This is a genomic window from Alcanivorax sp. DG881, assembly GCF_000155615.1.
Lineage (GTDB): Bacteria > Pseudomonadota > Gammaproteobacteria > Pseudomonadales > Alcanivoracaceae > Alcanivorax.
Genome location: NZ_DS989915.1, coordinates 1810799 through 1866605, shown reverse-complemented (window position 1 = coordinate 1866605; position 55807 = coordinate 1810799). Strand labels below are relative to the sequence as shown.

57 protein-coding genes and 1 riboswitch (1 of these 58 only partly in view) are annotated in these 55807 nt (G+C 59.1%); of the genes, 32 read left to right on the top strand and 25 right to left on the bottom strand.

Annotated elements, in window-relative coordinates; genetic code table 11:
- Positions 1 to 217 carry part of the coding region annotated (locus tag ADG881_RS08340) for a fatty acid desaturase (RefSeq protein WP_232211708.1) on the top strand (this coding region is incomplete at its 5' end). The annotated region extends 425 nt beyond the left edge of the window, so 217 of the 642 annotated nt are shown.
- Here ADG881_RS08340 and ADG881_RS08335 read toward each other — a convergent pair.
- From ADG881_RS08335 to ADG881_RS08325, 3 genes are all read right to left on the bottom strand, one after another.
- Positions 136 to 834, bottom strand: coding sequence for a DUF2057 domain-containing protein (locus ADG881_RS08335; protein ID WP_007148387.1), 699 nt, complete (start codon positions 832 to 834; stop codon positions 136 to 138). The genes ADG881_RS08340 and ADG881_RS08335 overlap by 82 nt on opposite strands.
- A 90-nt stretch (positions 835 to 924) precedes the next feature.
- Positions 925 to 1263 (bottom strand): hypothetical protein, encoded by a 339-nt coding sequence (locus ADG881_RS08330; protein ID WP_007150719.1) that lies wholly within the window; start codon positions 1261 to 1263, stop codon positions 925 to 927.
- The gene (locus ADG881_RS08325; RefSeq protein WP_007151272.1) at positions 1260 to 1592 is read right to left on the bottom strand and encodes a BPTI/Kunitz domain-containing protein; all 333 of its coding nucleotides are present in this window, start codon (positions 1590 to 1592) and stop codon (positions 1260 to 1262) included. Before ADG881_RS08325 ends, ADG881_RS08330 begins: the two co-directional genes overlap by 4 nt.
- Before the next feature lie 160 nt (positions 1593 to 1752).
- Between ADG881_RS08325 and ADG881_RS08320 the strand changes: the two genes are divergently transcribed.
- Positions 1753 to 2436 (top strand): hypothetical protein, encoded by a 684-nt coding sequence (locus tag ADG881_RS08320; RefSeq protein ID WP_155136257.1) that lies wholly within the window; start codon positions 1753 to 1755, stop codon positions 2434 to 2436.
- A 266-nt stretch (positions 2437 to 2702) separates the two neighbouring features.
- Here ADG881_RS08320 and ADG881_RS08315 read toward each other — a convergent pair whose 3' ends face one another.
- Both ADG881_RS08315 and ADG881_RS08310 read right to left on the bottom strand, forming a co-directional pair.
- Positions 2703 to 3236, bottom strand: a complete 534-nt coding sequence (locus ADG881_RS08315; protein WP_007148918.1) for a mechanosensitive ion channel domain-containing protein — start codon at positions 3234 to 3236, stop codon at positions 2703 to 2705.
- A 3-nt stretch (positions 3237 to 3239) separates the two neighbouring features.
- Positions 3240 to 3881 carry an MBL fold metallo-hydrolase gene (locus tag ADG881_RS08310; RefSeq protein WP_007148722.1) on the bottom strand — a complete coding sequence of 214 codons (642 nt, stop codon included), beginning with the start codon at positions 3879 to 3881 and terminating at the stop codon, positions 3240 to 3242.
- A gap of 177 nt (positions 3882 to 4058) precedes the next feature.
- Between ADG881_RS08310 and ADG881_RS08305 the strand changes: the two genes are divergently transcribed.
- The gene (locus ADG881_RS08305; RefSeq protein WP_007151096.1) at positions 4059 to 4889 is read left to right on the top strand and encodes a mechanosensitive ion channel family protein; all 831 of its coding nucleotides are present in this window, start codon (positions 4059 to 4061) and stop codon (positions 4887 to 4889) included.
- A 71-nt stretch (positions 4890 to 4960) separates the two neighbouring features.
- Here ADG881_RS08305 and ADG881_RS08300 read toward each other — a convergent pair whose 3' ends face one another.
- Positions 4961 to 6325, bottom strand: coding sequence for a cytochrome P450 (locus tag ADG881_RS08300; protein ID WP_039926454.1), 1365 nt, complete (start codon positions 6323 to 6325; stop codon positions 4961 to 4963).
- 315 nt (positions 6326 to 6640) lie between these two features.
- Between ADG881_RS08300 and moaB the strand changes: the two genes are divergently transcribed.
- From moaB to cobU, 4 genes are all read left to right on the top strand, one after another.
- On the top strand, positions 6641 to 7153 hold the full coding sequence (moaB, locus tag ADG881_RS08295) for a molybdenum cofactor biosynthesis protein B (protein ID WP_007151564.1): 513 nt from the start codon (positions 6641 to 6643) through the stop codon (positions 7151 to 7153).
- A 32-nt stretch (positions 7154 to 7185) separates the two neighbouring features.
- On the top strand, positions 7186 to 8427 hold the full coding sequence (gene glp, locus ADG881_RS08290; protein WP_007149978.1) for a gephyrin-like molybdotransferase Glp: 1242 nt from the start codon (positions 7186 to 7188) through the stop codon (positions 8425 to 8427).
- A gap of 111 nt (positions 8428 to 8538) precedes the next feature.
- On the top strand, positions 8539 to 9117 hold the full coding sequence (locus ADG881_RS08285) for an alkylphosphonate utilization protein (protein ID WP_007149648.1): 579 nt from the start codon (positions 8539 to 8541) through the stop codon (positions 9115 to 9117).
- A complete protein-coding gene (gene cobU, locus ADG881_RS08280; protein WP_007151301.1) occupies positions 9117 to 9635 on the top strand; it encodes a bifunctional adenosylcobinamide kinase/adenosylcobinamide-phosphate guanylyltransferase in 519 nt (172 codons plus the stop codon). Before ADG881_RS08285 ends, cobU begins: the two co-directional genes overlap by 1 nt.
- 223 nt (positions 9636 to 9858) lie before the next feature.
- Here the strand turns inward: cobU and ADG881_RS08275 are convergent, their stop codons facing one another.
- Positions 9859 to 10455, bottom strand: coding sequence for a histidine phosphatase family protein (locus ADG881_RS08275; protein ID WP_007149990.1), 597 nt, complete (start codon positions 10453 to 10455; stop codon positions 9859 to 9861).
- 55 nt (positions 10456 to 10510) lie between these two features.
- Positions 10511 to 11566, bottom strand: coding sequence for a nicotinate-nucleotide--dimethylbenzimidazole phosphoribosyltransferase (gene cobT / locus ADG881_RS08270; protein WP_007151531.1), 1056 nt, complete (start codon positions 11564 to 11566; stop codon positions 10511 to 10513).
- A gap of 113 nt (positions 11567 to 11679) precedes the next feature.
- Between cobT and cbiB the strand changes: the two genes are divergently transcribed.
- The 14 genes from cbiB (at position 11680) to ADG881_RS08200 (ending at position 29380) form a co-directional block, all read left to right on the top strand.
- Positions 11680 to 12609, top strand: coding sequence for an adenosylcobinamide-phosphate synthase CbiB (gene cbiB / locus ADG881_RS08265; protein WP_039927324.1), 930 nt, complete (start codon positions 11680 to 11682; stop codon positions 12607 to 12609).
- Complete coding sequence (cobD, locus tag ADG881_RS08260) at positions 12606 to 13613, top strand: threonine-phosphate decarboxylase CobD (RefSeq protein ID WP_007150693.1); 1008 nt, start codon at positions 12606 to 12608, stop codon at positions 13611 to 13613. Before cbiB ends, cobD begins: the two co-directional genes overlap by 4 nt.
- Positions 13614 to 13685: 72 nt before the next feature.
- Positions 13686 to 13901: riboswitch (cobalamin riboswitch) on the top strand.
- Between the two features lie 166 nt (positions 13902 to 14067).
- Complete coding sequence (locus tag ADG881_RS08255) at positions 14068 to 15888, top strand: TonB-dependent receptor domain-containing protein (RefSeq protein WP_007149203.1); 1821 nt, start codon at positions 14068 to 14070, stop codon at positions 15886 to 15888.
- A gap of 27 nt (positions 15889 to 15915) precedes the next feature.
- A complete protein-coding gene (locus ADG881_RS08250; RefSeq protein WP_007149541.1) occupies positions 15916 to 16797 on the top strand; it encodes a cobalamin-binding protein in 882 nt (293 codons plus the stop codon).
- Complete coding sequence (locus ADG881_RS08245; protein WP_007151114.1) at positions 16784 to 17764, top strand: iron ABC transporter permease; 981 nt, start codon at positions 16784 to 16786, stop codon at positions 17762 to 17764. Before ADG881_RS08250 ends, ADG881_RS08245 begins: the two co-directional genes overlap by 14 nt.
- Before the next feature lie 51 nt (positions 17765 to 17815).
- Positions 17816 to 18580: an ABC transporter ATP-binding protein gene (locus ADG881_RS08240; protein WP_007149905.1), complete on the top strand. Its 765-nt coding sequence runs from the start codon at positions 17816 to 17818 to the stop codon at positions 18578 to 18580.
- A gap of 44 nt (positions 18581 to 18624) precedes the next feature.
- Positions 18625 to 19989: a cobyrinate a,c-diamide synthase gene (locus ADG881_RS08235; protein WP_007150981.1), complete on the top strand. Its 1365-nt coding sequence runs from the start codon at positions 18625 to 18627 to the stop codon at positions 19987 to 19989.
- Positions 19982 to 20593 (top strand): cob(I)yrinic acid a,c-diamide adenosyltransferase, encoded by a 612-nt coding sequence (gene cobO / locus ADG881_RS08230; protein WP_007151014.1) that lies wholly within the window; start codon positions 19982 to 19984, stop codon positions 20591 to 20593. The genes ADG881_RS08235 and cobO overlap by 8 nt, the downstream gene beginning before the upstream one ends.
- 228 nt (positions 20594 to 20821) lie before the next feature.
- Positions 20822 to 22273 (top strand): cobyric acid synthase, encoded by a 1452-nt coding sequence (locus ADG881_RS08225; protein ID WP_007148693.1) that lies wholly within the window; start codon positions 20822 to 20824, stop codon positions 22271 to 22273.
- Positions 22274 to 22602: 329 nt separating this feature from the next.
- Positions 22603 to 24663, top strand: coding sequence for an alkyl/aryl-sulfatase (locus ADG881_RS08220; RefSeq protein WP_007149843.1), 2061 nt, complete (start codon positions 22603 to 22605; stop codon positions 24661 to 24663).
- Positions 24664 to 24850: 187 nt separating this feature from the next.
- Entirely contained in the window at positions 24851 to 26368 is a 1518-nt protein-coding gene (locus ADG881_RS08215; RefSeq protein WP_007149128.1) for a DUF1254 domain-containing protein, read from the top strand.
- Positions 26369 to 26587: 219 nt separating this feature from the next.
- Positions 26588 to 27256: a class I SAM-dependent methyltransferase gene (locus ADG881_RS08210; protein ID WP_007148855.1), complete on the top strand. Its 669-nt coding sequence runs from the start codon at positions 26588 to 26590 to the stop codon at positions 27254 to 27256.
- A 57-nt stretch (positions 27257 to 27313) separates the two neighbouring features.
- Complete coding sequence (locus tag ADG881_RS08205) at positions 27314 to 28105, top strand: hypothetical protein (protein WP_007150060.1); 792 nt, start codon at positions 27314 to 27316, stop codon at positions 28103 to 28105.
- 96 nt (positions 28106 to 28201) lie between these two features.
- Positions 28202 to 29380: a DUF1254 domain-containing protein gene (locus ADG881_RS08200; protein ID WP_039926449.1), complete on the top strand. Its 1179-nt coding sequence runs from the start codon at positions 28202 to 28204 to the stop codon at positions 29378 to 29380.
- Between the two features lie 16 nt (positions 29381 to 29396).
- Here the strand turns inward: ADG881_RS08200 and murI are convergent, their stop codons facing one another.
- Both murI and ADG881_RS08190 read right to left on the bottom strand, forming a co-directional pair.
- Positions 29397 to 30188, bottom strand: coding sequence for a glutamate racemase (gene murI, locus ADG881_RS08195; protein WP_007149638.1), 792 nt, complete (start codon positions 30186 to 30188; stop codon positions 29397 to 29399).
- Between the two features lie 403 nt (positions 30189 to 30591).
- On the bottom strand, positions 30592 to 31080 hold the full coding sequence (locus ADG881_RS08190; protein WP_007150330.1) for a peptidylprolyl isomerase: 489 nt from the start codon (positions 31078 to 31080) through the stop codon (positions 30592 to 30594).
- A gap of 203 nt (positions 31081 to 31283) precedes the next feature.
- Here ADG881_RS08190 and moaA point away from each other — a divergent pair, with 203 nt between their 5' ends.
- Together moaA and can are read left to right on the top strand one after the other, a co-directional pair.
- Complete coding sequence (gene moaA / locus ADG881_RS08185) at positions 31284 to 32297, top strand: GTP 3',8-cyclase MoaA (RefSeq protein ID WP_007148787.1); 1014 nt, start codon at positions 31284 to 31286, stop codon at positions 32295 to 32297.
- Between the two features lie 54 nt (positions 32298 to 32351).
- On the top strand, positions 32352 to 32999 hold the full coding sequence (gene can / locus ADG881_RS08180; protein ID WP_007149238.1) for a carbonate dehydratase: 648 nt from the start codon (positions 32352 to 32354) through the stop codon (positions 32997 to 32999).
- 65 nt (positions 33000 to 33064) lie between these two features.
- Here can and ADG881_RS08175 read toward each other — a convergent pair whose 3' ends face one another.
- From ADG881_RS08175 to ADG881_RS08135, 9 genes are all read right to left on the bottom strand, one after another.
- Complete coding sequence (locus ADG881_RS08175; RefSeq protein WP_007149308.1) at positions 33065 to 33505, bottom strand: cytochrome c; 441 nt, start codon at positions 33503 to 33505, stop codon at positions 33065 to 33067.
- Between the two features lie 450 nt (positions 33506 to 33955).
- Positions 33956 to 34690 carry a copper resistance protein B gene (locus ADG881_RS08170; RefSeq protein WP_007150418.1) on the bottom strand — a complete coding sequence of 245 codons (735 nt, stop codon included), beginning with the start codon at positions 34688 to 34690 and terminating at the stop codon, positions 33956 to 33958.
- On the bottom strand, positions 34687 to 36624 hold the full coding sequence (locus ADG881_RS08165; protein ID WP_007148713.1) for a copper resistance system multicopper oxidase: 1938 nt from the start codon (positions 36622 to 36624) through the stop codon (positions 34687 to 34689). The genes ADG881_RS08170 and ADG881_RS08165 overlap by 4 nt, the downstream gene beginning before the upstream one ends.
- A gap of 35 nt (positions 36625 to 36659) precedes the next feature.
- A complete protein-coding gene (locus ADG881_RS08160) occupies positions 36660 to 37061 on the bottom strand; it encodes a hypothetical protein (protein ID WP_156790369.1) in 402 nt (133 codons plus the stop codon).
- A 33-nt stretch (positions 37062 to 37094) separates the two neighbouring features.
- Positions 37095 to 37730, bottom strand: a complete 636-nt coding sequence (locus tag ADG881_RS08155; RefSeq protein ID WP_007149724.1) for a LysE family translocator — start codon at positions 37728 to 37730, stop codon at positions 37095 to 37097.
- Positions 37731 to 37868: 138 nt separating this feature from the next.
- Positions 37869 to 38366: a DUF411 domain-containing protein gene (locus ADG881_RS08150; protein ID WP_039926446.1), complete on the bottom strand. Its 498-nt coding sequence runs from the start codon at positions 38364 to 38366 to the stop codon at positions 37869 to 37871.
- Between the two features lie 60 nt (positions 38367 to 38426).
- Entirely contained in the window at positions 38427 to 38786 is a 360-nt protein-coding gene (locus ADG881_RS08145) for a cupredoxin domain-containing protein (protein WP_007150319.1), read from the bottom strand.
- Entirely contained in the window at positions 38783 to 39436 is a 654-nt protein-coding gene (locus ADG881_RS08140) for a class I SAM-dependent methyltransferase (RefSeq protein WP_007149243.1), read from the bottom strand. Before ADG881_RS08140 ends, ADG881_RS08145 begins: the two co-directional genes overlap by 4 nt.
- Positions 39433 to 41964, bottom strand: coding sequence for a heavy metal translocating P-type ATPase (locus ADG881_RS08135; protein WP_007148717.1), 2532 nt, complete (start codon positions 41962 to 41964; stop codon positions 39433 to 39435). Before ADG881_RS08135 ends, ADG881_RS08140 begins: the two co-directional genes overlap by 4 nt.
- Positions 41965 to 42190: 226 nt before the next feature.
- Here ADG881_RS08135 and ADG881_RS08130 point away from each other — a divergent pair, with 226 nt between their 5' ends.
- Complete coding sequence (locus ADG881_RS08130) at positions 42191 to 42790, top strand: hypothetical protein (RefSeq protein ID WP_007150345.1); 600 nt, start codon at positions 42191 to 42193, stop codon at positions 42788 to 42790.
- 201 nt (positions 42791 to 42991) lie between these two features.
- Here ADG881_RS08130 and ADG881_RS08125 read toward each other — a convergent pair whose 3' ends face one another.
- Entirely contained in the window at positions 42992 to 43933 is a 942-nt protein-coding gene (locus ADG881_RS08125) for an imelysin family protein (protein WP_007150783.1), read from the bottom strand.
- 12 nt (positions 43934 to 43945) lie between these two features.
- On the bottom strand, positions 43946 to 44599 hold the full coding sequence (locus ADG881_RS08120) for an HAD family phosphatase (protein WP_007149961.1): 654 nt from the start codon (positions 44597 to 44599) through the stop codon (positions 43946 to 43948).
- Positions 44600 to 44791: 192 nt separating this feature from the next.
- On the opposite strand from ADG881_RS08120, the gene ADG881_RS08115 reads away from it, so the two are divergent.
- The 3 genes from ADG881_RS08115 to ADG881_RS08105 all read left to right on the top strand — a co-directional run bounded on the left by ADG881_RS08115 (position 44792) and on the right by ADG881_RS08105 (position 49304).
- Positions 44792 to 45337, top strand: a complete 546-nt coding sequence (locus tag ADG881_RS08115) for an RNA pyrophosphohydrolase (RefSeq protein WP_007151415.1) — start codon at positions 44792 to 44794, stop codon at positions 45335 to 45337.
- The gene (gene ptsP, locus ADG881_RS08110) at positions 45330 to 47603 is read left to right on the top strand and encodes a phosphoenolpyruvate--protein phosphotransferase (RefSeq protein ID WP_007149409.1); all 2274 of its coding nucleotides are present in this window, start codon (positions 45330 to 45332) and stop codon (positions 47601 to 47603) included. The genes ADG881_RS08115 and ptsP overlap by 8 nt, the downstream gene beginning before the upstream one ends.
- Before the next feature lie 267 nt (positions 47604 to 47870).
- The gene (locus tag ADG881_RS08105) at positions 47871 to 49304 is read left to right on the top strand and encodes a M20/M25/M40 family metallo-hydrolase (RefSeq protein WP_039926443.1); all 1434 of its coding nucleotides are present in this window, start codon (positions 47871 to 47873) and stop codon (positions 49302 to 49304) included.
- Positions 49305 to 49354: 50 nt separating this feature from the next.
- On the opposite strand, the gene ADG881_RS08100 is transcribed toward ADG881_RS08105, so the two are convergent.
- Positions 49355 to 50128 (bottom strand): NRDE family protein, encoded by a 774-nt coding sequence (locus ADG881_RS08100; protein WP_007150270.1) that lies wholly within the window; start codon positions 50126 to 50128, stop codon positions 49355 to 49357.
- A 111-nt stretch (positions 50129 to 50239) separates the two neighbouring features.
- On the opposite strand from ADG881_RS08100, the gene ADG881_RS08095 reads away from it, so the two are divergent.
- From ADG881_RS08095 to ADG881_RS08080, 4 genes are all read left to right on the top strand, one after another.
- Complete coding sequence (locus tag ADG881_RS08095) at positions 50240 to 51043, top strand: sulfite exporter TauE/SafE family protein (protein WP_007149576.1); 804 nt, start codon at positions 50240 to 50242, stop codon at positions 51041 to 51043.
- 6 nt (positions 51044 to 51049) lie between these two features.
- A complete protein-coding gene (gene lgt, locus ADG881_RS08090) occupies positions 51050 to 51847 on the top strand; it encodes a prolipoprotein diacylglyceryl transferase (protein ID WP_007151107.1) in 798 nt (265 codons plus the stop codon).
- On the top strand, positions 51844 to 52677 hold the full coding sequence (locus tag ADG881_RS08085) for a thymidylate synthase (RefSeq protein WP_007151515.1): 834 nt from the start codon (positions 51844 to 51846) through the stop codon (positions 52675 to 52677). The genes lgt and ADG881_RS08085 overlap by 4 nt, the downstream gene beginning before the upstream one ends.
- A gap of 83 nt (positions 52678 to 52760) precedes the next feature.
- Positions 52761 to 53270: a dihydrofolate reductase gene (locus ADG881_RS08080; RefSeq protein ID WP_007150507.1), complete on the top strand. Its 510-nt coding sequence runs from the start codon at positions 52761 to 52763 to the stop codon at positions 53268 to 53270.
- Between the two features lie 260 nt (positions 53271 to 53530).
- Here the strand turns inward: ADG881_RS08080 and ADG881_RS08075 are convergent, their stop codons facing one another.
- The 3 genes from ADG881_RS08075 to ADG881_RS08065 all read right to left on the bottom strand — a co-directional run bounded on the left by ADG881_RS08075 (position 53531) and on the right by ADG881_RS08065 (position 55335).
- Positions 53531 to 53953, bottom strand: coding sequence for an OsmC family protein (locus ADG881_RS08075; protein ID WP_232211707.1), 423 nt, complete (start codon positions 53951 to 53953; stop codon positions 53531 to 53533).
- Positions 53954 to 54068: 115 nt separating this feature from the next.
- A complete protein-coding gene (locus tag ADG881_RS08070) occupies positions 54069 to 54761 on the bottom strand; it encodes a hypothetical protein (RefSeq protein ID WP_007149912.1) in 693 nt (230 codons plus the stop codon).
- A gap of 79 nt (positions 54762 to 54840) precedes the next feature.
- Positions 54841 to 55335, bottom strand: a complete 495-nt coding sequence (locus ADG881_RS08065; protein WP_232211706.1) for a DUF6231 family protein — start codon at positions 55333 to 55335, stop codon at positions 54841 to 54843.
- A gap of 280 nt (positions 55336 to 55615) precedes the next feature.
- Here ADG881_RS08065 and hemP point away from each other — a divergent pair, with 280 nt between their 5' ends.
- Positions 55616 to 55792, top strand: a complete 177-nt coding sequence (hemP, locus tag ADG881_RS08060; RefSeq protein WP_007149677.1) for a hemin uptake protein HemP — start codon at positions 55616 to 55618, stop codon at positions 55790 to 55792.
- The last annotated feature ends 15 nt before the right edge of the window (positions 55793 to 55807 follow it).

The following is a 55807-nucleotide window of genomic DNA, read 5'->3' as shown; positions in this document are numbered from 1 at the left end:
GTTCGCCGGTAACCTGACGGCCAATGTGGCGCGTAACCTGTGGTCTTCCCAGGTGATTTATAACGGTCACTTCCCGGAAGAGGTGGAACAGTTCCCGGAGAAACTCGAAACTCGAAACTCGAAACTCGTTTTTCGTTATTCCGCAATCCATTGCAGGAATTCGCGGCGTTCTTCTGCGGTGGCCTGTTTCCACTGCGCTTTCAGGGTGTCTAGGTAGCTGGCTTCCGGGGCCACGGTGGTGCTCTTTTTTGCGCTGGCAGCGGTGGCGCCGGCGGCAGCACCTGCTGAGGCCTGGGGGGCTACGCTGTTGCTGGTGGCAGTGGTCACTTCTTCGCCGGCGATGGGGGCCAGAAAGCCGCGGTTGAGGATCAGCCCGGATTCCTGGGCGTCCACTCGCTCACCGGTCTTGCTGTTTGCTACCCAGCCGCTGAAGCTGTCTTCCATGGCGCGGGCCTGCTCCACGTCTTGTGGCTGGTTGAAGCCCAGCTGCCATTGATCGCCGGCCTTGCCGTCGATGACAAAGTTGGCCGGATTACTTTTCACGATTTCATGGTTGTCCGCATCCAGCTGCCACAGCTCCTTGTAGTAAGCGAGAATCTCATAGCGGCCGGGGGCCAGTTTCAGTTCCTTGAAGTCGGTGGCGAAGAAGGTGTTCACGCCTTCCACTTCCTTGCCGTTGATGGTGAACACTTCAATTTCGCTGGGGACCTTCACGGTGAGCACCTGGCTGTCGGCTTTGGCCGGGCCGTCGTACAGCTGGACTACCGGGCTGCGGGCGCAGGCGGCGAGAAACAGGGTGCAGAGGGTGAGGGTAAGCAGGCGCAGGGACAACATGACTTCTCCTTGGGAGCGGGTTGAGGGGAGCGAGCCGGCCAGTCTGGCCGGCATCTATGTCATTTATGTGACAGGTAGGCCGGACGGGTATCAAAAGCCCCAGGTGTCGATCTTGCCGGGGGGCTGGTTGCGGTTCAGGGCGCTCAGGCCCCGGGCGCAGCGTATGATCCACCAGATGGTGATCACCACCATCAGCAGCCAGCCAATCAGGGCCAGGGTGGTGATGCCGGCGATGAACCAGTACAGCAAGCCGATCCAGAAGGTGCGGTACTGGAAACGAAAGTGTTCGCGCAGCGGTGGTGAGGCGTCGCCGGCATGAAGGTGGGCGATGATGACGCCGACGATGGCTGTGAGCCCGCCGGTGATCAGGCCGACCAGGTGCAGGACGTAGACGACACGTGCCAGGCTGGCGGTGCTGGTGTTACTCATTGTTGGGCCTCTTTGGTGGCGGATGTGCTGACGGGGGCGCCCTTGGCGGGAGCTGGACTGCCGGTGGCATTACAGGCCTGGGTGCAGGCCTCCAGGGTTTCAAACGGCACGCTACCCTTGCAGCCGCCCCAGATAAAGGTCTGGCAGCTGCCGGTGTCGGCATCGTAGTAATAGCGCTGGAATGCGGCTTTGCACATGCCGGATTCCGGCGGCTGGGAGCAGGCATCCGGGAGTGTGGCGGTGCCGGGTTCCTGGTTGTTCTGGCAGCCACTGAGCAGGGCGGCTGCGGCAATCAAGGCGGTAATGAGGGGAAGCAGCAGGGTTCGCATGGCAGTTCCTTTATGGGTTTCCGGTTCCCTCCGTGGGGCCGGGTATTCTCCGTTGCTGCTACTTTACCGGACTCTGAATGCGGCGGTAACCGGTTCATGTTCTTGGTAGAAAATCTGCACTATGCTGTTGCTATCAAGGTGTTGCAGAGGGGGGAGACCGGTGAGACAAGGATTGCGGATTATCAGCCTGGTGGGTGGGCTGCTGGCGGCGCCGGCCTGGGCGCAGGATGCTCAATACATGTTCCTGCAGGCCGGCAAGCTGCAGCTGAACGATGAGGACACCACGGTGACTGCCAATGGCACCACGCTGGATGGGGACTACGATGATTTGCCGTTCTTCACCGGCGGGGTGCAGAAAATTCTGGGAGGCGGCGATCGCTTCCGTTACGGCTATGAAGGCGGTGCGGTGATCAGCTGGCAGAACGATTCGGTGAGCTATTCGGGGGTGGTGAATGGCGGCGCCACCGTGAACGTCAAGGTGGAGAATGAGATGTTCCTGTTCGGCACCCTGCTGGGAGGCTACGGGGATATCAATTTCAGTGATCGCGCGCGGCTGTTTGTCTCCGGTGGCCCCATGTTGCTGATGGGCTCCCTGAAGCAGGAACAGGAAAAGCCTTATCCCCAGCCGCTGAGTACGGCGGTGGTGGTGAACGGGGATGACCGGGATTTTAGTTTTGGCTATGGGGCTTACGCCTCGCTGGGGCTGATCTTTTCCGTGGGTGGCAATTCGGAGTTCGGAGTTGTGGTGCGCGAGCAGACCGTAGAGATGGATTTCAACGATGCCATCGCGGATTTCCCCTACGATGGCACCCAGTACATGCTGAGTTTTGGCTACAGGATGTAGCGACGCGCTTGCTCGGCTCCCTGGCGGTCGCTACGGAGCCGTTGTAGGAGTTCCCTTCCAGGGGACGAACCGAGCGTAGCGAGGCGACACGCTTTCAAACTCCATTTTTGATAGGCGGTCTTGATGGGGCAGAAAAGATAGAGCGAGCTGCAGACGATGTGCGGTTCGTCCCCTGGAAGGGAGCTCCTACAGGGGGCGAATGGAACGCAGCGAGAATGTTTTGTGCCGGGCGGGCCAAAGGGGGCACGAGCCGAGCGTTGTGACCGTTAATCTGCCCGCATGTGTTTTTGATCCCGGGGCAGGGTATCGCCGCGCAGGCGGATCACGGCTTTTTGCAGCAGCAGGTTATTGGGCAGGGTGTAACGGTGGCCCAGCTCATCCTGAATGGTGATGAAGATCAGTCCCATGTGACGAATCTGCCCGGTGACGGTGTTGTCGCCGTCCAGCAGGCGAATGCGGTCGCCCACTCTGTAGGGGGCGCTGAAGAACAGAATGATGGCCGCGGTGGCGTTGCTGAGCATGGACCAGCTGGCAAACAGCGCCACGCCGAGCAGTGCCATCAGCGAGGTGGCAAATACCATCAGACCGTCGCCTTTCAATCCCCACAACACCCCAATGGCGATCAGGCTGATAATCAGGCAGGCGCTGTTGATGACCACCGCTGTCTGGAAGATACGGGCGCGGGAGTAATTGCGGCGGCGACCCAGCCGCTTGGTGATGCCGCGCAGCAGGATGGACAGGGCCCAACCCAGAATCGCGATGACGACGGTGAGTCCCCATTTCATGACTACTGAATCCATGTTCTATCCGTGCTTGCCTGAAACAAAGGGGTTGTGGGTGCGTTCGTGGCCGATGGTGGACATGGGCCCGTGCCCGGGAATAAAGGAGACGTCGTCATCCAGGGTCAGCAGCTGTTCCTTGATGGCGGTGATCAGGGTGTCGAAATCCCCCTTGGGGAAATCGGTACGACCAATGGAACCGTTGAACAGCACATCACCGACCACGGCCAGTTTGCTTTCACGCTGATAGAACACGACGTGCCCGGGGGTGTGCCCGGGGCAATGGCGTACTTCCAGCTGGGTGCTGCCCACCGTGACGGTATCGCCGCCTTCCAGCCAGCGGTTCGGGGTGAACGGCGGCGAAGGCGCAAAGCCCATCATCTGTGCCTGCTGGGGCAACATGTCGATCCAGAACTGGTCATCGCGGTGCGGGCCTTCAATGGGCAACCCCAAGGTTTCGGCCAGCTCGGCCACGGCGCCCACATGGTCCAGATGGGCGTGGGTCACCAGGATCTTCTCCGGGGTGCCGCCCACCTGCTTCAGGGTTGCCAGTATCTGGTTCAGGTCACCGCCCGGGTCGACGATGGCGACCTTGTCGGTGGCTTCGCACTTCAGGAAGGAGCAGTTCTGCTGAAACTGGGTGACCGGCAGGATGGCGTATTTCATGGCTGTCTGTGCGGTGGAAAATGAGCCCGCAGTATAGCGTTAATCCGCCGGGGGATTCATTCCCCTGCGGGCAATGGGGCAAGGGTAAATATTGGCAAATTCTGACGTAGTGACGGTTTGCGGATGACGTCTTGGTGGTATTTTAACGGTCTACATAACTCACTAAGGAAGGGAATCATGGATATGGAATCAATCCAGCCGTATCTGGACAAGGCAATCGAGCTGAGCATGGCCTATCTGCCGAAGGTGGTGCTGGCGGTGGTTACGCTGGTGGTCGGCTTCTGGATCATCAAGCGGGTGATCAAGGGCATGAACCGGGTACTGGGCCACAAGGCGGTGGACGACACCCTGCAGAAGTTCATGACCAGCTTTATCGACGTGCTGTTGAAAATTCTGTTGCTGGTGGCCGTGGCAGGTATGGTCGGGGTAGAGACCACCTCGTTTATTGCCATGCTCGGTGCCATTGGCCTGGCGGTGGGGCTGGCGCTGCAGGGCAGCCTGGGCAACTTTGCCGGCGGGGTGCTAATCCTGTTCTTCAAGCCGTACCGTTTGGGGGACATTATCGAGGCGCAGGGATATACCGGAAGGGTGTGGGATATCCAGATTTTCAACACCATCCTGATTACCTATGACAACCAGCGCATCGTGATTCCCAACGGTCTCATGTCCAACGGCTGCATCAAGAATATTTTTGTGGAGCCGCAGCGGCGGGTGGATATCGAATTTGGTATCAGCTACGGCGACAGCATTGAGCAGGCCCGGGCCGCGATCCAGTCGGTCATTGATAATGACGACCGTATCCTCAGCGGTGAGCAATTCGACCCGAATATTTTTGTCTCCGCCCATGCGGACAGCAGCATCAATATGCTGACGCGGGTGTGGGTGAATTCGGAGGATTACTGGCCGGTGTATTTTGGTTTGTTCGAGCAGGTGAAATACGCCTTCGACAAGGCCGGCATCACCATTCCATTCCCGCAGCGGGATGTGCATTTGTTTCAGCAATCATAAAGGCAGCTTCGAGCTACGAGCTGTCAGCTTTGAGTAAAAACTCGTAGCTGGTAGCTCGAAGCCGTGCTGATTTATCGCTTCTCCAGCACCACCGGTAACCCGTCCTTCGGCATGATCAGCGGTACCTGTTGGGTGGGCAGTTCATAGCCGGGTTTGACGCTGACACGGTAACGTTTCAGAAACTGGAACAGGAAGGTCTTGGTTTGCAGTTCGGCGAAGTTCAGCCCCAGGCATTTGTGGTGGCCGCCGCCGAAGGGAACCCACTGGTAAAAGTGCTTCTTGTGTTCGGCACGTTCGTCGCTGAAGCGTTCTGGATCGAAGGTGGTCGGGTTGCTCCAGTATTCTTCCATGTAATGGGTGTAGAGCGTGGACACGTTGACCAGGGTGTTTTTGGGCAGGGTGTAGCCCTGGTATTCCACATCCTTGACGGTGCGGCGGGGGAAGGTGGTCAGTGCCGGGCGCATACGCAGGGTCTCGCGGAATACCCAGCCGGTTTTTTCCATTTTCCCCAGGTCGTCATAGTCCAGAGTGTCCTTGCCCAGCCCTTCCATTTCGTTGACCAGCACATCCTGCCAGTGAGGGTGTTTGGCCAGCATGTAGATAATGGAGCACAGGGTGCTGGTAGTGGTGTCGTGGGCGGCGAACAACAGGAAGATCATGTGGTTCATCACGTCCTGATCGGAAAGGCCGCCTTCCTCGTCTGCCGCCTTGCACAGTTCGCTGAAGAAATCCGGGGTATCGCTGGCGCGTTTCTGCGGGATAAGTCCGGTGACAAAATTCTCCAGATAGCGGCGGCCCTTCATGCCCCGGTGCCACAGCAGGCCGGGGATCGGCAGGCGCACAACCGCCAGGGAGGCGTCGGTGGCGTCGATAAAAGACTGGTTTACCTTGTCGGATTCCGGGCCCATTTCCAGGCCAAAAAAGATCTGTGCGCCCACGTCCAGTAACAGGGATTTGATATGGTCCAGAAAACGCAGTTCTTCGCCGGTGGGCCAGTTGTCCAGCTCGCTGCCGATGTGGCTGTTCATGCGGTCCAGGTAGCTGGCCAGGGCCGGTTTCTTGAAGGCCTGCTGCATGATGCGCCGGTGAAATTTATGGTCGGCAAAATCACGCAGCATTAGCCCGTCGGTAAACAGTTTTTCCAGAATCGGGTTCCAGGCGGCACGGCTGGAGAAGGCATGCTCAGGATCCTTGAGCACGAATTCGTTGGCGTCCGGGCCGAGCAGAGTCACACCACGCTGAAACAGTACCGAGCCTTTGAAGACCAGCCCGTGCTGCGCGGCGTGCTCGGTGACCATCTTTTGATAGTCCTTCAGGAACGGCACGGTATGCCCGAGTAACGGCCAGCCATAGTCACCGGGAATATCCTCCAGCTTGCGCTGGGGCATCCGTGGCAGTTGTGCGGCCTCTTGCTGGGCGACTTCCATACGGTTCATGACGGTTCTCCGATAAACACCTTGTATTGACCCGTTTCCATGGTCTCTGCGCGGCGCCTGGCACAAGCCTTCACTACCACAGAACACCTTCTTTAATCGGAAGTAGACCAACTACATCTCTCTTGCAGAAAATGTCCTGTGGCAGCAAATTCATGCGCCATGCATCCACGCAGAGACCATGGAAACGGGTCCATTGAATCTACCCCCGGGATGTAATGCAGAACAGGGGCTGTCGGCAACGGTCAATCGGTGCTGTTCTGTCCAGCCCGGGGCGGTGAGCGTGGTAGTATTAGGCCATCTGAAAGGAGAGAGTCTATGTCCAAGCCTGCGGCGCAATTCGAGCCTCTGGCCGTGGCGGTGTTGACCGTCAGCGATACCCGAACCCCGGAAACCGATACCTCTGGCGACCTGTTGGTGCAGCGCCTGGAAGGCGCGGGCCATACCCTGGCCGCTCGCCAGATCGTCAAGGACGATGTATACCAGCTGCGCAAGGTGGTATCGGACTGGATTGCCGACGAGAACATCCAGATTATTCTCACCACCGGTGGGACCGGATTCTCCGGGCGAGACTCTACCCCGGAGGCGTTGTCGATCCTGTTCGACAAACAGATCGAAGGGTTCGGTGAGCTGTTTCGTCAGGTGAGCTTTGAGGATATTGGCTCTTCCACTATCCAGTCCCGTTGCCTGGCCGGGCTGGCCAATCGCACGGTGATTTTCTGTCTGCCCGGTTCCAACAATGCCTGCGCCACCGGTTGGGACCGCATCATTCAGGAGCAGCTGGATGCCCGCCACCGTCCCTGTAATTTTGTGGCCCAGGTGCGCCGATAAAACTGCCGCTGCGACGGCACCATGGAGGAAACGTGCAGGAATCCAAACAGACATTGATGCCGGTGGCAGAGGCGTTGGCGCGCCTGCTGGATTCGGCGCGCCCCTTCCGGGCGGTCCGGGAGATCCCGCTGGCGGATTGTCAGGGGCAATACCTGGCTGAGGCGGTGACTTCCCGGGTGGATGTGCCGGCGTTTGATAACGCCGCCGTGGATGGTGTGGCGCTGCGCCATGCGGACCTGGACGAGCCGGGGCTGACTCGGCCCATGCCGCTGCGGGTGGCGGCGGGGGATGCACCGGCCACCTTGGCGCCGGGGCAGGTGGCGCGGATATTTACCGGGGCGCCGGTTCCTGCCGGGGCCGATACCGTGTTGATGCAGGAAGACTGTGAGATCGCGGAAACCCGGGTGCGGTTGCCGGGCAAGGACACGGTTACTGCCGGACAGAATATACGCCCGGCGGGGCAGGATGCCCGTCGCGACGACGTGGTGATGGAACGGGGTGACAGGCTGACACCGCAAGCGGTGGGTCTTATTGCTTCGGTGGGGATCGCCACGGTAAAAGTGAATACACCCCGGGTGTTGATTCTGACCAGCGGTGATGAAATCCAGTCGCCGGAAGAGACGCCGCTACCGGGGAAAATTTTCGACAGTAATGGGCCGCAACTGACGCAGCTGTTGCTGCAAAGCGGGTTTGTGAATGTACAGCGTGAGCACCTGCCCGATGATCCTGCCATTATTCGCAATACCCTCACTCGGGTGCTCACCGATTCCGCGCAGCGCCCGGATGTGATTATTTCCACCGGCGGCGTGTCCGTGGGTGAAGAGGATCATTTGCGTGCGGTGCTGGCGGAGCATGGTGAGCTGGACTTCTGGCGGTTGGCGATCAAGCCGGGCAAGCCGTTCACTTACGGGCGTATTGATGACATTCCGTTTTTTGGCTTGCCGGGCAACCCGTCGGCGGTGCTGGTGTGTTATCTGATGCTGGTTTTACCCGCCCTGCGTCGTTCTTGCGGTGCCGATGCGGTGCTGCCAACCGCCATGCCGTTACCTGTGGATTTCACCATTAAAAAACCGGCCAAGCGGCAGGAGTATCTGCGCGTGCGGTGTGTGTCTGAATCCGGCCAGCTGATCCTGAAAAAGCATCCCAACCAGAGCTCCGGCATGCTCAGTTCTGCAGTGTGGGCCGACGGCCTGGCGGTGGTGCCGGAGGGTGGCACGGTATCGCCGGGCGATACGTTATTGTTTTTATCGTTTTCCGGGTTGCTGGGCGGATAGACGCGAGAAACCTGTTACCGGGCAGAGATAGCCAAAAACCATTGCTGTCACCTGCGCCCGGTTCGGGGCTATCAAATCCGCTATACTGCGCGCCCAACAAAGGAGTGTTACATGACACTGGAATCCTCGCTGCTTGCCCGCTCCAATTCATGCTGTGAACTGTGTGGCGCGGGTAATGCCCTGGCGGTGTATGCGGTGCCGCCGGAATCGGATGGCACCGCCGAGCAGAGTGTGCTGCTGTGTGAAACCTGCCAGACCCAGCTGGACAACCCGGGTAATGAAGACGCCAACCACTGGCGCTGCCTGAACGACAGCATGTGGAGCCCGGTGCCGGCGGTGCAAGTGTTGGCGTGGCGTATGCTGACGCGCTTGCAGGCAGAGGGCTGGCCGCAGGATCTGCTGGATATGTTGTATCTGGATGACGATACCTTGGCCTGGGCCCAGGCGACCGGTGAAGGCCAGACGGAAGAAGCGCGGGAATTGCATCGCGACAGTAATGGTGCCGTGCTGGAAGCCGGTGATTCGGTCACGCTGATCAAGGACCTGAATGTGAAGGGGGCCAATTTCACCGCCAAGCGTGGCACTGCGGTACGCAATATTTCCCTGGTTCAGGATAACCCCGAGCACATCGAAGGCCGGGTAGAGGGCCAGCGGATTGTGATTCTGACCCAGTTTGTGAAGAAAAACTGATGCCGCACAGTCTGATTCTCGGTGGCATTCGTTCCGGTAAAAGTTCACTGGCAGAAAAACGGGTTACCGAGCAAAACGATCCGGTGGTCTATGTGGCCACGGCAACAGCGGGCGACGGTGAAATGAGCGACCGCATTCGCCGCCATCGCATGCGACGCCCGGCGAGCTGGGGGTTAGTGGAAGAGCCGCTGCATCTGGGCGCCTTGCTGAACCGCCAGGCCACGTTGTCACCGGCCCCCTGTGTCTTGATCGATTGCATGAGCCTGTGGGTGAGTAATTTGCTGCATGCAGGGGACGCGGCGTTTGTCCGGGAGCGGGATAGTTTGCTTGGGGCGCTGGGGCAGTACCCCGGTAATGTGGTGATTGTCAGCAATGAAGTGGGGCTGGGGACCATTGGCATGGACCCGTTAACCCGTCGCTTTGCCGATGAGCTGGGCTGGCTGAATCAGTCACTGGCAAAAAAATGCGATACGGTGCTGCTGTCAGTGGCGGGGCTTACGCAGACGTTGAAGGGCTAGACCTTTCTGTAGGAACGTAGCGTAGCGAAGTAACGACCGCAGGTCGGCCCGAAGGGTGAGCGAAGCGAATACGCCACTTGAGGCGCGAACAACACAGTTTTGAGTTACGAGTAGCGAGTCTCGAAAATCAAAACCCGGAAAGGTTTTGGTTTTTATTGCTTTTCGCAACTCGTCACTCGCTGACGCTCGGTTCGCGCCTCAAGTGGCGCTCCTACAAAAAATACTAGCCGTGTGATACTAGGCAGCTCAAGGTTCCAAATTCGGTTTGATCCAGTCGTATTTTCGAGCGACAGGCGTAGGGCACCTGGAAGCCGGCCATGGCTTTGCTGGGTGCCATGCTCAGTACGTGGGCCAGCACCATGCGAATCACGCCGCCGTGGCAAACCAGCAGCACGCGCTGGCCTTTCAGCGTTTCCTGCCATAGCGCCCAGGCTTCACCAATGCGTTGATGAAAATCCTGAACGGTTTCCGCATTACTCGGTGGATGGCTTTCTGCATCGCGCCAGAAGTTGGCCTGATGATCGCCGTATTCCTGCGCTACCTGTTCACGGGTTTTGCCTTCCCAGTCGCCGAAGCTGATTTCCTTGAAATCGTGAGCGACAGTGATCGGTACATTCTTTTCCCTGGCCAGTTCGGTGGCAAATTCCCGGCAGCGTAACAAGGGTGAGGTGAGGATGTGGTCCCACTGATCCTCCGCCTGGATGGCGTCACGCATTTGCTGCCAGCCCAGCTCGCTCAGGGGGTCGTCCTTGTGGCCCCGATACATTTGACCGCCAGCCGGTTCACCATGGCGAATCAAGTCAAAAAACGTGGTGCTCATTGGTATCTATTCCTGCTCACGTAGGTCGTATTAGGCGTAGCCGTAATCCGACAATTTATCCGTTCTGATTACTCACACTGGCATCGGCAAAGGTGGCCATCCGGTTATGCAGCGCGCAGGCACTGCGTAATAACGGTACCGCTACAGCAGCACCACTGCCTTCGCCTAATCGCAAGGACAAATCCAGCAACGGCTTGGCATCCAATGCTTGCAGCAGGCGCTGATGTCCGGGCTCCTGTGACTGGTGAGAGAACAGCAGCCAGTCCCGTAATTCCGGGCGGAGTCGGCAGGCGGCGAGGGCCGCGGTGGAGACAATAAAACCATCCACCAATACCGGGATGCCACGGACCGCGCAGCCAATAAAGGCGCCGGCCAGCGCCGCGATTTCAAAGCCGCCCAATGAGGCCAGTGTCGCCAATGGGTCGGATTGTTTGCCGTGACGGACCAGCGCCTGCGTAATCACGTCGATCTTGTGGGACACCCCTTCCGGTGTCAGCCCGGTGCCGGGTCCGGCGAGGACGGCCGCGTCTTCGTCCAGCAGCGCACAGGCCAGGGCGGTGGCGCTGGTGGTATTGCCAATCCCCATTTCGCCGCCAATAAACAGGTGAGCGTTACGCTCGGCGGCCCGTTGGGCGGCGCGATCTCCGGCGGCGAGAGCGGCCTGTAGCTGGGTGTCGGACATGGCCGCTTGTCGAGCCAGGTTGCGGGTGCCCGGGGCGATCTGTTCATCAATAACGCCGTTGCTAATGGGTGGTGGCGCGACGGTGCCCAGGTTGATGACTTCCAGATCGGCGTTCAGTTGTTCGGCCATAACACTGATGGCCGCCCCGCCAGTGACAAAGTTGGCAATCATCTGCCCGGTGACCACTTGAGGAAAGGCGGAAACACCTTCTTCGCAGACGCCATGGTCAGCGGCAAAAACGGCCATGCTTACTTGTTCTGCCTGGGGCTGGTCTGTGGCCTGCAAGCTGGCCAGCTGGACGGCCAAAGACTCCAGGCGACCCAGGGATCCGGCAGGCTTGGTGAGCTGGGTCTGGCGGTGCAGGGCGGCTTGCCGATGGCTATCGCTGGGGGCGGTAATTGGCAGTTGCCAAGGCAAAGGCGTGCTCACGGGCGTCTCCGGTTGGGGCGGCACAGGGCCGGAAAGCGGCAAATCCTCTGCCCCGCAACCGGGAGTGTCAAGTACACTGCCCCGCATCGATGCCGGACAATGACACTGAAATCATGCTTTCTGTTTCCCTGATTAGCGCTGCGGTGGCGGCGGCTTTGCTGGATGCGCTGGTCGGCGAACCGCGTCGCGGGCATCCGCTGGTGATGTTTGGCCGGTTGGCCGGGTGGCTGGAATTGCGCTGGAATGTGGGCGCGCCGGGCAGCGTCGGGAAAGGCGCAGCGGCGCTTTTGCTGCTGGTGGTGCCGGGGGTGCTGGTTGTGGTGGCGCTGTTGTTGTTATTACCGGGATGGGCCGGCTGGCTGTTGCAGGTGGTGGGGCTGTGGCTGGTGATTGGCGCGCGCAGTTTGGCCGACCATGGCCGTGCGGTCGCCGCACCGTTACGGGCGCAGAATTTGCCCTTGGCCAGAGAGCAGGTGGCGCGGATTGTCAGTCGCGACACGCAAGCGCTGGATGCCAACGGGGTGGCACGGGCCGCTACCGAATCCATGTTGGAGAATGGTGCTGATGCGGTATTCGCCAGCCTGTTCTGGTTTGTTTTGGCAGGGCTGCCCGGTGCGGTATTACATCGGCTGGTGAATACGCTGGATGCCATGTGGGGGTATCGCACGGCCCGTTTCGAGCGCTTCGGTAAAGCGGCTGCGCGACTGGATGACGCGCTGGCCTGGTTGCCTTCGAGGCTGACGGCGTTGAGTTATGCGCTGGTGGGTGGATTGCATGGCCGTTGCCGTTTGGCGTTGCGCTGCTGGCGGCAACAAGCTGCTGCCTGTGACAGCCCCAATGCAGGGCCGGTGATGGCCGCGGGTGCCGGGGCGCTGGGAGTGCAATTGGGCGGTGGTGCCCCGTACCACGGCGGCTGGAAAGACAAACCGTTGCTGGGTGAAGGCCGCACAGCAGATTCGAACAGTATTGACGCGGCCATTGTGCTGGTGCGGCGTAGCTTGGTGCTATGGCTGGTGGTGCTTATCGCGGGGGCGCTGTTGTGAGTGTATTGCCGGAAGGGCTGGAACACGGTGGGCGCCTGAATCAGGCCGCCCGGCAATGGGGGATTCCGCGCAGCGACTGGCTAGATCTATCCACCGGCATCAGCCCGCATGGTTACCCGGTGCCGAGCATTCCTGAGGCGGTCTGGCAGCGTCTCCCGGAGGACGATGATGGCCTGGACGCGGTGGCTCGTGACTGGCTGGGCTTGCCCGCGGGTGCCGGTTGCCTGCCGGTGGCGGGTAGCCAGGCAGCGCTGCAAACCTTGCCGGCCCTGCGATTGCCCTGCCGGGTGGGCGTTGTGGCGCCGGCCTACGCCGAGCACGCCCGCGCCTGGCAACAGGGTGGCCATGAGGTGGTGTTGCTGACCGTGGACGAGGTTGAGAAAGCACTGACAGGTCTGAACGTGCTGGTATGCGTGAATCCCAATAATCCAACCGGAGCCCTGTTGCCGGCCGCCACGCTGCGGCGCTGGCACCAGCAGCTGGCCACCAGCGGTGGTTGGCTGGTGGTGGATGAAGCCTTTCTGGATGCCAGCATGGGGGAGACATTGGCGACGGATGCGCACCTGACCGGCCTGGTTGTGTTGCGCTCCCTGGGAAAGTTTTTTGGCCTTGCCGGATTACGCGCCGGGTTGGTGATCGCTGAACCGGCGCTGTGCCACGCCTTGCAGCAGGCATTGGGGCCCTGGGCCATGAGCCACCCGGCGCGGTATGTGATGGCGCAGGCGATTCAGGATCAGGCCTGGCAGCAACAGCAGCGCCAGCGGTTGCGAGAGGATCGCAAGCGCCTGGATGGGTTGCTGAATGATGCCGGGTTGTTTCCCCGGGGAGACAGCCATTTGTTTGCCTGGTGTCCGGGCGACCAGTCGCAGGTGCACTTCGAGGCACTGGCAAGGCAGGGCGTTCTGGTGCGGTATTTTGCCGAGCCGCAAGCCCTGCGGTTTGGCCTGGCAGGGAGTGAGGCGCAATGGGATCGTTTGCGCTCCGCCCTGTCTGCGCTGGCTTGAGGTTTTGCTCAAGCCAACGTGAGTTCCTTTCATGAAGCCTTTTTGTGTTTGCTTGTTCCCCCCGCCATTGGTATTTTCGCGCCACCTTTCGGTGCCTTCCCTGAACACAGGGCGGGTTAAACGGGAAGTCGGTGAGAGCCTCAGGCGCTAAATCCGACGCTGCCCCCGCAACGGTGATTGAGTAAACGACAGTCGAAACGCCACTGTGCTTTTGCATGGGAAGGCGACTGTCGAGAGGTTGTCCCTCGCTCATCAGCCCGGAGACCGGCCGAAGGTAAGGAAGTTCTCTGCGACTTCCAACCAGGCGTTGCGGTGGGCGATGGCGGGGTGTGTTGGCGCGATGGCGCCTGTCTCCCTGTGCTTGTTCTGCTGCGGCTAAATCCAGGCCGTGCGGGTGGGCACGGCAGAGGGGGATCTTCCAATGTTGTTTCGTTCCGTTGCGGCCTGCGCCGCGATGTCTTTGTCTGTGTGGCCGCTGTTTGCCTACGCCGAGCCCGCACAGCCCGATCATTCTGCCGCCCTGCGCGTTTCCATGCTCGATCCGGTGGTGGTCACGCCGACGCTGACCAGCCGCACCACGGAGGCCTCGTTGTCGTCGGTGACGGTGATCGATGAAAAGCAATTGCGTGAGCGCCAGCCGCAAGACATGACCGAGATGCTGCGCGGGCAACCCGGCGTGGATATCACTGGTAACGGTGCCTTCGGGAAGGCAACCAGTGTGTACCTGCGGGGCACCGGTAGCAGTTCCACATTGCTGATGGTCGATGGGGTGCGGTTGCGTTCCGCCACCGCCGGTAGCCCTTCGTGGCAGTTTTTGCCCACCACGCTGATTGACCGTATCGAAATCGTGCGCGGCCCCCGTGGCAGCCTGTATGGCGCCGATGCGGTGGGCGGTGTGGTGCAGGTCTTTACCCCGGGAGCCCGCAATCTGAGCAATGAGCAAAGCGGCTGGATGGAATTGGGCGGGGGTTCCTTCAACAGTCGCCGGGTCGCCGCCGGCGCCCAGGGCGAGCAGGATGGCACGCGCTATAACGTGGCCGTGGACCGCTTCGATACCGATGGCACGGAAATCCGTGAGGGCAGCGAAGATCGCGGTTACGACAATACGTCTGCGGTAGCTCGCCTGACCCACCGTTTTGATAACGACGCGGAAATCGGCGTGTTCGGTTTTCGCGCGGCGGGCAGTACCGAATTTGAAGGCAGTACCCCCGAGCAGGAAAAAGTGACTGACTACGCCATGCAGATTGCCGGTGTGAAAGGGCAGCTGTGGGTGACGGAAAACTGGCTGAGCAAACTGATTCTCAGCGATGCCCGTGACGACAATGAAAACTTCACCGACGGGGACCGGGACAGCATCTTCAACACCCGCAGCCGGGCGGCGAACTGGCAGAACGTTTTTGCGCTGGGGGACCACCAGCTGGTGGTGGGTGCCGATTACCTGCAGGATCTGGTGGACAGCACGACCCTGTATCTGGAAGACGAACGTGAAAACACCGCCGGTTTTGCCCAGCTGTTGCTGAACTTTGGTGACGTCGATGTGCAGGCCAGCGGTCGCTACGATGACAACGAAGCCTACGGCAGTGAAACCACCGGAGGCCTGGCGCTGGGCTACAAGCTGGACAGTCACCATCGGCTCCGGGCCAGCTATGGCACCGCCTTCCGTGCGCCCACCTTCAATGATCTGTACTTCCCGGGCTTTGGTAATGATCAACTGGACCCGGAAAGCTCAAAAAGCACAGAAGTGGGGGCAAGAGGCCAGTATCAGCACTGGTTCTGGGATATCGCCGCCTACCAGACGGAAGTGGATGACCTGATTGCCTATGCCTTGCAAGGAGGGCGGTACGCACCGTTCAATGTGAACCGGGCACGTATTCGTGGTGCCGAAGTGGCCGTTGGCATGGAGATCAACCAGTGGCGTGCCGGCGCGGCCTTTACGGCTCAGGATCCGGAAGACCGGGACACCGGTTTGGTGCTGCAGCGTCAGTCCCAGCGCAGTTTCCGTTTTGACCTGGACCGGGCCCTGGGCGAGTTTTCCCTGGGCGGCAGTGTGGTCTTGCAGGGGCACCGTTATAACGATGCCGATAACGACGTGCGGCTGTCCGGATTCGGTTTGCTGGATCTGCGGGCGGGCTGGAATTTCGCGCCCAACTGGTCCACACGTCTGGCGGTGAAAAACGTGCTCGACAAGGAATACACCACCGCACAGAACTTTGGTGGCTGGAACTATATGAACGCAGGGCGTTCGGTAATGTTGAGCCTGCGCTACGATAGGTAGTGCAGGAACATCAGATGGAGTGAGTGGATGCGCGTTTTACGCTGGGGGTTATTGCTGCCAATGCTGGCCCTGTTTCACACGGCCATGGCGGCGGTGTGTGTCACCGACGATACCCAGCGTGAACTCTGCCTGGAAAAACCGGCCAGCCGCATTATCGCCTTGTCTCCGGGAGCCACCGAACTGCTGTTTGCGGCCGGGGCCGGTGAGCAGATGGTCGGTGCAGTGAGTTTTAGTGATTACCCTCCAGCGGCGAAAAAATTACCGCGGGTGGGGAGTTACAAACGTCTGGATCTGGAGGCGGTGTTGGCGCTGAAGCCGGACTTGATTGTGGCCTGGCACAGTGGCAATCCATTGCCCCAGGTGGAACGTCTGCAGGCCTTGGGTTTACCGGTGTATTACAGCGAACCTCGCCGGTTTGCCGATGTGAGCACCACGCTGGAACGGTTTGCCCGGCTGGCCGGGACGGAACAGGTTGGCCAGGGCGCGGCGGATGCTTTCCGCGCCGGCATTGATGTCCTGCGTGAACGTTACGCGGATGCGGCGAAAGTCAGTGTGTTCTATCAGGTGTGGGAAGAGCCGTTGATGACGGTGAACCGCGAGCATCTGATCAGTGAGGCCATCCAGGTTTGTGGCGGAGTAAACGTGTTCGCCGATCTGCCCACGCTGGCGCCGCGTATCAGCAAGGAGTCGGTGCTGGAGAAAAACCCGCAGGCCATCGTTGCGGGGGGCATGGGCGAAGATGACCCCGGCTGGCTGGATCCCTGGCGGCAGTTTGCCACCCTGCAGGCGGTGAAAAACGACAACCTGTTTTTTGTTTCGCCCTCCACATTGCAGCGGCCCACGCCGCAAATGCTGACCGGTGCCCGTACCCTGTGCCGGCATCTGGATTCTGCCCGTGCCCGCCAGTAAGCAGCGGGCGCTTCCCGCCCTGTTGGGGCTGACGGGTTTGGGGCTGCTGGCGCTGTTGCTGTCGGTGGCGGTGGGCAGTGTGTCGATTTCGCTACAGGACCTGTGGGCGGTGGCGACCGGTGGCGGCAGTGAACTATACCGGGAACTGATCGTGTCGCTGCGTGCCCCCCGTGCGCTGGCGGCCTTTTCTACCGGGGGGCTGCTGGCGTTGGCAGGGGCCCTGATGCAGGTGCTGTTGCGCAATCCGCTGGCGGATCCTTATGTGCTGGGTATTTCCGGTGGTGCGGCCGTCGGCGCGCTGGGGGCCATGTTGATTGGGAGTGGGCTGGCGCTGGTGTCCGGCTCAGCCTTTGCCGGCGCCCTGTTGTCCACCCTGCTGGTGTTTGGTCTGGCGCAAGGTGGTGGTGGCTGGACCCCGACGCGACTGTTGCTGACCGGCGTGGTGGTGGCTGCTGGTTGGGGCGCAGTAATTACGTTCATGTTGACCATGAGCCCGGCGGATCGACTGCCGGGCATGCTGTATTGGCTGATGGGCGATTTGAGTTACGCCCGTGCGCCCTATGGTGCCTGGCTGGTATTGGTTCCGGCGGTGCTGCTCACGTTGCCGTTGGGGCGCAGCCTTAATGTGCTGGCGCGGGGGCCGTTGCAGGCGGCTGCGTTGGGCATTGCGGTAAAGCCGCTGGAGTGGCTGGTGTACATCCTTGCCAGCCTGCTGACCGCGGTGGCGGTGACCACGGCCGGTAGCGTGGGCTTTGTTGGATTGATTGTGCCGCACATGCTGCGGCTGCTACTGGGCAATGATCAGCGCATCATCCTGCCGGCCAGTGTGCTGGCCGGCGGTACCCTGCTGACCGTGGCCGATACCCTGGCGCGCACGGTGATGGCGCCGGAACAGTTGCCGGTGGGGGTGATTACGGCCCTGTTGGGGGTGCCCACTTTCCTGTTTTTGCTGCATCGAAACCGCTGATGGATCGGCAAAGGCATTGCCCGGAACCTGTGTCACCAAACGGAGAGCGCCATGGCGGTGCTGGACATTGAAAATCTGATTGTCGATATCCCGGGTCGTGCGGATGGTGAGCCTCTTGGTTTGCAGGTGAAATCCGGCCAGCGTTGGGGTGTATTGGGACCGAACGGGGCGGGCAAAACGTCGTTGCTGCATACCCTGGCGGGTTTGCGGCCACCGCGGCGTGGTCGGGTGAGTCTCAATGGTTCGCCGCTGGCAAGCCTGTCGCGCCGGGACGTGGCCCGGCAGGTAGCGGTGGTGTTCCAGGAGCGCCAGGACAGCTTCCCCGCCACGGTGATGGAAACGGTTTTGATTGGTCGCCATCCTTTTTTGTCTGCCTGGCAACGCGAGAGCGCCGAGGATATTCGTTTCGCTCAAGAGGCCTTGTCTGCGCTGTCGCTGAACCTGCTCAAGGATCGCCTGGTGAGTACCTTGTCCGGCGGCGAGCGGCAGCGGGTGTCCATTGCCACGGCGCTGACCCAGCAACCAACGATCTGGCTGGCGGATGAGCCCACCAATCACCTGGATTTACATCATCAAGTGGCCGTTATGGAACTGTTGAATCAACAGGCCGATAACGGTGCGGCGGTGTTTATGTGCCTGCACGATCTGAACCTGGCCGCCCGCTGGTGTGATCACCTGCTACTGCTCTATCCGGACGGAGAGCTGTGCTTCGGCCCGGCGCCCGCCATGCTGGTGCCGGAGGCGCTGGAACGTCTTTACGATCAGAAGCTGGTGGTGGCACAAGTGAATGGTGCGCCGGTGTTTGTCCCCGGCTAGCGCATTCGGCGTGGATGGAAAATCAAACGAGAATGAGTTCTACGATGGCAACCTTATTGAATGCCACGGTGCCGGCGGCGCTGATTAGCGCACCGGGTTCCGGGCAGGGTAAATCCCTGATTACCGCAGCGCTGGCAAGGCTGCACCGCAATGCGGGGCGCCGGGTTCGCGTGTTCAAGTTCGGCCCGGACTATCTGGATCCGATGATTCTGGAGCAGGCCAGCGGTGCGCCGGTGTACCAGTTACAACCGTGGATGACCGGTGAGGATGAATGCCGCTGGCGGCTGGCGCAGGCCGCGCAAGAGGCCGATCTGATTCTGGTGGAGGGTGCCATGGGACTATTCGACGGCACGCCATCCAGTGCGGATCTGGCGGTGCTGGCGGGTATCCCCGCCTTGCCGGTGATCGACGCCTGGGGCATGGCGCAAACGTTCGGTGCCGTCGCGTTGGGGTTGGCCAGTTATCGCGATGATCTGGTGGTCAACGAGGTGATTGCCAACCGGGTGGCCAGCCAACGTCATGGCGATTTGTTGCAGGAAGGCATGCCTGCGGGCGTGACCTTGCTGGGCTCGGTGCCCCGGCATCCGGCCATGACTCTGCCCGAGCGACATCTGGGATTGGTGCAGGCCAGTGAGCTGGCGGATCTGGATGCGCGTCTGGATGAGGCGGCAGCAGTATTGCAGGAGGCAGGGCTGGACCGGTTACCGCAGTCGGTGAGTTTTTCCGCAGCGGCGCCTGAGCCGTTGCCGCCCTTGCTGGAAGGTTGCCATATCGGTGTTGCCCGTGATGCCGCGTTTGCGTTTATTTATCCCGCCAATCTGGATGTGCTTCGTCAGATGGGGGCAACCCTGACGTTCTTTTCCCCATTGCAGGATGCCGCGTTGCCCCAGGTAGATGCGCTATGGCTGCCGGGCGGTTACCCGGAACTGCACGGGGAAGCGTTGGCGATGAATACGCTCATGGGCGACGCCATTCGCGACCACCACGCTGCCGGCAAACCGATTCTGGCCGAGTGCGGCGGCTTGATGAGTTGCATGGCTACCCTGGTAGACGGCGACGAAAAGCGCCATGCCGGTTTCGGGCTGTTGCCGGGTGAGGCAGCGCTGACGAAAAAACTGCAGGGGCTGGGCATGCAGTCGCTGGCCACTCCACAGGGGGAGCTGCGTGGGCATACCTTCCACCATGGCTGTTTATCGACGCCGTTAACGCCCACTGTTTTCAGCCAGAAACAAACGGGTACGGAAGGCGAGCCGATCTATCAGGATCAGGGCCTGGTGGCGAGTTTCTTCCACGGCTATTTTTCGTCGGCTCCGCAAGTGGTGGCGGATATCTTTAACGGCCATTTTCGAGCTGAAGCGATTTTTTCCGATCAGGATTCCCTTTCCCGCACAGGAGACGACCATGCGTGACGATGCGAAAACCCCTGAACGCCATGCCTGGCGCATGGCCAAAAAACAGGAAATCATGCGCGACCGTATCGCCAATGCCGACAAAGAGCAGGGCATCCTGCTGGTGTTGACCGGGCCGGGCAAGGGCAAAAGCAGTTCCGGTTTCGGGATGGTGGCGCGGGCGTTGGGCCATGGCATGAAAGTGGGCGTGGTGCAGTTTATTAAAGGGGCCTTCAGTACCGGCGAAGAAGCTTTTTTCCGAGAACTTCCCAATGTGGATTATCACGTGATGGGCGAAGGCTATACCTGGGATACCCAGGACCGGGAGCGCGACGTGGCGGCCGCCAATGCCGCCTGGGATATCGCCAGTGCCATGCTCCAGGACGATAGCTACCACATGGTGCTGCTGGATGAACTCAATATCGCATTACGCTACGAATACCTTGATCTGGATCGGGTGCTGGACGACCTGCAAAATCGCCCGGCCATGCAGCACGCCGTGGTCACCGGTCGCTATGCACCGAAGGAACTGATTGAACTGGCGGATACGGTGACCGAGATGAAAGTGGTGAAGCATGCGTTCAAGGATCTGGGGGTGAAAGCGCAGAAGGGAGTCGAACTTTAATTAATAGTTAATAATGAATAATTAATAGCGAAACCAGGTAAGCCGAAGGGGAGGGGCTGTGAGGAAAGCTACAAGCTACAAGCTACAAGCTGCAACGCGAGAGAGGTGTTGCAAGCAGGTATGTCATGCCACGCGAATAACCTCTAGCGTTTGCGACGCGGCGATAGTGCTGCGGTCTTCTTCATGGTGTTCTTCATGTTGTAGCTTGCGGCTTGAGGCTTGTCGCTCATGATTGCGCTAATGGTGCAGGGCTGCACCTCCGATGCGGGAAAGAGCACGGTGGTGGCGGCGTTATGCCGGTGGTTTGCCCGGCGCGGTTATTCGGTGGCGCCGTTCAAGCCGCAGAACATGGCATTGAACAGTGCGGTGACCGTGGATGGGGGCGAGATCGGCCGATCGACTGCGTTGCAGGCACTGGCCTGCGGGGTGGAGCCACACAGTGACATGAACCCGGTGTTGCTCAAGCCGCAGACCGACATGGGCGCGCAGGTCATTATTCGCGGCCAGGTGCTGGGCAATATGCAGGCGCTGGATTACCACGCCTACAAGGAAACCGCCCGGGAGGCGGTGCTGGCGGCCTGGCAGGATTTGTCTTCCCGGTTTGATGTGATCATCGCCGAAGGCGCGGGCAGCCCGGCGGAAATCAATCTGCGCGATAACGACATTGCCAACATGGGCTTTGCCGAAATGGTGGATTGCCCGGTAATCCTGGTGGCGGACATCGATCGCGGCGGTGTCTTTGCGCACCTCACCGGTACGCTGGATCTTTTGTCGAAAAGCGAACAGCAGCGCATCCTGGGTTTTGTGATCAACCGTTTCCGTGGCGATATTTCCTTGCTGCAAGGCGGCCTGGACTGGCTGGAAGCGCGCACCGGCAAACCGGTGTTCGGAGTGTTGCCCTATCTCCATGGCCTGACTCTGGATGCAGAAGACGCGGTGGATGAACAGGGCGAACACGAAAGTGATGCGCTCAATGTGGTTGTCCCGCTATTGCCGCGTATGAGCAACCACAATGATTTTGATCCCCTGCGTCTACATCCGCAGGTCAACCTGCGTTTTGTGAAAATGGGCGAGCCCTGGCCGGCGGCGGATGTGGTGATCCTCCCCGGCAGCAAGGCCACCCGTGCGGACCTGGCTTTCCTGCGTGAACAGGGGTGGGACAAACAGATCGAAAAGCATCTGCGTTACGGCGGCAAGGTGCTGGGTATTTGCGGTGGCTTTCAGATGCTCGGCGAACGGATTGATGACCCCCAGGGGCTGGAGAGTGACCCCGGTAGCAGCCAGGGGCTGGGCTGGCTGGCCATGAGCACCGAGTTGATAGCGGGCAAGCAGCTTGCCAATACATCGGGAAAGCTGCTGGCCTCAGGTTCGCCTGTTCAAGGTTACGAAATTCATAACGGCATTACCCGCGGAGAGGCTCTGAGCCGCCCCATGCTGATGCTGGGTGACCGATACGATGGGGCCATGAGTGAGGATGGCCTGGTGATGGGTTGTTACCTGCACGGTTTGTTTGATGTGGCAGACAGTGGCAACGCCATCCTTGCCTGGGCCGGTCTGCACGATAATCGCGGCGTAGATTATGCCGCTCACCGGGAGCAGCAACTGGACCGGCTTGCCGATATGGTGGAGAGCCATATGGACATGACGATATTGCAGGAAACCATCTCAGGGGCTGACTAGGCTGTCCCCCCTCCTTCAGGCTGCAGTCCTGACCATGAGCCAGAGTATTACGCTCAAGCGGTTCGTCTTTTGCTTTTCGTGAACTGGCTCTCTGTTCAGGGCTATTCACGGTGATTCACTGCATTGAAATAACCGTGCTGGATGCTGGGATCCTTGTTGCATACCTTCCCGCTAGCGCCGGTATTCCCTGGCTATCAGGCTGGCTGGAGGGCGCAAATATCAAATCTTTACACCCTGAATACCTTTCGGGATGATGGATTTTCAGGTGGGCATATGGGTACAGCTATTGCCGGACCTTGAACAAGGACTCTCCAACAAGGAATGCTGTTATGAAAAGCGTACTGCTCTACTCCAGTCTCACAGCCTGCCTGATGCTTGCAGGCTGTGGTGACGAAGGCGAACAATCCGCCGGGCAACAGAAAGAGGCCGGCCAACCGGCGGTAGCGGAAAAGGCGCCGCAGAAAAAATCTGACAAGGCTCCGGCAGAGAAAGAAGGCCCCAAGCCCGCAGAGGCCGCCACCAAGGAAAGCAATCAGGCGCTGAAAGACTATCTGCCTTTCTCGGATAACACCTCCTTCGAGCTGGCCAACAAGGGCTTTATCGCTCCGTTGCCGCAAGCCATGATCAAGGGTGAAGACGGCAACCTGATCTGGGATCCGGCCAAGTACGATTTCATCAAGGAAGGCGCCGATGCACCGGACACCGTCAACCCCAGCCTGTGGCGCCAGTCCCAGCTGCTGAATATTTCCGGCCTGTTCGAAGTCACTGAGGGCATTTATCAGGTGCGTAATCAGGACCTGTCCAACATGACTATCGTGGAAGGTGACAAGGGCCTGACTATCATGGATCCGCTGATCTCTGCGGAAACAGCCAAGGTGGCTCTGGATCTCTACTATGAGCACCGGCCGGAAAAACCGGTCGTGGCGGTGATCTATACCCATAGCCATGTGGATCATTACGGTGGCGTGCGTGGTGTGGTTGACGAAGCCGATGTGAAAGCCGGCAAGGTAGAAATTTACGCTCCGGTGGGGTTTCTTGAGGCTGCCGTTGCCGAGAATGTCATGGCCGGTAACGTCATGAGTCGTCGTGCCAGCTACATGTATGGCAACCTGCTGCCGCCCAGCGAGGAAGGCCAGGTTGGCGCCGGTCTGGGCTCCACGACCTCTGCCGGTACGGTGACCCTGATCCCGCCCACCACGATCATTGAGAAGACCGGTGAAGTGCACAAGATTGACGGGCTGACTTATGAATTCCTCTATGCGCCGGGCTCCGAGGCGCCATCAGAGATGCTCTACTACATCAAGGAAAAGAAGGCGCTGAACACGGCCGAGGATTCCTCCCATACCCTGCATAACACCTACTCGCTGCGTGGCGCCAAGATCCGCGATCCGCTGGCATGGTCCAAGTACCTGAACCAGGCGCTGGACATGTGGGGCGACGAGGTGGAAGTCATGTACGCCATGCACCACTGGCCGGTGTGGGGGCAGGACAAGGTAAACGAACACATTGCCTTGCAGCGCGATATGTATCGCTTCATCAATGATGAAACCCTGCGCATGGCCAATCAGGGCTACACCATGTTGGAGATTGCCGAGCAGATCAAAGTGCCCGATGCCATCGCCAAGAACTTTTCCAACCGCGGTTACTACGGCTCCATCAGCCACAACGTGAAGGCCACCTATGTTATGTACCTGGGCTGGTTTATCGGCAACCCGGCGACCCTGCACGAACTGCCTCCGGCGGATGCGGCCGAGCGTTACGTGGAGATGATGGGCGGTGTGGATGCGTTGCTGGACAAGGCCCGTGACTACTTCGAAAAAGGGGAGTATCGCTGGGTGGCGGAAGTGGTCAATCATGCCGTCTTCGCCGACCCGGATAACCAGGAAGCCAGGAACCTGCAAGCCGACGCGCTGGAGCAGATGGGTTATCAGGCAGAAAGTGGTCCGTGGCGTAACTTCTACCTGAGCGGCGCCCAGGAACTGCGCAATGGTGTGGCGCAATTGCCGACGCCCAATACCGCCAGCCCGGACACCGTTCGTGCCATGGACCTGGGCCTGTTCTTCGATTTCCTGGCCGTGCGCTTGAACAGCGACAAGGCTGAAGGCAAGCATATCAAGCTCAACTTCGACTTTACCGACATCGAGCAACAGTATGCGGTGGAAATGGTGCATGGGGTGTTGAATCACACCGAAGGTCGCCAGTTTGACGAGGCGGATGCCACCGTTTCACTGAGCCGTGAGACACTGGATGCATTCATGCTTCAGCAGATCACCTTGGAAGAAGCCATGGAGAAGGGTGATGTGACGGTCTCCGGAGAGCAGGGCGCACTGAATGAAATGATGTCCTGCCTGGATGACTTCGAGTTCTGGTTCAACATCGTAACGCCATAGCGATGATTGAGAACGTGCAAGAGACATGCGCGTGAAGTAGCAGAGACGCCCGATTTCCGTGTCACCGGAGTCGGGCGTTTTTATTTATGCGAAGGCTGGAAGAGAAAAGAGTGTCTTGTGGTCGTGATTTTCAGGTATGAGTTCGCTGCCACCGACTGTTGGCGTGATTTAAAGTAAGGAGAATGATATGAAATGGAACGGTTCGGGTGCTCTGCTGGGAGCGGGTTTCTTTCTTGTTCTGGCTGGCCTTGCCGGGTGCTCGCAGGGGGAAGAAAAAACCGTGCCCTTGGGGGAAGCCACCTTGCATGGTGATGAAGTGATCGATACGCCCATTGGTAATATCGAACTGGTTGACAGTTACTTCGATGAAGATGCCTCTCAGCGTTTCTACGATGAAATGGATTTGCAGCGTGCGTCCCAGGCATATATCTGGAGCACCCCCATGGTCAGCGTGGTGGCCCAGAAAAAAGGGCTGGTGGATGCCTACGGGCTGAACTCAGAGCACGATATTGTTGTGTTGAGTTCTCTCAAGGAAAAGCGCGGTATCGTTACCGGGAACCTGACCGTTCCTTACATGTTTGGCTACGTAGACCTAAAAGCGGGCCCGGTGGTGTTTGATTATCCGGCCGGTGCAACCGCAAGCGGGTTTGTGGATGTTTGGCAGCGAACGGTAACGGATATCGGGCAGACTGGTCCGGAGAAATCCCAGGGCGGCACCTTTATTATCGTTGGGCCAGAAGATGATGTCAGTCAGTACGAGAAAGAAGGCGTCTACACTTTCCAAAGTGTTTCCAACTTTCTGGTCATCGCCTTGCGAATCCTCGATCCTGATCCCGAGTACATGAAAACTTTCAAATCGGAATTCAAGATGGGGCGAGTTGGCGAAACCCTGAAACCGTTTAATTACATCGAGAACAAGGATGTGGAGTGGAGCGGAACGGCCCCGCGTGGCATGGCCTACTGGGAATCCCTGGCAGACATTATCAATCATGAGCCGGTGCGAAAAATCGACAAGGCCTGGACGGCAATGCTGAAACCCCTGGGAATAGAAAAAGGGCAGCCGTTCAATCCCACGGAGCGGCAAAAAGAGATCTTGCTCAAAGGGGCTGCGCTGGGTGAGTTGATGGCGCGCAACATCCAGATTACGCCGCGTTACACCAAGCCCTGGTGGGATGGCACTTACTGGTACAAAAGCTATGACTTTTCCGTACCGCAGGAAACCGAGACGCGAGTTGAGCTGGATGAACGAACCACGTGGTTCTATGAGGCGGTCTACAGCTCCAAGGGGATGGTGAACCCGCCGGTAGGGGCCGGGCAGGTTTACATGACTACCAAGCGAGACAGTGAAGGCAATCTTCTGCGTGCCGACAAGACCTATAAAGTGACAGTGCCGAAGGATGTGCCGGTCAAGCAGTTCTGGTCGGTGACCCTGTATAGCGAAAACACCCGTCGCCCCTACGACAATGGTGGCACCGAGCTCAAGGATGTGACCCTGGGAAGCCGCAGTGAGCAGTTGCAGTATAACGACGATGGCTCTGTGGACATCTACGTCGGTGCCAAGGCCCCGGCAGGCAAGGAAAGCAACTATCTCAAGACCGTCGGAGATGATGGCTGGTTCGTCTACTTCCGCCTCTATGCGCCGTTGCAACCGTTCTTTGACAAGACCTTCCAGTTGCCGGATTTTGAAGTTGTGGAGGCGGATTGAATATAACGGCAGTCCACCGGGATATGCGGGTTTAATCGTGACGGCGCACAGGGAGGTGCTCCGTTATGGCTGGAATAGCGATGTTCCAGCTGTTAGCCCTGTTCCTGTTAATTTGCAATGAGCTTTACTTTGTAAAATAGGTTCGTGAGACTTGGGTTATGTCGTTGCACGCTAGCGGTGGCGAGGCTGGCATATAATTGATGCTATTAGGAGCATTTGATGCACAAGGACGCCGTGCATGCCGGGCAGGCTGCGTATACCCCCTTTACCCTTTCGCTTTATGACAAGGCGGTGCTGGGGGTTTCCTGCCGCTGGTTGTGGCGTTGCCCTGCGTCTCGCCTTCTGGGCCATTATCAGGCCAATATCACGGATAACCATCTTGATGTGGGAGTGGGAAGCGGTTACTTCCTCGACAAGGTGCGTTTCCCTTCTTCATCCCCGCGTCTGGCGTTGATGGATCTCAACACCGATAGCCTGGCCTTTTGCGCGCGCCGGGTTGCCCGGTATCAGCCTGATGTGCTGCAACGCAATGTACTGACGCCCATTGATTTTGACGGCCCGCGGTTTGATTCCCTGGCCATGAACCTGTTGTTCCATTGCCTGCCTGGCAGCTTGCCTGAAAAAGTCGTGGCACTGGATCATCTTTTGCCGCTATTGAATCCTGGAGCACGGGTGTTTGGTGCCACTCTGTTGCAAGGGGATGTATCCCGTTCTTTGCCGGCCAAAGGGCTGATGTCGCTGTATAACGCCAAGGGTATTTTTTCCAACCGGGATGACAGTGTGGTAGCCCTGCGTGAAGCGCTGGCGTCACGCCTGGATGATGTTCATGTGGAGGTGCAAGGTTGTGCGGGGCTTTTCCACGGTCGAGTAAGAAAAACGCTGCCATAACAGGGTGGTGGGTGCACAGAACAAAGGGCTTGGTCATTTTGTTTCAAGGAGAAGAATATGCTGAAGAAAATCAATGTGATTGGGGGTGGCCTCTTGCTTGCGCTGACGGCTCCCGCCACGGCACAGGAGGGATCCAGTGCCGCGGCCCAGGCCAATAATCCACTGGCCAATATGACGGCTTTCAATATTCAGGATTACTACATCGGTGAGCTCACGGAATCCGATGACTCTGCCAATCAGGCCTGGCTGCGTTTTGCCAAGCCTTTCTCGGTGGGGGATTCCAACTGGATCATGCGGGCGTCTCTGCCGATCAATACCTTCCCGACGCCCCCACGGGGGGAGAAGGAGACCGGTGTCGGCGATCTGAATATGTTTGCCGCTTACCTGATTGATACCGGTAATCCGGCAGTGAGTTTCGGGATCGGCCCCCAGATAACGGCGCCGACGGCAGGAAAAGACGAGCTCGGCAGCGAGAAATGGTCTGCCGGTTTTGCCAATGTGCTGTTTAACGCGAATTCCCCCAAGTTGCAGTACGGCTATCTGCTGACCTGGCAGGAAAGCTTCGCCGGTGATGATGCGCGTGATGATGTGAACATGGCGGCCTTCCAGCCGTTTGCCATGTATCAGCTGGGCGGCGGCAAGTACCTGCGTTCGGCGCCGATCTGGGTATTCGATCTTGAAGATGGCGACTACAGCATGCCCTTGGGGATTGGTATCGGCCAGGTCATCAAGAAGGACAAGACGGTCTATAACGTCTTCGTCGAGCCCCAGTTTTCCGTGGCGGATGAAGGCCCAGGGCAGCCCGAGTGGCAAATATTCCTCGGTTTCAACATGCAGTTTCTGGACTGAGGGTTTTCTGGGGCCTGACAGGCAGGCGGTTTAGCAGGCGCACTTACGAACAATCCTGATGCCCAGTATCAGGATTTTGTGCAAAAGGAGCAGCACATGAATATGAAAACGGTTTTCGGTTTGTCCATCGCTTTTCTGATTGTGGGGTTGGTGGGTTGTGATGACCGGGATGCAGCGTCCACAGAAAAAACGGAAAACGCTGAAAAGACTCAGTCCGGATCTGACAAGGCATCACTGGATACCGGCGTGGGTAAAAATGGCATGGCACTGGCCAGCAGCCCGGCCTTTGAGGCCAGCGGCGGTGAAATGGCCACTATGGAAAACGTGGTGCGTGCAGAAACCGCAAAATACCTGGCGGCAGAAACCCTGCAGAGTGGGCCGAATACTTTCCGTCATGAACGCCAGGGCATTGATCTGGACAACCAGACGGTGATTCGTTCCAACTTCGATGCCATCTATTCCTATGGCGTGTTCGATATCTCTGATGGCTTGACCATCACGATCCCGGAGTATGACCTGCTGCAACTGGTTCAGGTGCTGGATGAAAACTCGGTGACCATCGGTGTGGCTTATCCCGGTGATACGCTGACCCTGGACAAAAGCGATGTGTCCTACGGTGATCATGTCTACCTTTTCATGCGCACCCAGCCGCGCAGTTATGATGAAAAAGGCATGGAAGAAATGCGCCAGCGGCAGGATGCCGTAACGGTCAAAGCCGGTTCAGCAAAACCCTATGTATCGGAAGTGAAATATGATGTGGATTCTTTCAACAAACTGCGGGGGGAGCTGATCACCCGGGCGGTAACGGAAGGAGTGATCGAAGAAGGCTTTATTGATGACATCGAGGATATCAAGACACCGCAGTATCAGATGATCAATCTGGCTGGATGGGCGGGGCTACCGGCCAAGCACGCCTATTATTTTGTGGTGCTGCCCGGTGATGAGGGCGCAAAAAAGGGTGAGCCCAGCAGTGTCACCTTTATGCCGCCCAATCTGCGTTACGAGGATTCGGGTTACTGGTCGATCACCATCTACGATGAAAAAGGCTGGGTGGTGACGGAGCCTTTCAATACCAACAGTAACAAGGCGGAGAAAAATGCCGACGGCTCTATCACCCTCAACTTCAATGGCGCAGAGGGTGTAAAGAACAACATCCAGGTGAAGGAAAACTGGAACGCCCTGTTCCGCTGCTACCTGCCGGTATCCGTGGAGGAAATGGTGGAATACCGGAAGCATTTCACCAGCCAGAACAAGGTGCTTGCCGTCGATTCCTGACGTTGTTTGAGGCGCCCTAGCGCATGGGGTGGACGATGAGTCGTTCGCCCCAGAGCTCTGAGAGCTGCCGGTGAGCCAGGGACGGTTCGGCGCTGCTCCAGAACGTGGCGCTGCCTGCTTGTGGGCTATCGGATAGCAAATTGTGCATCTGCAGTCGCCGCACGGTTTCGCGGGCTACCGCCATATCGGTATTAACCACTTCCACGTGGGCCCCCGCTGCCCGGCGAATCAGCGGCGCCAGAAACGCATAGTGGGTGCAGCCCAGGACGATATGATCCGCTCCCTTCTGGATCAGTGGCTGCACATAGCGGGCGACCAGGGTTTGGGTCGCTTCGCTGTCCAGCTCCAGCGCTTCGATCTGTTCAACCAGCCCGGGGCAGGGCTGGATTTCCACGCGCACGTTTTCTGAGAACAGCCGGCTCAGGTTGTTGAACGACTCACTCTTCAGTGTCTGGCTGGTGGCCAGTACCCCGATAACGCCACTCTTGCTTTGCAGGGCCGCCGGTTTGATGCCTGGCTCGACGCCGATGATGGGCAGGGTGTAATCGGCCCGCAGCTGCCGGATGGCAGAGACGGTAGCGGTATTGCAGGCGACCACGATGGCTTTCGCCTCGTTTTCCATGAGAAACCGGGTAATGGCATCGGAGCGCTGCTGAATGTAGTGCTCTGATTTTTCCCCGTAGGGCGCGTGGATGGAGTCCGCCACGTAGAGCAGGTTTTCGTTGGGCAGCAGCTCGCGAATACGGCGGGCGATAGACAAGCCGCCGATGCCGGAGTCAAAAATGCCAATGGGGCCGGGGTGGGTCATACGACTATTCGGATGGAAACGAAGGCCCAAGGATATACCAAGACGGGCAGGTATAGGAGCGTGCGCCTGGGTCAGGCGTGGTCAATGAAGGACGCTGCAGCCGCAGAGAGGCATAAAAAGGTTCTTCGCGGATTAGAGTGAATAATACGCTACTTGCCGTTTGATGGGTTTATCGCGAATACCCGGCACTTTGCCAAACGCTGGACGCCGGATGCCTGACGTAAAACCCCATAGCCTGAGAGGTTGTCGTTATTAGGGCCTCCTGCTTTGAGGGGCATCCGGCGTCCAGCGGTTGCCAGGGCGGGACAATGCGACACGCTCTGAAGCTGGCTGATCACTCAATTCCGCGATGAACCAAAAAAAAGGCTCCCGAAGGAGCCTTTTTCTTGCGAGTCGTCAGCGATCAGTGATCGTGACCTTCCGGACCATGTACATGGCCGTGCTCTTTTTCTTCGGCGGATGCTTCACGCACGTCGGTCACTTCCACGGCGAAGTTCAGGGTTTCACCTGCCAGCGGGTGGTTGCCATCGACGGTCACTTCATCGCCTTCAACGGCGGTGATGGTGAAGACGCGCTGACCGGCTTCGGTCTGCGCCTGGAACTGCATGCCCGGCTGCAGGTTGTCTTCGTTGCCTTCAAAGGCGGTTTTCGGCACTTGCTGAATCAGCTGCTCGTGACGTTCGCCGTAGCCTTCTTCCGGAGTCACGGTGACGTCCAGCTTGTCGCCGGCGGCCTTGCCGACCAGAGCGTTTTCCAGGCCCGGAATGATGTTGCCAGCGCCGTGCAGGTACGCCAGGGGCTCGCCACGCTCGACGGAAGAATCGATGGTTTCACCGGCGTTGTTGGTCAGGGTGTAGTGGATGGACACTACGGCATTTTCAGAAATTTGCATGGAAACCCTTTAGGGGTAGATGAATTCGGAATAAGAGGCGTGGCGGTCATGACGTTTTTCATGGCCTGATCGCGCCCTGTATTCAGGTCGGCAAACATTCTAACAAGACCGGCAAGGGCCTGACCAACCGGAGCCGGGCTGGCCCGACAGGCGTAAGGGGGGCTGATTGTCCGGGTTGGCCCCGCATTTGCTACAGTACCGGCATGAATGCTGATGCTTCCACTGACAATCCGGTACTGCAGGACCGCTTCGGGCGCACCATTGATTACGTGCGCTTGTCGGTGACGGACCGCTGTGATTTCCGCTGTGTGTACTGCATGGCGGAGGATATGACCTTTGTTCCCCGCGCCCAGGTGCTGACCCTGGAAGAGATGGGGCGGCTGGCACGGGTGCTGGTGCAGCTGGGGGTAAAGCGCATTCGCCTGACCGGTGGGGAGCCCCTGGTGCGCCGGGATGTGGCGCGGTTAGTGCACGATATTGGTGCCATTGACGGCCTGCGTGAACTGAATATGACCACCAATGGCGCTGGCTTGCCCCGCCACGCGCAGGCTCTGAAGGCGGCGGGGGTGGATCGGCTCAATATCAGCCTGGATTCACTGGACCCGCAGCGCTTCCGCGCCCTCACGCGCACCGGCGATTTGCACAAGGTACTGGCGGGGATCGAGGCGGCCCGCCATGCCGGCTTCCGCCGCATCAAGCTGAACAGCGTGATCCTGCGGGGGCGCAATCAGGATGAGGTGCCGGCGCTGGTGGATTTTGCTATTGAGAAGGGGCTGGATATCTCCTTTATCGAGGAAATGCCGTTGGGGGCCATCAGCGAACATGACCGGGCGTTGGAGTTCGTCTCCTCCGAGGCGCTGCGCGACCAGCTCTCCCGGCGACTGACGCTGGTGCCCATGGCAGAAAAAACCGGCGGGCCATCCCGTTACTGGCAGGTGCCGGGCAGTGATAGCCGCATCGGGTTTATTTCTCCTCACTCACAAAACTTTTGCCATTTGTGTAACCGGGTGAGAATTACCGCCGAAGGCCGTATGCTTCTGTGCCTGGGCCACGAACACAGTGTGGACCTGCGTGCGGTACTGCGGGCGCACCCCACGGATGATGCCCCCCTGCGCCAGGCGATCATTGATGCCATGGCCATCAAGCCGGAGCGGCACGACTTTAATCTGGCCCCGGGTGAGCAATTGGTACGATTTATGAATATGACCGGTGGTTAAGGCGGCGTGTTAGCGTGCCGCGTGTAGCATGATTGCGTAAAAAAGCGAGAGACCATGAAATCCCTACCTGAACTGTTTTCCAACAATGAAAAATGGCGCCACGAAATCGAAGAGCGCCACCCCGGCTTCTTCAAGGCGCTGGGTGAACAGCAGAACCCGGAATATCTGTGGATCGGTTGTGCCGATTCCCGGGTGCCAGCCAACGAAGTGGTAGGCATGATGCCCGGTGAGCTGTTTGTTCATCGCAATGTGGCGAACCTGGTCAACCACACTGACCTGAACCTGCTGTCAGTGCTGCAATTCGCCGTGGATGTCTTGAAGGTGAAGCACATCATGGTGGTGGGTCATTACGGTTGTGGTGGTATCAAGGCGGCCATGGAAGATGTGCCCCATGGCCTGATCGACAACTGGCTGCGGCAGGTGCGCGAATTGTACCTGCGTAATCGCAAGAACCTGGCCGAGCTGCCGGATGACCAGGCGCGGGTGGACAAAATGTGTGAGCTGAATGTGGCTCGCCAGGTCATCAATGTGTCCAACACCACCGTGGTTCAGGAAGCCTGGCGTCGCGATCAGCCGTTGACCATTCACGGCTGGATTTACGGTATCGGTGATGGACACCTGCGGGACCTGGATATCCAGATTCAGAATAATGGCGAGCTGCGCAGCCTGGAAACAGACGAGTACGACAACTGCTCCGGTTAGGTGGTGAGTGCCCTTGGTCGTTGTAATGAAATGATCAAGGGCACGGTTACCGTTGACGATGGTTTTCAGTGATGATGGCCAGCACCGCCGTGCCCCTGGCCGGCGGGTGCTGTGCCTGAGTCGTCCAGTAGTGCCTGCCAATCGTTTTCGCTCAGTGAGGGCAGGGCGCTGAGTAACGCCACCATGTCCCACAGGCTTTGCTCGTCGTGGCTTTTTCCCCAAGCGGGCATGCCGCTCATTTTGATGCCGTGCTTGATGACCCAATAGGCGCCTTTCGGATCATGAATCCCGTGTTCCGCCAATGCTGGCGGTTGCGGATACATGCCTTCACGCAGTTCGCTCTCCTCGATTCCCGGCGCCAGGTGGCAGCCCACGCACATGGCCTGGTAGTGCTCTGCGCCCCGACCAATTCGTTGCGGATCATCCAGGTCGTTGGGCACCGGAATATGTTTTGCTCGCAGGTCAATGGAGCGGTGGCGAGCGGTACCGATGATTTTCTCGGTCACGCTCCAGTGCGGTTCGTCGGCCGCAAAATTGTAGCTGCCTGTGGCAATGACGATGCCGATGATGGCGGTGGCAAGCAGCGCGATAACGAGCAGAGTTAGGGAACCTCTGAAAAACTCCTTGCGTGCTCAGCGAGACCTGAAGCGTGCAGCTGTTGTGTCTTGCCTCGACGGACAGGGTGGTTCCCTTTCCTAGAGACAAGGCGCAGCAGATGGGCGCTTCAGGCCTCGCCCTCCGGGTCGTTCAGGCTGGCCCACACTCGTTGTTGCAATTTCTCGATGGATCGACATACACCTTCAAAATTGCGCCTAGATAGTGAACCAGCCTGAACGACTGAGCATGTAAGGAGTTTTTCAGAGGTTCCCTAATGACGGTTTTCATCGTGTTCTCCCTGACAATGAAAGAATTGGTGGATGCGCCGGCCATGGCGGCCGGGCACATCCGTGGCAAGATTAGAACCAGAAACGGATGCCCGCAACAACGGTGCCTTCTTCCGTTTTTCCGCCGGCTGCCCGTGTCATGTCCGCCGTGTCGCCGTACTGTTTTTCCCAGTTGACCCCGATATAGGGCGCAATTTCCCGGCGAATTTCATAGCGCAGGCGCAGGCCGGCTTCCAGGCTGGCAAGCCCGTCGCCGATACCCAGTTCCGGGTCGTCCTTGCCATAGAGGTTGGCTTCGATCTCCGGAACCAGTATCCACTTTTGCGTCAGGAGCAACTCGTATTCGGCTTCCAGGCGCAGGTTGGTCAGGCCCTCTTCGCCGATAAACAGGTTGGCGTCCACTTCGAAGAGGTAGGGCGCGGCGCCCTGAACACCGATGCTGGCCCAGTCCCGGTTGGGATCGTCCGGTTGCCAGTCCCGCCGTACGCCCAGCTGCCAGTCCCAGAAGGGAGCAAAGGCCCGGTTCCAGGCAAGGCGGGTTTCTGCTGCCTCGGTGCTGGCGTCCTCACCGTCGTGCTCCGGATCCATTAACCGTTCGCCTTCGGTGCTGAAGTACAGCTTGTTCAGGTCGCCGCCATGCCAGCCGCTGGCTTCCCAGGCCATGACGGTGCCTTCGTCGCTGTCACGGGCTTCCAGCTGGTCGACGATGACACGGGTAAAACGCGGTTCGTTTTTATTCATGGCCAGGGCTGGCGAGGTGGCCGCCAGTGTGATGCTGCCTGCCAGGAGCGTCATCAATGTTTTCATGAGCGGTGCCCTCCATGATCTTTGCCATGTGTATCGTGCAGGCCCTGTGTCTGTGTATCTGGCATGGAAGGGGTAGTGCTGCCATCAACGACGCGCACTTCCCGGAACATGCCTGCCTCCATGTGATAGAGCAGGTGGCAGTGATAGGCCCAGCGACCGAGGGCATCGGCGCGCACCAGATAGCTGAGTTTTTCGCCGGGTTTGACGGTGATGGTGTGCTTGCGCAGCAGTTTCCCGTTACCCAGTTCCAGATCACTCCATAGTCCGTGCAAATGAATGGGATGGGTCATCATGGTGTCGTTCACCAGGGTGATGCGCACCCGCTCGTGGTGGAACAGTTCCAGCGGTACGGAATCGGCAAACTTGATGCCGTTAAAACTCCACATGTACCGGTCCATGTTGCCGGTCAGATGCAGCACGATTTCCCGGTCCGCTTGAAGGCTGTCGATGGGGTTGTCGGGGGTGCTGCCGAGGGTTTCCATGTCGGCGTAGGTGAGCACTTTCCAGGGCCGGTCACGCAGGCCAATGCCGGGGTCGGCCAGCATGTCGCCGGGCGCCATGGCGCGCATGTCGACGCCGGGGCCAAATTCACTGGCAGGATGTTCGATGGCGCTGTCGCGTGGCGGCAGATCAGGGTTGTTGCTGTCCACGGCAAAGGGAACCGGGCGGGCAGGGGATGTGCCGTGGTGTTTCATATCCCCCATTTTCATGCCGTCATGGTCCATGGCGCCATGACTCATGGATTGATGCCCCATGGATTGATGACCCGACGCTTGATGGTCCATGGCGCCCATGCCCATTTCGGTGTGGCCCAGTGGCGGGGGCGCGTCCATGTCCGGCACCGCAGCGGAGAGGGCGGCATCCGGTGTTAGCGTACCGCGCACGAAGCCACTGCGGTCGATGCTCTGGGCGAACAGGGTGTAGGCCTGATCGGCTTTCGGGGCCACGATCACATCCAGGGTTTCTGCCACGCCCAGTCGGCATTCATGGAAATCCACCGGGTTTACCGGTTGGCCGTCCATGGCGACCACGGTCATGTCGAGGCCGGGAATGCGAATGTCGAAGAAGGTCATGGCACTGGCGTTGATGAAGCGCAGGCGGATGCGCTCGCCGGGTTTGAATCGGCAGGTCCAGTTGTTGGCGGGGCTTTGCCCGTTCATCAGGTAGGTATAGGTGTAGCCGGTCACGTCCGCCAGGTCGCTCTGGCTCATGCGCATGCTGTTCCACATTTGCCGGTCCTTGAGCGTTTCGATCACCCCTTTGTTGCGGAAATCACTCAGCGTGTCGAATACGGTGCGCTCATTGAAATTGTAGTAATGGCTGAGTTTTTTCAGTGTGGCGTAAATATGCTGAGGATCTTCATCGCTCCAGTCAGAGAGCAGAATCACTTCGTCACGGTCCGCGTGATAATGCGCTTCGGTGTGTGTGGCCGCCTCGCGAGGGTCAATCACGATGGCGCCATAGATTCCGGTTTGTTCCTGAAAGCCGGAATGGCTGTGATACCAGTAGGTGCCACTTTGTTTCACGGTAAAGCGATAGGTAAAGGTTTCGCCGGGGGCGATGCCATCGAAGGACAATCCCGGCACGCCGTCCATCTGGAAGGGCAGCAGAATGCCGTGCCAGTGTATGGAGCTGGTTTCAGGCAACAGGTTGGTCACCTTGAGGGTGATGGTGTCTCCTTCTTTCCAGCGCAGGGTCGGGCCGGGAATGCTGCCATTAATGGTGGTGGCTGGGCGGGTCTTACCGGTGATATTGACGTCGGTTCCGCCCAGCGTCAGGTGAAAAGTATCACCGGTGAGGGTCGGGGCGCCGGTATGGCCCTGGCTGGCCAGTAGTTGACGGGCGTTGAGGCCAAGCCCCAGCCCGGCGGCACCCAGTGCCAGGCCCTGCACGAAACGACGTCGTGGCAGGGAAATCTGCGATTGCGTTTTCATTGGAATACTCCTGTTTGTTTGAGAAAAAAATCAGCTCAAACAGACAGGGACGGTGGGCGTAACGGCAGGCGGTGGATGCCGGCGTGAATCGTTGTAATGAGGGAATCTGTGCCGGGGGGCGAGGGGATAAAGGCATTTGCCACGAAGGCAGTGTCACTGGCAGCGGTGATCTGGCACAGGGTGATGCATTGGCAGCTGTCGCTGCCTTCGCAGGCCTGCATCTGCGCCATGTCGTGGCCGGCGGTCATGTCACCGTTGGGCGTGTCGGCAGAGTGGTGACAGTGTGTCATGGAGGAGGGAGTCATGGGGCTGTCGGTAGCCGTGGACATGGCCATGGTGAGTGTATTGGCAGACAGCAAGCTGCTCACCACCATCAGGGTGGTGGCGAGCAAGGTGGCGATCATCGCCCGGCATTGTCTTCTCGATACACGTGACATGCTTGCATTATTGACCTTGGGGTAACCCCAAGGTCAAGCGGTTCGGATCAGTGAATTGATGACCACACTGGCGGCGATGATCACCAGTAGCACGGCGGTGGCTCGCTCCACCCAGTGGTGGTGGTCGCGTAACCAGGGCAGAAAGCGGCTGCGTCCCAGCAGGATGGCCACCAGCACATACCAGCCGCCATCGATAAACATGGCGGTGAGTACGATTTGGGCCCGGGCGAGGTGGCTCATGTCCGCTTCAAGAAACTGGCTGAACACGGCGAGGAAAAACAGGGCCACCTTGGGGTTGAGGAAAGCCACCATGAATCCGTCCCAGGCGGCGCCGTGAAGCACGCTGTTGCGCTCGCCTGAATCGGCGGGGGGCAGCGGCGCCCGGCCTGCCTGCCAGCTTTTCCAGGCCATCCACAACAGGAACAGGGCCCCGGCCATGGAAAAAAGCTGCTCCAGTACCGGGTAGCGGTGGAACAGGATGGCCATACCGGTGACGGTGGCCGCCGCCCAGATGCCGATGCCAAGGGCGTGGGTCACGCCTGCGATCGCGCCGGCCCGGTGGCCTCCGTGTAGGGTGTGGCGGGTCACCACCGCCAGGCTAATGCCGGGGGCCATGGCCCCCAGGGCACAGATGCTGGCCAGCAACAGCCAGTCGTGGAAGGGAAGCATTCAGGGTCTCGTTATGCGCAAAGCAGACACTTTAGCGGGTTGCCATGACAGGTTGAAGCGTTGCCAGGATGCGAGTGTTGAGTAACGAGTTTCGAAAGCTGATTTTGACTTTCGCCACTCGTTACTCGCCACTGGGCTTTAATTCCCGGGATGATGGCTGAAGACCTCGGTGCCGTTTTCATCGAACAGCAGCACGTCGTAGGCGTCTTTGCGGTCGCCCATTTCCATGCCGGGGGAGCCTGCGGGCATGCCGGGAACGGTGAGGCCTTTGCCTTCGGGGCGTTCTTCCAGCAGGCGGTCCACGTCGCTGGCGGGGACATGGCCTTCAATGGCGTAGCCGTCGATAAAGGCCGTGTGGCAGGACCCGGTGCCGGGCAGGATGCCGGCTTTTTCCTTGATGGATTGCAGGTTCTGCTGCTCGTGGACATTAGCGGTGTAACCGTTAGCTTCCATGTGCTCAACCCAGGCGCCGCAGCAGCCACAGGTGGGGGATTTATACACTTCCAGTACCTTGTCGGTGGCGGCTGCCTCCTTGGCGGGCGGTTGGTTGGCAGAGAGGGTTTCTGCCGGCGTCGTTACTTCTTCGCCACAGGCGGTCATCAGTAGGGTAGTTAAAACAATCAGTATTTTTTTCACAGCAAGTCCTCATCATTGTTTGCGTGTTGCGTGTTGCGTGTTGCGTGTTGCGTGTTGCGGTCAGTCTACAATCAGTGTGCCCTGATACATCTGCATTTGGCAGGTGAAGCGGTGCTTCCCGGCGGGCAGGTTATCCAGTGTCAGGGTGGTGGTTTTTCCGGTTTCCAGAAATGCACTGGTATCCAGTCCCTGAAAGATTACCTGTTCGGCGCAGGGGGATGGATCGCGACGATCGAAATGCAGTGTCAGGGACTGCCCGGTGTTGGCGCGAATGGATGCCGGAGAGTAGACCCCGTCTTCGACAATGATGGTGGCTTCCTGAGTGGCGGCCTGTGCGGTGCTTTTGCGGTGCGATAGCCAGAACCACCAGACCACCAGTGCCATCAAAACAAGACCGACAAGATTGACGAAAAGGCTCATGGTGTCGCCTCCCGGGGTTTACGAACGGTGAGTATCAGCGATTGTTTGTGCATGGTATCGCCGAGCACATCGACGCTGTCTTCGGCGAAGGTGCTCAACGAGGCATCGGTAAAGCCGGCCTGTTCGAGGGCCTGTTGTAGCTCGGGGCCGTGATAGGTGGAAAAACCGTGCTGAAACACTGGCAGGCTGGCCATGCTGTTGTGATCACGCAAACCCAGCACCAGGGTGCCGCCGGGGCGCAGCAATAGAAACAGGGCCTGCAGGGCCGGCGCCAGCGGTTGCCAGAAGTAAACCACGTTTACGGCGACAATGCGGTCCATGCTGGTGGGGGCGAGCGGTGCTTGCGTCAGTTCGCCGTGGATAAAGGCGGCGCGGGTTTCGCCCAGGTAGCGTTCCCGGGCGAGCAGCACCATGTCGCGGGACGCATCCAGTCCGGTGTAGTGCAGGTTGTCTGCCCGGCCCAACAGGTTGGGCAGGTGGCCGGCGGCGCCGGGGCCGATTTCCAGAATGCGATCTCCGTCCCCGGGAGCTAGCGCGTCATAGGCGGCAAGAATCACCGGGCTGTTACGGTCATCCATGTTGCCTGCCACCTTGTTGCCATCCTCGCCCTGGGGGTGGCGCAGCTGTGCGGCCAGTTGTTCTGGGGTCATGCGTTGCTCTCTTTGTCTGGTTTTGAGTTGCCATGTCCGGGTTTGAAAAACCGCAACCGGTTGGCGTTGGTAACTACGGTAACCGAGCTAAGCGACATGGCGGCGCCGGCGATCACCGGGCTGAGCAAGTTGCCGGTGAGCGGATAGAGGATGCCGGCGGCCACCGGCACGCCCAGGCTGTTATAAACAAAGGCGCCAAACAGGTTCTGTTTGATGTTACGCACCGTGGCCGAGGAAATGGCCATGGCATCGGCCACGCCGTGCAGTGAGCCCCCCATCAAGGTGATGGCAGCGGATTCGATGGCCACGTCGGTGCCGGTGCCAATGGCAAAGCCCACATCGGCTTGGGCCAGAGCAGGGGCATCGTTAATGCCATCGCCGACCATGGCCACGGTGCGGCCTTCTTTCTGCAGGGCGGCCACTTTGTTCGCCTTGTCTTCCGGCAGCACTTCCGCCATCACTTCATCCACGCCAGCCTGTTTGGCAATGGCGTTGGCACTGGCGGTAATGTCGCCGGTAATCATGATGACCTTTAGTCCCTGTTCCTTAAGCCGGGTGATAGCGGCTTTGGAGTCGTCTTTAATGCGATCCGCGACACCGATGATGCCGAGCAGGGTTTGCTGCTCCGACAAGAACAGTGGCGTGGCGCCTTTGTCGGTGAGGGACGTGCTGTCGAGGTTGATGTTCACCCCTTCATTCTCCAACCAGCGGCGATTGCCCAGTCGATACGTTTTGCCATTGAGGGTGGCAGTGACTCCCTTGCCGTTCAGGGCCTGGAATTGAGTGACGTCGTCCAGCGATAGTTCTCGCTGTTTGCTCTCGTTGAGAATCGCCGTGGCCAGGGGGTGCTCAGAGCCGCTTTCCAGGCTGGCCGCAAGTTTGAGCACGGTGTCTTCCTGTTGCCCCTCTGCGCAGATGATATCGGTGACGGCAGGCTTGCCTTCGGTGATGGTGCCAGTCTTGTCGAGGACGATGGTGTCCAGCTGGCTGCTGGTCTGCAGGGCTTCGCCCTGACGAATCAGAATGCCGTTCTCGGCGGCCTTGCCGACACCCACCATCACGGACATGGGCGTGGCCAGGCCGAGGGCACAGGGGCAGGCGATGATCAGCACAGTGGTGGCGCTGATCAGCATATGCGTCAGGCGTGGCTCCGGGCCCACGTTGAACCACACCAGCGCAGCGGCAATGGCGATCAACATGATGGTGGGAACAAAAATCGCTGACACCTGATCGGCAAGGCGGCCAATCGGTGGCTTGCTGCCCTGGGCTTTTTTCACCAGTGCGACAATTTGTGAAAGGGCGGTGTCCTTGCCCACGGCGGTGGCCGCGTAGAGTAGCGTGCCGCCTTCGTTAAGTGTGCCGGCACTGACGGTATCGCCTGTGCTCTTGTTCACTGGCATGGGCTCGCCGGTGAGCATGGATTCATCAATGCGGCTCTCGCCTTCTTTCACGGTGCCGTCCACGGCGATCTTTTCGCCGGGCCGAACGCGCAGAATGTCGCCGGTTTGGACCTGTTCTACCGGGATATCCTGTTCCGTTTTTTCCTGATTAGGGCCTTCGCGGACAACCCGTGCGGTTTTGGCGCCCAGATCCAGCAGCCGTTTTACCGCCGCACTGGTTTTGCCGCGGGCGCGTACTTCCAGGGCCTGGCCAAGATTGATCAGGCCGATGATCATGGCGCTGGCTTCGAAATACACATGCCGGGCGGCTTCCGGCAGGGCGCCGGGCAGCAGGACGACCACCATGGAATAGAGCCAGGCGGCGCCGGTGCCCAGTGCAATGAGGGTGTCCATGTTGGCGTTGTGGTTACGGAACGCCTTCCAGGCGCCGACAAAAAAGTGGCGCCCGGCGGTGGCCAGCACCGCCAGGGTAAGCAGGCCGATACCCAGCCAGATCCACTGACTGGTTTGCCCGGCGCGGACCATCATGTCGCCGCCGAGCAGGCCCCAGGCCATCAACGGGACACCCAGGCCAAGCCCGAGCCCCATGTGGCGAAGAAGGGTGTGGTAGTGGGCCTGTTCGCGGGCCTCCTGCTGTTCCTGTTGGTCTGCGCTGTTATCGAGAAGCTCGGCTCCATAACCGGCATCGCTCACTGCGTTAATCAGCGCGCTGGTGCTGGCGGTGCCGGTAACCTGGGCGGTGCGGTCGGCAAAATTCATGTCGGCGTTGTCCACGCCGGGGGTGTTGCGCAGAGCGCTTTCGATGGTGCGCACGCAGGAGGCGCAGGTCGCCCCGCTGATGCTCAGTTGTACGGATTGTGCGGCGCTGGTGTTTGTTTCATCCGCGGTGTCGTGGTCGTGTGCGGGCAGGCCGTCCGTATCTTCGGCGCCGTAACCCGCCTGCACCAGTGCGCCCTGAAGCGTGCTTCTGGATGCGTTGCCGGTCACGGACACCTGTTGGGATGAAAGGTCCACGACCACACTTTCCACGCCGCTAATCGATTCCAGCGCGGTGGTGATGGTGCGGCTGCATCCCTGGCAGGTGGCGCCGCTGATGGGCAGGGTCTGGGTGCGCGTTTGCGTCGGCATGGTGGCTCCTGTGAAGCAATCTGATGCCAAAGGGATATTTCAGCATACATTGTTAAACCTGCGGGTAACCCCAAGGTCAACACCCATGCTATAAATTGCTGGCTACATTGAAAATTTTTATAAAAACGTCATAAAAACGGAACCATCACAATGCAGAGCGCTCAATAAGACCACATAGTGTGGCCATCTTGGATGCCGAATTTTTCGATATCAGTGAGGACGATTTATGTTTAAGAAAACATTGCTTGTGTCAGGTATTGCTCTGGCGGTTTCCGCCCCGGCCTTGGCAGCACAACAAACCACTGCCGTGCGTGATAACGGTTTTTCTTACAGCTATGGTCAGCTGGCCTACGATCGCTGGGACCTGGATAATGATGTGGATGTCGATTCGCTGAGTGCGGAAGGGTCATTTGCTTTGGACGAGCACCTGTTCCTGCGCGGCAGCTTGGGTTTCTTTGATGGGGACTATGGCCGCAATGGCGATCTCGACGGTAGCCAAATTTCTGGTGGTATCGGTTTCCACACCCCGCTGCAGCGCGGTCTGGATTTCGTCACCAGCGCCGACATTATTTACGATGATCGTGATTATGATCCGGGCAACAACGACGATGAGATCGGTTTCGAGGTGCGTGGTGGTGTGCGTCATGCCACTACCGAAAAACTGGAACTGTCCGGTGGTCTGGCCTACCAGGACCTCTACGATGATGACTTGGGTGTTTATGGCCAGGGTCTGTTCAAGGTGAGCCAGGCGGTGGATCTGGGTGCGCGCGTCATCGTTGGTGGTGATCGTGATACCTACGGCGTCTTCGGTCGCTACAACTTCTAAGGCGTTTGTCTGGAAGTAAAAAGCCCCGCCGGGTGAGAGCCCGGCGGGGCTTTTTTGTGTTTGGCGTATGGCTCTACTTGTCCGACCTCTTGGGTCGACGTTACCCAGGGGTGCAAGACCTTAAGCCGAATAATGTCGGATTACGCCTTTCAGGCTCTCTGTGCCCTTGGGTAAATTCGAGCTGCCCTTGCCGGCGCCAGCTTACCGGCGAGTGATGCTCACTGTGGTGAGCCAGGCTTTAATCGGGGCCCAGCCTTTCTCTTCGCTTTGCTTGATCGAGCCGGCAATGCCGGGGTTGATCTGGTCCCAGCGGGCGAGGACCGCAAGGTCCATGGTCTGTACGGCGTTGAGCAGCTCGGTTTTATTAACGGTGGTGCTCAGTGCGGGGATCAGCAGCCCGTCTTCCTGCTCACTGGCCGGGTCGGTCAGTTGCTGCCAGTGCGCCAGGGTCTCCATCAGGCCGCATTGCAGTGCCAGCTCGTTCAGGGGACGGCTCAGTGACAGCTGTTGATGGTCCGCCAGCAGTTGTTCGCCCGCCAGTTTCAGGTATTGGCGACGGCGGGCGGGGGTGTCCTCCTCTCCCGTGAACGCTGCCAGTGCTTTGGGGGTGTCGGTGGTGCCGTTGAGTGCCACGGCCAGGGCGGCAAAACCGAGACTGGCTTCCGCCGGGTCGGTGGCGCCGTGTTGGCGGCGCAGGTTCTGGCGGGTCAGCTCCAGGTACGGATCACTGATCAGCCCGGATTCCGGCCACTCGGGCAGGGCATCCAGATAGCCGGGGTACAGCGGCCAGCTGTCCAGCCGTGACAGAATCGCCTGCCGGTTGGCGCTGCCGTCCTGCTGGCAGGCACGGCTGGCCAGCAGCAGGTACTGGTTGGCAAAACGCTGGTACCACTGCGCCAGGGCATCGCGTAGTGCGGCCAGGTTGTCGGCATTGGGGCTTTGCTCGAACCGGGTCAGCGCCTGTTGCCATGCCGTTGCGGCGGCCGTGAAACGCTCGTCGGCCTGCTGCTGCCACTCTGCGGCGGGAATGTCTGTCAGGGTGTGGGCACTGGCAGGCCCGGGGGCGGCCTGGGTGTCGTCTTTGCTGCCGTTGTCGCAGGCCAGTAACAGGCCTGCCAGTAATGCCATAAGGAAAAAACGCATAAACAATTCCGGTTAGCGCAGGCTGATCACGGGCCAGCCCTGTTCCCGGGCTTCGCGCTCAAGGGCGCTGTCCGGGTCCACGGCGACCGGGTTGTCTACTTTGCGCAGCAATGGCAGATCGTTGTGGGAGTCGCTGTAGAACCAGCTGTTCTCCAGGGTTTCATCGTTGGCGTTCAGCCATTCGGCCAGCCGCTCCACTTTACCCTCGCGGTAGCTGGGCGTGCCTGCCACGTCGCCGGTATAGCGCTCGCGGCGGCATTCTGCGACGGTGGCAATCAGGTGATCCACGCCAAGGCGATCCGCCAGGGGGGCGGTCACAAAGTCATTGGTGGCGGTAATGATCATCAGGGTGTGGCCCTGGTCACGGTGCTTTTGCAGCAGGGCTTCGGCCTTGGGCAGCCACATGCTGTCGAGCTTTTCTGCCAGGAACTGTTCGCGCCAGAAATGCAGCTGGGCCATGTCGTTATCAGCCAGTACCTTCAGGGAAAAGCGCAGGTAGGCCATGATGTCGAGGCGGCCATTCTGGTAATCCACGTAAAACTGGTCGTTGGTTTCCTTGTAGAGCTGCTGGTCAACAATGCCTTTCTCTACCAGCCAGTCTCCCCACAGGTGGTCGGAATCGCAGCCGATCAGGGTGTTGTCCAGGTCGAAAATCGCGAGCGTCATGGCCTCTCCTTACGTGAAGGAGCCATTTTATGCGAAGCGGATGACAAGTCATACCGGTGGATTCATCACGTTCCAGGTTTGTTTTGGTGCGTTTGTTGCACGGTTGTGCATTGATCGCAGGTTGCCCGGCAAGGTTTAATGGGCTGACAAGGAGCCAGAATTCACGATTGCGCGTGGATTCGAAGAGACAACATGACAGGCATTATTGATGACAAAGGGTTCCGGCTAAATGTCGGGATCATTATTGCCGGCCAGGATGGCCGGGTATTTTGGGGCCGCCGGGTGGGCAACCGTGATGCCTGGCAATTTCCGCAGGGCGGCATGATGCCGGGGGAGACTCCGGAAGAAACGCTGTTTCGCGAGCTGGAAGAAGAGGTGGGCCTGCTGCCGGAGCATGTGGACATTATTGCCAGTACCGAAGGCTGGCTGACCTATCGTCTGCCCCGCCGGTTTTTGCGCCGCCCCCGTAATCGCCCGCATTGCATTGGCCAGCGGCAGAAATGGTTTTTGTTGCAGCTGACGGCGGAGGAGCAGGCTATTGACCTGTTCGCCAGCGATAGTCCGGAGTTCAAGGACTGGCGCTGGGTTAATTACTGGTATCCGATTCGCAAGGTGGTGCATTTCAAGCGCGGGGTCTATGCCCGCGCCTTGCGTGAACTGGCCCCGGCCCTGAAGAAAGGGGCGCCAGGCGCGCGTTCCCCAACCCCGTCTACCTCTGGAGACTCGTCCGATGCTTGAGACCCTGCGGCGTATTGTTCAGGAAGTGAACAACGCGGCGGACATCCCCAGCGCGCTGGATTTGATGGCCAAGCGGGTACGCGATGCCATGGGCACGGAAGTGTGCTCCATCTATCTGCGCGACGAGGAAGAGCAGCGCTATATGCTGATGGCCTCGGAAGGGTTGAAGCAGGAAGCCGTGGGCAAGGTGAGTCTGGGCCTGTCGGAGGGGTTGGTGGGGCAGGTGGGCCTGCGCGAAGAACCCATCAATCTGGAAGACGCCTTTACCCACCCCAAATTCCATTATCTGGCAGAAACCGGGGAAGATGCCTTCCATGCTTTCCTGGGTGTGCCGGTGATGCACCACGGCAAGGTGCTGGGCGTCATGGTGGTCCAGCAGCGCGATGTACGCCGTTTCGATCAGAGCGAAGAAGCCTTTCTGGTGACGATCTCCGCCCAGCTGTCGGCGGTCATTGCCCATGCCCATGCCTCGGGTGTGCTGTTCGACCAGTTGGGTGGCAGCGGCGATCTGCCCAGTTTCTATGACGGCCTGCCCGGTTGCCCCGGGGCGGCCATTGGCCATGGCGTGTTGCTGTTTCCGGAAGCGGACCTGGCCTCCGTGCCGGATCGGGCCGTTGCTGATGTGAGTGACGAAATTTCCCGGCTGGACGATGCGCTGGTGCGCGTGCGTCAGGAAATCCGTGATTTGGCCGAGCGGGCCTCTCGCTCGCTGGGGGCTGAAGAGCAAGCGTTGTTTGATGTCTATCTGCGCATGCTGGATCGCCACGCCCTGCCGGCGGAAGTGATCGCCCAGATCCGCGAAGGGCAATGGGCCCAGGGCGCCTTGCGCACGGTGGTCGATGCCCATGTGCGTAATTTCGAAATGATGGATGACCCCTACCTGCGTGAGCGGGCGGCGGATGTGCGTGATCTGGGGCGTCGGGTGCTGGCCCAGCTGCAGAGCCAGACCCGGCGTCATGTCATCTTTCCCGACGAATGCATTTTACTCGGCGAAGATATTTCCGCGCCCATGCTGATGGAAGTGCCCCGTGAGCGGGTTCGTGGCATTGTTACTACCCGTGGCTCACGGAATTCGCACATGGCCATTGTGGCCCGTGCCATGGGTATTCCCACCGTCGTGGGCGCACAGAATTTGCCCCTCAAGCAAATGGACGACAAGGAAATCATTGTCGATGGTTTCCGGGGCCGGGTGGTGGCCAATGCCTCGCCGGAACTGAAACTGCAGTTCCAGGAAATTATTGCCGAGGAAGAGAGCCTTCAGGCCGGCCTGGAAAAGCTGCGCGATGAGCCTGCGGAAACACTCGATGGCTCGCGGATCAAATTACAGGTGAACACCGGGCTGATGACTGATATCAACCGGTCACTGGAGCGGGGTGCCGAAGGGGTGGGCCTGTACCGGACGGAAATTCCGTTTATGGTCCGCGACCGTTTCCCGTCGGAAGAAGAGCAGCGGGTGATTTACCGCGAGCAGCTGGCGGCATTTGCTCCGCATTCGGTGACCATGCGCACCCTGGATATCGGCGGCGATAAATCCCTGAGCTATTTCCCTATTGAAGATGAAAACCCCTTCCTGGGCTGGCGCGGTATTCGTGTCACCCTGGACCACCCGGAAATTTTCATGGTGCAGGTGCGCGCCATGATTAAGGCCAGTGAGGGGCTGAATAATCTGCGCATCATGCTGCCCATGATCACCAGCGTGATCGAGGCGGAAGAAGCGCAGCACCTGATTCACCGTGCCTGGCTGGAAGTGCGTGATGAAGGGCTGGATGTGTCCATGCCGCCGGTGGGCGTGATGATCGAAGTGCCGGCGTCGGTATATCAGGCCCGGGCACTGGCTCAGCGGGTGGATTTTCTTTCCGTCGGCACCAATGATCTCACCCAGTATCTGCTCGCGGTGGACCGTAACAATCGCCAGGTGGCGGCGCTTTATAACTCCTATCACCCGGCGGTGCTACATGCGCTGCTGCACGTGGTGGAACAGGCTCGCGAGGAAGATACCCCGGTGTCGGTCTGTGGCGAGATGGCAGGGGAGCCCAGTGCGGCTCTGCTATTGATGGCCATGGGCGTGGACGTGCTCTCCATGAATGCGTCCAACCTGTTAAAGGTAAAAGCCGCTATTCGTCAGGTGAATATCAGCTTTGTCCGCCGTCTTCTCAATGAAGTGCTGGCCATGGATAACGGTGAAGTGATCGCCTCTTACGTGGACTTGCAGCTCACCAAGGCCGGGCTGGGTGACCTGTTGCGAAATCGCAAGGTATTGTCCTGACACACCGAGAGTGAGGGCGTTAAAAATAAAAGGTTCATCGCGGACTTGAGTGATACGTCGGCTTCAGGACTTGTCTCATTATCCCGCCCTGGCAACGGCTGGACGCCGGATGCCCGACGCCGGACGGTGACCAAAACCTGAAAACCTTGGCCGCCATGTTCTCTGCAAAGTGCTGGGTATTCGCGATAAAAGCATAAGACGGCGTGAAGCGTGTTATTCACTCTAATTCGTGATGAAGCAAATAAAAAAACTTATCGGGAGAGAGTCATGAAGCGCGCGTTCTTGTTGATCGTGGTGTCGTTGCTTGTGTTGCTGGCGGTGCTGTTGTTCAACACCTTGAAGGTAAAAGAGCCCAACGAAACGGTTATCCCTCTGCCGGTTTTTGAATCTGCATTGAACGAATCCGAGATGACCGCACGTCTCTCCCGTGCCCTGCGATTTGCTACCTTGCCGGATCAGCCACAAGCCTTTGATGGCTTCCATGATTTTCTGCGCCAGTCTTTCCCGTTGAGCCATGAAGCTCTCTCACTGAAAACCTTCGGTCACAGCCTGCTTTATCACTGGGATTCCGGGACAGACTGTGCGCCTGTCTTGCTGTTGGCCCATCAGGATGTGGTGCCGGTGTCGTCCCCGGATGCCTGGGAACACCCGCCTTTCGCCGGCGTGGTGGATTCACAGTTTGTCTGGGGCCGTGGCGCCATGGATGACAAGGGCAGCCTGATGGCGATCCTGGAAGCCACCGAAGCCTTGTTGGCGGATGGGCGTGCACCGGCCTGTGATGTGTGGCTGGCGTTCGGTCACGATGAAGAAACCGGTGGCAGTGAAGGCGCCAGCCGCATGGCGGACTGGATGGCAGAGCAGGGCCTGCGATTTGGCATGGTGCTGGACGAAGGCGGCATGATGCTGCCCGGCAGCACCCTGGGCATTGAGCAGCCGGTGGCGTTGATCGGCATTGCCGAGAAAGGCTACATGACCGTGACCCTGGAAGCCCGCGCGGAACCGGGGCATTCCTCCCGCCCGCCTGCGAAAACGGCGGTGGGGGATCTGGCCAACGCTATTGCGGCCTTGCAGGAAAATCCTCGCCCCGCCGGGTTGAGCGAACCTACCCGCAAAATGCTGCAGCAGGTAGCGCCGTATCAGCCGTTTGCCAAGCGAATGGTGTTTGCCAATTTGTGGTTGTTTGAGCCATTAATCGTTAAACAGTTAGCCGGAAAACCGGAAACCAATGCCCTGGTTCGCACCACCATGTCGCCGACGCTGTTGCGTGCCGGGGTCAAGGATAATGTGCTTCCCGCCACTGCCGAAGCGACCATCAACTTCCGCCTGGCGCCGGGGGAAAGCCGTGAATCCTTGCTGGCCTATCTGGAAGAGCAGTTGCCGGATTCGATCACCGTGACGCCCCTGGACACCTTTCTGTCTGACCCGTCACCGACCAGCGAGATTCCTTCCCCTGCCTTTGAGCGTCTGGCGGGCCTTGCCCGGTCTTTGCCGGAGCAACCGGTGGTGGCGCCTTTCCTGCTGATCGCCGGCACGGATGCGCGCCATTATCAGCCCGTGTCCGATCAGATTTTCCGCTTTATGCCTGTTGCCCTGAGTCAGGACGACTTGCCACGCTTCCATGGCCACAACGAACGCCTGTCCAGAGAGCAGTATCCGCGGATGGTGCGCTTTTATGCCGGGGTGATGTTGGGCGAGGAGTAAGAGTTGGCCGGCTTTCGGCCGGCCGACAACAAGGTTTTCTCTGACAGCGGCTAAGCGTTGCTGAAACTGCGATTCGGGTGGCCGGCGGGGTGACCGTCCGGCTGCCACACTTGCTCCAGCATTTGCGGGCCCTGTTCACGGTCCAGAATCACCGCGCTGCTGGCGCGGGTACCGTAGGTTTCCGACTGGATAAAGACCGGGGCCACCAGCCGTTCAAGTTCCACCCCGACGCCGGTGTCAGGCAGTTCGCTGTCGCGGGGTTGATAATGGTCGTTAACCACCTGCAGTAGCTGCTGCAGGTTTCCGCCTGCCGCGATGGCGTCGGCCAGGTTCTGTTTGGCCCGCTCCACCTTGGGCCAGGGATCGTCCAGCAGGCCATTGCTGAGGCCGTGAATGCCGGGCTGGACCGCTTGCGGCGCCGCGCCACGGTTGCCCAGATACCACAGGCTGTCGCGGGTGGTGTCTGTGCTTACCGTGCCCACCAGCAGGTTGAAGGCGCCGTAGTGATGCTGCTCTTCTGCGAGGGTGTGGCTGAACTGTTCCGGGCTTTGTTGCCCTTCCAGAAAAGCGAAGGGCAGCAGGCCCCGGGAGCGTTCGCCGCGCTGGCGGCCGGTGATCGGCTCGCGGTAATTGGTGACCACGGCGAAGCGACCATTACGGTGGATGCCCAGCCAGGTGCCGCCGGCCGTCAGGTCCAGCCCGCAGAAGATATCCCCGCGCCAGCGCGCCGCTTCCGCCGGCCGCGCATGAAATTCATCCCGATTGGCGGCTACTTTTAATGGCGTGTTTGATTCAGGCTGCCAGTCGAGCAAGACAATACACATTCACTTTTTCCAGGCTGTTCATTGCGGTTAGCGTGGGACGTGTTGCGTCCAGCGTGTCGCGTTACTCCGTGCTAGCATACCTGCCTTGCCACGAGTTGTGTTGGAGAGGTTGTGCTGGAACTGTTTCTGATCTGTCTGGGCGTGGGTGTGGGCGCCGGGCTGCTGGCGGGGGCGCTGGGGTTGGGCGGTGGTGTGGTCATCGTGCCGGCCCTGATTTTCCTGTTTCACGGGCTGGGCTTTCCTGACGAACTGGTCGCCAAAATGGCGGTGGCCACGTCCTTGAGTACCATCATCATTACCTCTATCAGCGCCGTGCGCACTCATCACAAGGCCGGTTTCGTGCGCTGGCCGGTGGCATTACGTCTGGGCGTGGGAATTGTACTCGGTGCCTTTGCGGGGGCGTTTATCGCCGATGCCATGGATGGGGAACTGTTGGCCCGTCTGTTCGGTCTGTTTGCCATGCTGATTGCCCTGCAGATGTTGCTGGCCGGTCGCAAGGCGCTGGATGAAAGCCTGCCACAGCGGGTGCCCGGTGCGCCGGGACTGGGCCTGGCCGGGTTGCTGATTGGTACTGGCTCTGCGATTTTCGGTATCGGCGGTGGCTCGTTGACGGTGCCGTTTCTGAGCTGGTGCCGGTTGAAAATGCAGGAAGCCGTGGCCATTTCCTCCGCCTGTGGGTTACCCATTGCCATTGCCGGCACGCTGGGGTTTGCGGTGGCCGGTTGGAATGAGCAGCACTTGCCGGATGGCGCCCTGGGCTATGTGTTTTTGCCCGCCACAGCCGGTATAGTGCTCACCAGCTTCCCGTTTGCGCGCCTGAGTGCGCGGCTCAGCCACCGGCTGCCGTCCGCCACCTTGAAAAAGGTCTTCGCTCTGGTGCTTTTTGTGCTTGGCCTCAAACTGGCTTTTGGATAACAACCTATGGAATTCCCGCAGATCGACCCGGTGGCGTTCGCCATCGGCCCCCTGAAAGTGCACTGGTACGGCCTGATGTACATGTTCGGTTTTGCCGCCGCCTGGTTGCTGGGCATGTACCGGGCCAAACAACCGCATTCCGGCTGGACCAAGGATCAGGTGGGCGATCTGGTATTTTACGGCGCCATGGGCGTGATCGTCGGTGGCCGGCTGGGCTACGTGTTCTTCTATAATATCGACAAGTTCCTGGCCGACCCGCTGTGGCTGTTTGCGGTGTGGACAGGGGGCATGAGTTTCCACGGTGGCGCCATTGGGGTGCTGGTGGCCTTCTGGCTGTTCGCCCGGAAAACCGGCAAACGGTATTTTCAGGTGGCGGATTTCATGGTGCCCATGGTACCCATCGGGCTGGCCACCGGCCGCTTCGGTAATTTCATGAATGCCGAGCTGTGGGGCCGCGCCAGTGATGCCCCCTGGGCCACGGTGTTCCCCACCGACCCGCTGCAGATCGCGCGACATCCTTCCCAGCTGTACGAGATGCTGCTGGAGGGCGTGCTGTTGTTTCTGGTGTTGTGGGTCTATTCGGCCAAACCTCGCCCGGCGGGGGCGGTGACGGCCCTGTTCGGTATCGGTTATGGCTGCGCGCGCACCTTTGTGGAATTCTTCCGGGAGCCGGACGCCCACATCGGTTATCTGGCTGGCGGCTGGTTAACCATGGGCATGTTGCTGAGCATTCCGATGATTATTCTCGGTATTGCCATGCTGGTTTGGGCGTATCGAAACGATGAGCGAGGAGTGAAGTCATGAAGCAATATCTTGATCTGCTTCGTCACGTCCGCGAGAACGGCACCTACAAGGAAGACCGTACCGGTACCGGCACCTATGCGGTGTTTGGCTATCAGATGCGTTACGACCTGAGCCAGGGTTTCCCCATGCTCACCACCAAGAAACTGCACCTGCGCTCGATTATTCACGAGCTGCTGTGGTTCCTGTCCGGTGACACCAATATCCGTTACCTGAAAGAAAACGGGGTATCCATCTGGGATGGCTGGGCGACCCCTGAGGGCGAGCTGGGCCCGGTTTATGGTGAGCAGTGGCGTAGCTGGAAAACCCCGGACGGCGGAGTGATTGACCAGATCAGCGAGGTGCTGGAAGAAATCAAGCGCAACCCGGACTCTCGACGCCTGGTGGTCAGCGCCTGGAACCCGGCGGTATTGCCGGATCCGTCTATCTCGCCGGATGCCAATGCGGCGGCGGGCAAGCAAGCGCTGCCGCCGTGCCACTGCCTGTTTCAGTTCTATGTAGCCGACGGCAAGCTGAGCTGTCAGTTGTATCAGCGCAGCGGTGATATCTTCCTCGGCGTGCCGTTCAATATTGCTTCCTATGCGTTGCTGACGTTGATGATGGCCCAGGTGTGTGACCTGCAGCCGGGCGATTTCGTGCATACCCTGGGTGATGCGCACCTGTACTCCAACCATCTGGAGCAGGCTGACACCCAACTGGCCCGCACGCCTGGTCCGCTGCCGACGATGACGCTGAATCCGGCGGTGAAGGATCTGTTCGCTTTCACTTTTGACGATTTCACCGTCAGCAATTACGAACCCGCCGCGCACATCAAGGCGCCGGTGGCAATCTAACGCCTGATGCCCGAAGCCGGACGCATGATGCGAGAGAGTCTTTGTCCGGCGTCAGGCGTCCGGCATCAAGCGTAGGTATATTCATGTCCATTCGTCTTTCCATGATGGTCGCCAAGGCCAGCAACAATGTCATCGGCCGGAATAACAAGCTGCCCTGGTATCTGCCCAATGACCTCAAATACTTCAAGCAGGTGACGTTCGGCAAGCCGGTGATCATGGGCCGCAAGACCTGGGAGTCACTGAAAGGGCCGCTGCCCGGGCGCACCAACATCGTGATTACCCGCCAGCCGGATTATCTGGCCGAGGGTGCCAAGGTGGTGACCACCGTGGAGGACGCTATCACCATGGCGGGAAATGTGGCGTTTATCGAAGGGCAGGAAGAGGCGGTGATCATGGGCGGTGCGGAAATCTATGCGCTGGCGTTACCGCAAACCCAGCGACTTTATCTCACCGAAGTCCATGCCGAGGTCGACGGGGATACATTTTTCCCCGAATACGCGACCTCCGAGTGGAAAGAAATCGGCCGTGAAGATTTCGCCGCTGAAGGCCCGAATCCCTACGATTATTCCTTCGTGGTGTACGAACGGAAATGAGTTCAAAGTTGAAAGTGTAAAGTTCAAACGCGCTGAAGGTTAGGGTGCACTCCTAACCGAAAGAGGCCGCGTCCAGAATCAGGACGTGGCCTTTTTGTTTTTGGGCTTACCCTTTTCAGGAAAACGCCCTCTTTCGCTCGCAGTCATACAGACCGGACTCTATTTCCTTTTCAACTTTTCACTTTGAACTTTCAACTGATGTTTCGCGGGCACGGCGACTATCGTGCAGTACCAGTCTAACCCGCGTTGCAGCTTGGCTTTTACTGCCGCGGTTCGATCAGAACCTCACTCCGCACCGATTGGGCGATAAAGCACTTTTCGTGGGCGCGCTGGTGCAGAGCCTGAATCTTGGCAGCGTCCGGTTGTTCGCCGTTAAAGGTGACTAGCGGTTGCAGCACCATGGTCTGCATATAAATCTTGGCTTGGTCGTTTTGCCCGAGTACGCCTTGGGGGTCGTCATCGTAACTGGCCACCGACAGCCCTTCGCGGGCCGCTTCGGTGAGGAACGAGAGCAAGTGGCAGCTGGCCAGGGCGGCGAGGAAGGCTTCTTCCGGTTCCATGAATTCCTGGTGGCCGTGGTGGCCATCGACCACGCGCACTTCATTGCCGTCTGCAAGATGCCAGAGGTAATGTTCCCGGTCGCCGTGGGCGGTCCAGCTTAAATGCATGGTGTGTTGTGACACGAAATTTCCCCGGTTGGTCCGTCATTAGCAGGCTGTTGTGAACCCCTTTGGGGCAGTATGCCATCAAAAGAGCCACTTGCCATGACGTCTTGGGTCCAGTGTTGCTATCTCGCTGTCAGGCGGTGCCGGAGGGGCCGCTGGGTTGGCTTAATGACCAGTAGCGGAATACCGCAATATTCACCAGTGCGCTCATTAGCGATACTGGCAGGGCGGCCAGCAAGGAGGCGGCGGTGGTATGGCTGACCACCCCGAGGATGGCACTGGCCACCAGGCTACTCATCATCAGATACGCCAGGAATACCAGTACCAGCACCAGCAGCAGCGGCCATTGTTGGGACTGTGTCATCTGGAAGGACTGGCGCAGGGCTGCTATGGGGTTTTGTTGCTTGAGTGCCACCAGCAGGGGGGCGTAACACAGGCGGGTATAGACCCACGCCGCCGGGAAGAACAGGGCCATCCAGCCCAGTGACACACCAATGGCCATCAGTGCATAGCTGAGCAGCAAGGGCGGATAAACCAGTAACGCCGGGGCGGTGCAAGCGAGCAGGCCGCGTGGTTTGCCGTTGCTGATGGCGGACAGCTGTACATAGAGCGCGCCTTCGGCCAGCGGGCGAACCAGCAGAATAATGGCCAAGCTGATGCCGCTGAATTGCAGGGCGGCCCCTTCGGTTTCCGGCAGCACGAAGGATGGGCCGAAAATCCACTGGGTAGCTTCGGTGATCAGGGCAAAGGGGGCAGTGACCAGAAACAGCGGGCCAAGGTGCCGCCACCAGAAGAGGAGAATTTCGCGAAAACGGTGTCCGATCATGGTGAGCCATCAATTCAGTCGACGGCGCAACCATACGACAGCGCTGCTTCCATTTCCAGAACGCAGCGCCATCCCGGGGCTACCACCAGTATTTTCCCCAGTTTTCCGGGTTGGCCCAGAAGCGCGGGTTATTCCACTTGCGTTCGAAATTGTAGTTATCCAGGTCGTAGCTATAGATGTTCAGCTCGCGACCGTCTTCAGCAAAATGCCCCTGCTCACGACAGCCCAGTGCCAGAAAACCGTTGGCCGGCCAACGCAATTTTTGCGGGGCCAGGGTGGGTTGATACACGGCCACCATGGAGTCGGTATGCAGGTTGCGGAGCAACCCCATCAGTGCCTCGCCGTCATGCTGGGGCATGTATTCCAGCTGATCCGCCACGATGGCGATATCCACCCGGTTAATGTCATCCAGGGCGGGGAACGGGTTCTGTTCCTGAATTTCTACCAGAGTGCAGTTGTGGTCTTTGCACCACTGGGCAACGACAGGGATGGGGTTGAGGCTGACAGTGAGAATGGAGGTGGGCTGGTGGCTATCAAGAATAGCGGCCAGACGTTCCTGTGGAGATTCGGTCATGGAGTGTGCCGTCGCAATATTCATGATTTCAGTCTAACGCCAATGTGGGTGGCTTTCGATAGGGGGTTGGGTAGCGTTTTGCAGTTTTTGATGCATTGCCGTTATGGCTTCCCGGGTGGTCTGCAGGGGTGTGTTTTGGGCAGGGTGCCGGGAGAGTTTGACCGGTGCGCCATCGGGTTGGGCCACTGAAATGAGATCTTCATCAGAAAATGGGAAACAGGCGTTGACGACTGTCTAATCAATAATGATAATGATTCTCATATACGAAAAGGAGGTCAGCATGTCTCAGGTAAAGAAAAACGTTGCCACTACCACGCGCCAGGTTGCCATCAATGCGGAGAGCAGTGTGGCAAGTGGTTTGCTGCTTAACCATCAGGGCAAGTTGTGGATCGAGCATGCCGGGGAGCGTTACCAGCTGCGCCGTACGTCCAACAACAAGTTGATACTTACCAAGTGACGCGGCATGCAACAC

What these genes read in the sequence shown, in the direction of transcription:
- ADG881_RS08335 (WP_007148387.1), bottom strand. Translation starts at nt 834, where the DNA reads ATGTTGTCCCTGCGCCTGCTTACCCTCACCCTCTGCACCCTGTTTCTC.
- ADG881_RS08330 (WP_007150719.1), bottom strand. Translation starts at nt 1,263, where the DNA reads ATGAGTAACACCAGCACCGCCAGCCTGGCACGTGTCGTCTACGTCCTG.
- ADG881_RS08325 (WP_007151272.1), bottom strand. Translation starts at nt 1,592, where the DNA reads ATGCGAACCCTGCTGCTTCCCCTCATTACCGCCTTGATTGCCGCAGCC.
- ADG881_RS08315 (WP_007148918.1), bottom strand. Translation starts at nt 3,236, where the DNA reads ATGGATTCAGTAGTCATGAAATGGGGACTCACCGTCGTCATCGCGATT.
- ADG881_RS08310 (WP_007148722.1), bottom strand. Translation starts at nt 3,881, where the DNA reads ATGAAATACGCCATCCTGCCGGTCACCCAGTTTCAGCAGAACTGCTCC.
- ADG881_RS08305 (WP_007151096.1), top strand. Translation starts at nt 4,059, where the DNA reads ATGGATATGGAATCAATCCAGCCGTATCTGGACAAGGCAATCGAGCTG.
- ADG881_RS08300 (WP_039926454.1), bottom strand. Translation starts at nt 6,325, where the DNA reads ATGAACCGTATGGAAGTCGCCCAGCAAGAGGCCGCACAACTGCCACGG.
- moaB (WP_007151564.1), top strand. Translation starts at nt 6,641, where the DNA reads ATGTCCAAGCCTGCGGCGCAATTCGAGCCTCTGGCCGTGGCGGTGTTG.
- ADG881_RS08285 (WP_007149648.1), top strand. Translation starts at nt 8,539, where the DNA reads ATGACACTGGAATCCTCGCTGCTTGCCCGCTCCAATTCATGCTGTGAA.
- cobU (WP_007151301.1), top strand. Translation starts at nt 9,117, where the DNA reads ATGCCGCACAGTCTGATTCTCGGTGGCATTCGTTCCGGTAAAAGTTCA.
- ADG881_RS08275 (WP_007149990.1), bottom strand. Translation starts at nt 10,455, where the DNA reads ATGAGCACCACGTTTTTTGACTTGATTCGCCATGGTGAACCGGCTGGC.
- cbiB (WP_039927324.1), top strand. Translation starts at nt 11,680, where the DNA reads ATGCTTTCTGTTTCCCTGATTAGCGCTGCGGTGGCGGCGGCTTTGCTG.
- ADG881_RS08255 (WP_007149203.1), top strand. Translation starts at nt 14,068, where the DNA reads ATGTCTTTGTCTGTGTGGCCGCTGTTTGCCTACGCCGAGCCCGCACAG.
- ADG881_RS08250 (WP_007149541.1), top strand. Translation starts at nt 15,916, where the DNA reads ATGCGCGTTTTACGCTGGGGGTTATTGCTGCCAATGCTGGCCCTGTTT.
- ADG881_RS08240 (WP_007149905.1), top strand. Translation starts at nt 17,816, where the DNA reads ATGGCGGTGCTGGACATTGAAAATCTGATTGTCGATATCCCGGGTCGT.
- ADG881_RS08235 (WP_007150981.1), top strand. Translation starts at nt 18,625, where the DNA reads ATGGCAACCTTATTGAATGCCACGGTGCCGGCGGCGCTGATTAGCGCA.
- cobO (WP_007151014.1), top strand. Translation starts at nt 19,982, where the DNA reads ATGCGTGACGATGCGAAAACCCCTGAACGCCATGCCTGGCGCATGGCC.
- ADG881_RS08225 (WP_007148693.1), top strand. Translation starts at nt 20,822, where the DNA reads ATGATTGCGCTAATGGTGCAGGGCTGCACCTCCGATGCGGGAAAGAGC.
- ADG881_RS08220 (WP_007149843.1), top strand. Translation starts at nt 22,603, where the DNA reads ATGAAAAGCGTACTGCTCTACTCCAGTCTCACAGCCTGCCTGATGCTT.
- ADG881_RS08215 (WP_007149128.1), top strand. Translation starts at nt 24,851, where the DNA reads ATGAAATGGAACGGTTCGGGTGCTCTGCTGGGAGCGGGTTTCTTTCTT.
- ADG881_RS08210 (WP_007148855.1), top strand. Translation starts at nt 26,588, where the DNA reads ATGCACAAGGACGCCGTGCATGCCGGGCAGGCTGCGTATACCCCCTTT.
- ADG881_RS08205 (WP_007150060.1), top strand. Translation starts at nt 27,314, where the DNA reads ATGCTGAAGAAAATCAATGTGATTGGGGGTGGCCTCTTGCTTGCGCTG.
- ADG881_RS08200 (WP_039926449.1), top strand. Translation starts at nt 28,202, where the DNA reads ATGAATATGAAAACGGTTTTCGGTTTGTCCATCGCTTTTCTGATTGTG.
- murI (WP_007149638.1), bottom strand. Translation starts at nt 30,188, where the DNA reads ATGACCCACCCCGGCCCCATTGGCATTTTTGACTCCGGCATCGGCGGC.
- ADG881_RS08190 (WP_007150330.1), bottom strand. Translation starts at nt 31,080, where the DNA reads ATGCAAATTTCTGAAAATGCCGTAGTGTCCATCCACTACACCCTGACC.
- moaA (WP_007148787.1), top strand. Translation starts at nt 31,284, where the DNA reads ATGAATGCTGATGCTTCCACTGACAATCCGGTACTGCAGGACCGCTTC.
- can (WP_007149238.1), top strand. Translation starts at nt 32,352, where the DNA reads ATGAAATCCCTACCTGAACTGTTTTCCAACAATGAAAAATGGCGCCAC.
- ADG881_RS08170 (WP_007150418.1), bottom strand. Translation starts at nt 34,690, where the DNA reads ATGAAAACATTGATGACGCTCCTGGCAGGCAGCATCACACTGGCGGCC.
- ADG881_RS08165 (WP_007148713.1), bottom strand. Translation starts at nt 36,624, where the DNA reads ATGAAAACGCAATCGCAGATTTCCCTGCCACGACGTCGTTTCGTGCAG.
- ADG881_RS08160 (WP_156790369.1), bottom strand. Translation starts at nt 37,061, where the DNA reads ATGTCACGTGTATCGAGAAGACAATGCCGGGCGATGATCGCCACCTTG.
- ADG881_RS08155 (WP_007149724.1), bottom strand. Translation starts at nt 37,730, where the DNA reads ATGCTTCCCTTCCACGACTGGCTGTTGCTGGCCAGCATCTGTGCCCTG.
- ADG881_RS08145 (WP_007150319.1), bottom strand. Translation starts at nt 38,786, where the DNA reads ATGAGCCTTTTCGTCAATCTTGTCGGTCTTGTTTTGATGGCACTGGTG.
- ADG881_RS08140 (WP_007149243.1), bottom strand. Translation starts at nt 39,436, where the DNA reads ATGACCCCAGAACAACTGGCCGCACAGCTGCGCCACCCCCAGGGCGAG.
- ADG881_RS08135 (WP_007148717.1), bottom strand. Translation starts at nt 41,964, where the DNA reads ATGCCGACGCAAACGCGCACCCAGACCCTGCCCATCAGCGGCGCCACC.
- ADG881_RS08130 (WP_007150345.1), top strand. Translation starts at nt 42,191, where the DNA reads ATGTTTAAGAAAACATTGCTTGTGTCAGGTATTGCTCTGGCGGTTTCC.
- ADG881_RS08125 (WP_007150783.1), bottom strand. Translation starts at nt 43,933, where the DNA reads ATGCGTTTTTTCCTTATGGCATTACTGGCAGGCCTGTTACTGGCCTGC.
- ADG881_RS08120 (WP_007149961.1), bottom strand. Translation starts at nt 44,599, where the DNA reads ATGACGCTCGCGATTTTCGACCTGGACAACACCCTGATCGGCTGCGAT.
- ADG881_RS08115 (WP_007151415.1), top strand. Translation starts at nt 44,792, where the DNA reads ATGACAGGCATTATTGATGACAAAGGGTTCCGGCTAAATGTCGGGATC.
- ptsP (WP_007149409.1), top strand. Translation starts at nt 45,330, where the DNA reads ATGCTTGAGACCCTGCGGCGTATTGTTCAGGAAGTGAACAACGCGGCG.
- ADG881_RS08105 (WP_039926443.1), top strand. Translation starts at nt 47,871, where the DNA reads ATGAAGCGCGCGTTCTTGTTGATCGTGGTGTCGTTGCTTGTGTTGCTG.
- ADG881_RS08100 (WP_007150270.1), bottom strand. Translation starts at nt 50,128, where the DNA reads ATGTGTATTGTCTTGCTCGACTGGCAGCCTGAATCAAACACGCCATTA.
- lgt (WP_007151107.1), top strand. Translation starts at nt 51,050, where the DNA reads ATGGAATTCCCGCAGATCGACCCGGTGGCGTTCGCCATCGGCCCCCTG.
- ADG881_RS08085 (WP_007151515.1), top strand. Translation starts at nt 51,844, where the DNA reads ATGAAGCAATATCTTGATCTGCTTCGTCACGTCCGCGAGAACGGCACC.
- ADG881_RS08080 (WP_007150507.1), top strand. Translation starts at nt 52,761, where the DNA reads ATGTCCATTCGTCTTTCCATGATGGTCGCCAAGGCCAGCAACAATGTC.
- ADG881_RS08070 (WP_007149912.1), bottom strand. Translation starts at nt 54,761, where the DNA reads ATGATCGGACACCGTTTTCGCGAAATTCTCCTCTTCTGGTGGCGGCAC.
- ADG881_RS08065 (WP_232211706.1), bottom strand. Translation starts at nt 55,335, where the DNA reads ATGACCGAATCTCCACAGGAACGTCTGGCCGCTATTCTTGATAGCCAC.
- hemP (WP_007149677.1), top strand. Translation starts at nt 55,616, where the DNA reads ATGTCTCAGGTAAAGAAAAACGTTGCCACTACCACGCGCCAGGTTGCC.